This window comes from Microbacterium sp. DMC48 (assembly GCF_056313825.1).
The window spans coordinates 1-56,163 of the sequence record NZ_JBQUZN010000003.1 but is presented as its reverse complement, the minus strand read 5'-3'; the positions used below and the strand labels follow the sequence as shown (position 1 = coordinate 56,163).

54 protein-coding genes are annotated in these 56,163 nt (G+C 69.5%); 45 read left to right on the top strand and 9 right to left on the bottom strand.

Features of this window, described 5'->3' with window-relative positions; translation table 11 throughout:
* Window positions 1-49 precede the first annotated feature (49 nt).
* From ACT53O_RS00305 to miaA, 9 genes are all read left to right on the top strand, one after another.
* Window positions 50-2,743 carry an FtsK/SpoIIIE family DNA translocase gene (locus ACT53O_RS00305; protein ID WP_292681829.1) on the top strand — a complete coding sequence of 898 codons (2,694 nt, stop codon included), beginning with the start codon at window positions 50-52 and terminating at the stop codon, window positions 2,741-2,743.
* A gap of 49 nt (window positions 2,744-2,792) precedes the next feature.
* Window positions 2,793-3,383, top strand: coding sequence for a CDP-diacylglycerol--glycerol-3-phosphate 3-phosphatidyltransferase (gene pgsA, locus ACT53O_RS00300; protein ID WP_135948342.1), 591 nt, complete (start codon window positions 2,793-2,795; stop codon window positions 3,381-3,383).
* Window positions 3,380-3,952, top strand: a complete 573-nt coding sequence (locus ACT53O_RS00295; protein ID WP_476150882.1) for a CinA family protein — start codon at window positions 3,380-3,382, stop codon at window positions 3,950-3,952. The genes pgsA and ACT53O_RS00295 overlap by 4 nt, the downstream gene beginning before the upstream one ends.
* A 168-nt stretch (window positions 3,953-4,120) precedes the next feature.
* Window positions 4,121-4,441, top strand: a complete 321-nt coding sequence (locus ACT53O_RS00290) for a helix-turn-helix domain-containing protein (RefSeq protein WP_005048854.1) — start codon at window positions 4,121-4,123, stop codon at window positions 4,439-4,441.
* 1 nt (window position 4,442) lies between these two features.
* Window positions 4,443-4,667 (top strand): DUF3046 domain-containing protein, encoded by a 225-nt coding sequence (locus ACT53O_RS00285; RefSeq protein WP_036287224.1) that lies wholly within the window; start codon window positions 4,443-4,445, stop codon window positions 4,665-4,667.
* Window positions 4,668-4,933: 266 nt separating this feature from the next.
* Window positions 4,934-5,989, top strand: a complete 1,056-nt coding sequence (gene recA, locus ACT53O_RS00280; RefSeq protein ID WP_039416593.1) for a recombinase RecA — start codon at window positions 4,934-4,936, stop codon at window positions 5,987-5,989.
* A complete protein-coding gene (locus tag ACT53O_RS00275; RefSeq protein WP_476150880.1) occupies window positions 5,989-6,750 on the top strand; it encodes a regulatory protein RecX in 762 nt (253 codons plus the stop codon). Before recA ends, ACT53O_RS00275 begins: the two co-directional genes overlap by 1 nt.
* 65 nt (window positions 6,751-6,815) lie before the next feature.
* Window positions 6,816-8,372 carry a tRNA (N6-isopentenyl adenosine(37)-C2)-methylthiotransferase MiaB gene (gene miaB, locus ACT53O_RS00270; RefSeq protein WP_476150878.1) on the top strand — a complete coding sequence of 519 codons (1,557 nt, stop codon included), beginning with the start codon at window positions 6,816-6,818 and terminating at the stop codon, window positions 8,370-8,372.
* On the top strand, window positions 8,369-9,283 hold the full coding sequence (gene miaA, locus ACT53O_RS00265) for a tRNA (adenosine(37)-N6)-dimethylallyltransferase MiaA (RefSeq protein WP_476150877.1): 915 nt from the start codon (window positions 8,369-8,371) through the stop codon (window positions 9,281-9,283). Before miaB ends, miaA begins: the two co-directional genes overlap by 4 nt.
* Before the next feature lie 46 nt (window positions 9,284-9,329).
* On the opposite strand, the gene ACT53O_RS00260 is transcribed toward miaA, so the two are convergent.
* Window positions 9,330-9,785 (bottom strand): ASCH domain-containing protein, encoded by a 456-nt coding sequence (locus ACT53O_RS00260; protein WP_051039695.1) that lies wholly within the window; start codon window positions 9,783-9,785, stop codon window positions 9,330-9,332.
* Window positions 9,786-9,914: 129 nt separating this feature from the next.
* Between ACT53O_RS00260 and dapF the strand changes: the two genes are divergently transcribed.
* Window positions 9,915-10,778 carry a diaminopimelate epimerase gene (dapF, locus tag ACT53O_RS00255; RefSeq protein WP_036322049.1) on the top strand — a complete coding sequence of 288 codons (864 nt, stop codon included), beginning with the start codon at window positions 9,915-9,917 and terminating at the stop codon, window positions 10,776-10,778.
* 60 nt (window positions 10,779-10,838) lie between these two features.
* On the opposite strand, the gene ACT53O_RS00250 is transcribed toward dapF, so the two are convergent.
* Window positions 10,839-11,480 carry a class I SAM-dependent methyltransferase gene (locus ACT53O_RS00250; RefSeq protein WP_112932734.1) on the bottom strand — a complete coding sequence of 214 codons (642 nt, stop codon included), beginning with the start codon at window positions 11,478-11,480 and terminating at the stop codon, window positions 10,839-10,841.
* A 69-nt stretch (window positions 11,481-11,549) separates the two neighbouring features.
* On the opposite strand from ACT53O_RS00250, the gene hflX reads away from it, so the two are divergent.
* Window positions 11,550-13,073 carry a GTPase HflX gene (gene hflX / locus ACT53O_RS00245; RefSeq protein WP_039416602.1) on the top strand — a complete coding sequence of 508 codons (1,524 nt, stop codon included), beginning with the start codon at window positions 11,550-11,552 and terminating at the stop codon, window positions 13,071-13,073.
* On the opposite strand, the gene ACT53O_RS00240 is transcribed toward hflX, so the two are convergent.
* Entirely contained in the window at window positions 13,061-14,995 is a 1,935-nt protein-coding gene (locus ACT53O_RS00240; RefSeq protein ID WP_476150874.1) for a S9 family peptidase, read from the bottom strand. The two genes, hflX and ACT53O_RS00240, sit on opposite strands and share 13 nt — an antisense overlap.
* A 149-nt stretch (window positions 14,996-15,144) precedes the next feature.
* Between ACT53O_RS00240 and ACT53O_RS00235 the strand changes: the two genes are divergently transcribed.
* Window positions 15,145-16,122: a methylenetetrahydrofolate reductase gene (locus tag ACT53O_RS00235; protein WP_112932737.1), complete on the top strand. Its 978-nt coding sequence runs from the start codon at window positions 15,145-15,147 to the stop codon at window positions 16,120-16,122.
* A gap of 7 nt (window positions 16,123-16,129) precedes the next feature.
* Here ACT53O_RS00235 and ACT53O_RS00230 read toward each other — a convergent pair whose 3' ends face one another.
* Window positions 16,130-17,137 (bottom strand): hypothetical protein, encoded by a 1,008-nt coding sequence (locus ACT53O_RS00230; RefSeq protein WP_476150872.1) that lies wholly within the window; start codon window positions 17,135-17,137, stop codon window positions 16,130-16,132.
* A 2-nt stretch (window positions 17,138-17,139) separates the two neighbouring features.
* Window positions 17,140-17,805 carry a transcriptional repressor LexA gene (lexA, locus tag ACT53O_RS00225; protein ID WP_036318601.1) on the bottom strand — a complete coding sequence of 222 codons (666 nt, stop codon included), beginning with the start codon at window positions 17,803-17,805 and terminating at the stop codon, window positions 17,140-17,142.
* Window positions 17,806-18,114: 309 nt separating this feature from the next.
* On the opposite strand from lexA, the gene ACT53O_RS00220 reads away from it, so the two are divergent.
* From ACT53O_RS00220 to ACT53O_RS00195, 6 genes are all read left to right on the top strand, one after another.
* The gene (locus tag ACT53O_RS00220) at window positions 18,115-18,495 is read left to right on the top strand and encodes a LysM peptidoglycan-binding domain-containing protein (protein WP_036318598.1); all 381 of its coding nucleotides are present in this window, start codon (window positions 18,115-18,117) and stop codon (window positions 18,493-18,495) included.
* Window positions 18,496-18,540: 45 nt separating this feature from the next.
* Window positions 18,541-19,647, top strand: a complete 1,107-nt coding sequence (locus ACT53O_RS00215) for a histidinol-phosphate transaminase (protein ID WP_112932740.1) — start codon at window positions 18,541-18,543, stop codon at window positions 19,645-19,647.
* Window positions 19,648-19,705: 58 nt separating this feature from the next.
* Complete coding sequence (hisB, locus tag ACT53O_RS00210) at window positions 19,706-20,317, top strand: imidazoleglycerol-phosphate dehydratase HisB (protein ID WP_036318593.1); 612 nt, start codon at window positions 19,706-19,708, stop codon at window positions 20,315-20,317.
* On the top strand, window positions 20,314-21,012 hold the full coding sequence (gene hisH / locus ACT53O_RS00205) for an imidazole glycerol phosphate synthase subunit HisH (RefSeq protein ID WP_112932741.1): 699 nt from the start codon (window positions 20,314-20,316) through the stop codon (window positions 21,010-21,012). Before hisB ends, hisH begins: the two co-directional genes overlap by 4 nt.
* A gap of 63 nt (window positions 21,013-21,075) precedes the next feature.
* The gene (priA, locus tag ACT53O_RS00200; protein ID WP_036318587.1) at window positions 21,076-21,822 is read left to right on the top strand and encodes a bifunctional 1-(5-phosphoribosyl)-5-((5-phosphoribosylamino)methylideneamino)imidazole-4-carboxamide isomerase/phosphoribosylanthranilate isomerase PriA; all 747 of its coding nucleotides are present in this window, start codon (window positions 21,076-21,078) and stop codon (window positions 21,820-21,822) included.
* Window positions 21,806-22,600, top strand: coding sequence for an SseB family protein (locus ACT53O_RS00195; protein ID WP_112932742.1), 795 nt, complete (start codon window positions 21,806-21,808; stop codon window positions 22,598-22,600). The genes priA and ACT53O_RS00195 overlap by 17 nt, the downstream gene beginning before the upstream one ends.
* Window positions 22,601-22,615: 15 nt before the next feature.
* Here ACT53O_RS00195 and ACT53O_RS00190 read toward each other — a convergent pair whose 3' ends face one another.
* Complete coding sequence (locus ACT53O_RS00190) at window positions 22,616-23,014, bottom strand: DUF1844 domain-containing protein (protein ID WP_036318582.1); 399 nt, start codon at window positions 23,012-23,014, stop codon at window positions 22,616-22,618.
* Window positions 23,015-23,248: 234 nt separating this feature from the next.
* Between ACT53O_RS00190 and infC the strand changes: the two genes are divergently transcribed.
* The 10 genes from infC (at window position 23,249) to pheT (ending at window position 32,633) form a co-directional block, all read left to right on the top strand.
* On the top strand, window positions 23,249-23,917 hold the full coding sequence (gene infC / locus ACT53O_RS00185) for a translation initiation factor IF-3 (RefSeq protein WP_082013814.1): 669 nt from the start codon (window positions 23,249-23,251) through the stop codon (window positions 23,915-23,917).
* 75 nt (window positions 23,918-23,992) lie between these two features.
* A complete protein-coding gene (rpmI, locus tag ACT53O_RS00180; protein WP_005048908.1) occupies window positions 23,993-24,187 on the top strand; it encodes a 50S ribosomal protein L35 in 195 nt (64 codons plus the stop codon).
* 30 nt (window positions 24,188-24,217) lie between these two features.
* Complete coding sequence (rplT, locus tag ACT53O_RS00175; protein WP_005048911.1) at window positions 24,218-24,598, top strand: 50S ribosomal protein L20; 381 nt, start codon at window positions 24,218-24,220, stop codon at window positions 24,596-24,598.
* A 75-nt stretch (window positions 24,599-24,673) separates the two neighbouring features.
* Window positions 24,674-25,474, top strand: a complete 801-nt coding sequence (locus tag ACT53O_RS00170) for a TrmH family RNA methyltransferase (protein ID WP_476150867.1) — start codon at window positions 24,674-24,676, stop codon at window positions 25,472-25,474.
* A 148-nt stretch (window positions 25,475-25,622) separates the two neighbouring features.
* Window positions 25,623-26,351, top strand: coding sequence for an amino acid ABC transporter ATP-binding protein (locus ACT53O_RS00165; RefSeq protein ID WP_476151524.1), 729 nt, complete (start codon window positions 25,623-25,625; stop codon window positions 26,349-26,351).
* Window positions 26,352-26,415: 64 nt separating this feature from the next.
* A complete protein-coding gene (locus ACT53O_RS00160; RefSeq protein WP_476150865.1) occupies window positions 26,416-27,330 on the top strand; it encodes a glutamate ABC transporter substrate-binding protein in 915 nt (304 codons plus the stop codon).
* 84 nt (window positions 27,331-27,414) lie between these two features.
* The gene (locus ACT53O_RS00155; RefSeq protein ID WP_036317774.1) at window positions 27,415-28,062 is read left to right on the top strand and encodes an amino acid ABC transporter permease; all 648 of its coding nucleotides are present in this window, start codon (window positions 27,415-27,417) and stop codon (window positions 28,060-28,062) included.
* A complete protein-coding gene (locus ACT53O_RS00150; protein ID WP_476150863.1) occupies window positions 28,059-29,009 on the top strand; it encodes an amino acid ABC transporter permease in 951 nt (316 codons plus the stop codon). Before ACT53O_RS00155 ends, ACT53O_RS00150 begins: the two co-directional genes overlap by 4 nt.
* Before the next feature lie 58 nt (window positions 29,010-29,067).
* Window positions 29,068-30,108, top strand: a complete 1,041-nt coding sequence (gene pheS / locus ACT53O_RS00145; protein WP_476150861.1) for a phenylalanine--tRNA ligase subunit alpha — start codon at window positions 29,068-29,070, stop codon at window positions 30,106-30,108.
* Window positions 30,108-32,633: a phenylalanine--tRNA ligase subunit beta gene (gene pheT, locus ACT53O_RS00140; RefSeq protein ID WP_036317772.1), complete on the top strand. Its 2,526-nt coding sequence runs from the start codon at window positions 30,108-30,110 to the stop codon at window positions 32,631-32,633. The genes pheS and pheT overlap by 1 nt, the downstream gene beginning before the upstream one ends.
* 19 nt (window positions 32,634-32,652) lie before the next feature.
* On the opposite strand, the gene ACT53O_RS00135 is transcribed toward pheT, so the two are convergent.
* Entirely contained in the window at window positions 32,653-33,783 is a 1,131-nt protein-coding gene (locus ACT53O_RS00135) for an AAA family ATPase (protein WP_295818498.1), read from the bottom strand.
* A 59-nt stretch (window positions 33,784-33,842) separates the two neighbouring features.
* Between ACT53O_RS00135 and ACT53O_RS00130 the strand changes: the two genes are divergently transcribed.
* From ACT53O_RS00130 to ACT53O_RS00080, 11 genes are all read left to right on the top strand, one after another.
* On the top strand, window positions 33,843-34,613 hold the full coding sequence (locus tag ACT53O_RS00130) for an ABC transporter ATP-binding protein (RefSeq protein WP_112932747.1): 771 nt from the start codon (window positions 33,843-33,845) through the stop codon (window positions 34,611-34,613).
* On the top strand, window positions 34,595-36,175 hold the full coding sequence (locus ACT53O_RS00125) for a hypothetical protein (RefSeq protein ID WP_476150858.1): 1,581 nt from the start codon (window positions 34,595-34,597) through the stop codon (window positions 36,173-36,175). The genes ACT53O_RS00130 and ACT53O_RS00125 overlap by 19 nt, the downstream gene beginning before the upstream one ends.
* A complete protein-coding gene (locus tag ACT53O_RS00120; protein ID WP_433720758.1) occupies window positions 36,172-37,152 on the top strand; it encodes an NAD-dependent epimerase/dehydratase family protein in 981 nt (326 codons plus the stop codon). The genes ACT53O_RS00125 and ACT53O_RS00120 overlap by 4 nt, the downstream gene beginning before the upstream one ends.
* Window positions 37,153-37,372: 220 nt before the next feature.
* Window positions 37,373-38,422 (top strand): N-acetyl-gamma-glutamyl-phosphate reductase, encoded by a 1,050-nt coding sequence (argC, locus tag ACT53O_RS00115; protein WP_295775226.1) that lies wholly within the window; start codon window positions 37,373-37,375, stop codon window positions 38,420-38,422.
* Window positions 38,419-39,576: a bifunctional glutamate N-acetyltransferase/amino-acid acetyltransferase ArgJ gene (gene argJ, locus ACT53O_RS00110; protein WP_433720761.1), complete on the top strand. Its 1,158-nt coding sequence runs from the start codon at window positions 38,419-38,421 to the stop codon at window positions 39,574-39,576. The genes argC and argJ overlap by 4 nt, the downstream gene beginning before the upstream one ends.
* Window positions 39,573-40,475, top strand: a complete 903-nt coding sequence (gene argB / locus ACT53O_RS00105) for an acetylglutamate kinase (protein ID WP_112932751.1) — start codon at window positions 39,573-39,575, stop codon at window positions 40,473-40,475. The genes argJ and argB overlap by 4 nt, the downstream gene beginning before the upstream one ends.
* Window positions 40,472-41,752: an acetylornithine transaminase gene (locus ACT53O_RS00100; RefSeq protein WP_476150856.1), complete on the top strand. Its 1,281-nt coding sequence runs from the start codon at window positions 40,472-40,474 to the stop codon at window positions 41,750-41,752. The genes argB and ACT53O_RS00100 overlap by 4 nt, the downstream gene beginning before the upstream one ends.
* Window positions 41,749-42,672: an ornithine carbamoyltransferase gene (gene argF / locus ACT53O_RS00095; RefSeq protein WP_036317792.1), complete on the top strand. Its 924-nt coding sequence runs from the start codon at window positions 41,749-41,751 to the stop codon at window positions 42,670-42,672. Before ACT53O_RS00100 ends, argF begins: the two co-directional genes overlap by 4 nt.
* Before the next feature lie 25 nt (window positions 42,673-42,697).
* The gene (locus tag ACT53O_RS00090; RefSeq protein ID WP_135948323.1) at window positions 42,698-43,786 is read left to right on the top strand and encodes a DUF418 domain-containing protein; all 1,089 of its coding nucleotides are present in this window, start codon (window positions 42,698-42,700) and stop codon (window positions 43,784-43,786) included.
* Window positions 43,787-44,122: 336 nt separating this feature from the next.
* A complete protein-coding gene (gene argH, locus ACT53O_RS00085) occupies window positions 44,123-45,559 on the top strand; it encodes an argininosuccinate lyase (RefSeq protein ID WP_476150854.1) in 1,437 nt (478 codons plus the stop codon).
* Between the two features lie 47 nt (window positions 45,560-45,606).
* Window positions 45,607-46,254, top strand: a complete 648-nt coding sequence (locus ACT53O_RS00080; RefSeq protein ID WP_036317804.1) for a SatD family protein — start codon at window positions 45,607-45,609, stop codon at window positions 46,252-46,254.
* A gap of 17 nt (window positions 46,255-46,271) precedes the next feature.
* Here the strand turns inward: ACT53O_RS00080 and ACT53O_RS00075 are convergent, their stop codons facing one another.
* The gene (locus ACT53O_RS00075) at window positions 46,272-46,865 is read right to left on the bottom strand and encodes a hypothetical protein (RefSeq protein WP_135948321.1); all 594 of its coding nucleotides are present in this window, start codon (window positions 46,863-46,865) and stop codon (window positions 46,272-46,274) included.
* 90 nt (window positions 46,866-46,955) lie between these two features.
* Here ACT53O_RS00075 and tyrS point away from each other — a divergent pair, with 90 nt between their 5' ends.
* The 6 genes from tyrS (at window position 46,956) to ACT53O_RS00045 (ending at window position 54,376) form a co-directional block, all read left to right on the top strand.
* Window positions 46,956-48,287 (top strand): tyrosine--tRNA ligase, encoded by a 1,332-nt coding sequence (tyrS, locus tag ACT53O_RS00070; protein WP_039416654.1) that lies wholly within the window; start codon window positions 46,956-46,958, stop codon window positions 48,285-48,287.
* Window positions 48,288-48,315: 28 nt separating this feature from the next.
* Window positions 48,316-49,086 carry a DUF4184 family protein gene (locus ACT53O_RS00065; RefSeq protein ID WP_476150851.1) on the top strand — a complete coding sequence of 257 codons (771 nt, stop codon included), beginning with the start codon at window positions 48,316-48,318 and terminating at the stop codon, window positions 49,084-49,086.
* 24 nt (window positions 49,087-49,110) lie between these two features.
* Window positions 49,111-50,178, top strand: coding sequence for a LacI family DNA-binding transcriptional regulator (locus ACT53O_RS00060; protein ID WP_052241392.1), 1,068 nt, complete (start codon window positions 49,111-49,113; stop codon window positions 50,176-50,178).
* A 141-nt stretch (window positions 50,179-50,319) separates the two neighbouring features.
* Window positions 50,320-51,867, top strand: a complete 1,548-nt coding sequence (mmsA, locus tag ACT53O_RS00055) for a multiple monosaccharide ABC transporter ATP-binding protein (RefSeq protein ID WP_036317820.1) — start codon at window positions 50,320-50,322, stop codon at window positions 51,865-51,867.
* Window positions 51,864-53,207: a multiple monosaccharide ABC transporter permease gene (gene mmsB, locus ACT53O_RS00050; protein ID WP_036317822.1), complete on the top strand. Its 1,344-nt coding sequence runs from the start codon at window positions 51,864-51,866 to the stop codon at window positions 53,205-53,207. Before mmsA ends, mmsB begins: the two co-directional genes overlap by 4 nt.
* Window positions 53,208-53,254: 47 nt before the next feature.
* Window positions 53,255-54,376 (top strand): substrate-binding domain-containing protein, encoded by a 1,122-nt coding sequence (locus ACT53O_RS00045; protein ID WP_036317825.1) that lies wholly within the window; start codon window positions 53,255-53,257, stop codon window positions 54,374-54,376.
* A gap of 55 nt (window positions 54,377-54,431) precedes the next feature.
* Here the strand turns inward: ACT53O_RS00045 and ACT53O_RS00040 are convergent, their stop codons facing one another.
* Window positions 54,432-55,700 carry a CoA transferase gene (locus ACT53O_RS00040; RefSeq protein ID WP_476150849.1) on the bottom strand — a complete coding sequence of 423 codons (1,269 nt, stop codon included), beginning with the start codon at window positions 55,698-55,700 and terminating at the stop codon, window positions 54,432-54,434.
* Between the last annotated feature and the right edge of the window lie 463 nt (window positions 55,701-56,163).

Sequence of the window (56,163 nt, the reverse complement as noted above, 5' to 3'; positions counted from 1 at the left end):
GGCCGCGTCAATCCGCGGATCCGGGGACCTGTGCGCCTACCGTGGAGTAATGGCACGATCCACGAGCACGCCCACGAACGCCCGCGCGTCCGCGAAGGGCTCATCGACCCGTGCCCGCAAGCCCGCGCCGGCTCCCACGAAGTACGTCGACGACACCGACCGCCCGCCGCTCGCCGTCCGCGCCTGGCTCGGCGTCGCGCACGCCGTCGGCGGCATGTTCCGCGCTTTCGGCCTCGAGACGCTCGAGAAGGACCAGCGCCGCGACGGCTTCCCGTTCCTGCTCGTCGTGCTGGCCGCGCTCGGCGCCGTCAACGAGTGGTTCTTCATCGGCAACGACGCCGCGACGCAGATCAGCGCCTACACCGTGGGGCTGTTCGTCGGCCGCGTCGCCTTCATCATGCCCGTGCTCCTGCTGGTGCTGGCGGGTTGGCTGTTCCGGCACCCGCCGTCCATCCACGACAACGGGCGCATCGGCATCGGCTTCGGACTGTTCGTGCTCTCGATCGCCGGCTTCTGCCATGTTGCGGGCGGTCGGCCGCAGCCGTCGCAGGGCATGCCGGCGCTCAGCGCCGCGGGCGGTCTGTTCGGGTGGACCATCGGCGAGCCGCTGTCGCTGCTCACGCCGATCGGCGCCTACATCCTCCTGGGTGCGCTGACACTGCTGAGCATTCTCATCCTCACCAAGACCCCGCCCAACCGCATCGGCCGCCGTCTCGGAGACCTGTACGCGTGGATGTTCGGCGCCGAGCGCCCCGACGCGCCCGCGGCCGACGCACCCACGGTCGCCTTCGGCGAGACGGACGATGCCGCGGAGAAGGACCTGCCGTGGTGGCGCCGCAACAAGTCCGGCCGGGAGGAGGACGTCGACGGCCACCTGGGCTCCGATGACCTGACGGCGCTCCTGGACACCAGCGGCGACGGCGGCTTCGAGCAGGCCGTCGCGATGCCGGCGGCCGTTCCTCCGGTGCCCCCGCTGCCGGAGGCGCCGACCGAGATCATCGATCCGGCGGTGATCGCCCACGCGAAGAAGGCCGCCCGTCGTGCCGACACCGGCATCCGCGAGGACAGCGGCGAGATCATCCTCGACGACGGGATCCTCCCGGGTATCTCCGCCCTGGGCGACGACCACGATGGACAGCCGCCGCAGGCGCCCTATCGGCTTCCCTCGGTCGCCGCACTGGCCCAAGGCGACCCGCCGAAGGCGAGATCGGAGGCGAACGACCGCGTGGTCGCGGCCATCAGAGGCGTCTTCGAGCAGTTCGGTGTCGATGCGCGCGTCACGGGCTTCTCGCGCGGGCCGACGGTGACCCAGTACGAGATCTCGCTCGGCCCCGGCGTCAAGGTCGAGCGCATCACCGCGCTCACCAACAACATCGCGTACGCCGTGGCGTCGAACGAGGTGCGCATCCTCGCGCCCATCCCCGGCAAGAGCGCCATCGGTGTCGAGATCCCCAACACCGACCGTGAGATCGTCACCCTGGGCGACGTGCTGCGCTCGCAGGCGGCGACCAGTCAGACGCATCCGATGACGATCGGCGTCGGCAAGGACGTCGGCGGCGGCTACGTCGTCGCGAACCTGGCCAAGATGCCCCACCTGCTCGTGGCCGGTTCCACCGGCTCGGGCAAGTCGAGTTTCGTGAACTCGATGATCACGAGCCTGCTGATGCGCGCCAAGCCCTCCGAGGTGCGCATGGTGCTCATCGACCCCAAGCGCGTCGAGCTCACGAGCTATGCCGGCGTCCCGCACCTGATCACGCCCATCATCACGAACCCGAAGAAGGCCGCGGAGGCGCTGCAGTGGGTCGTGAAGGAGATGGACATGCGGTACGACGATCTCGCGTCGTTCGGCTTCCGCCACATCGACGACTTCAATCGCGCGGTGGTCGCGGGGGAGATCAACCTCCCCGTCGGCAGTGAGCGCGTGCTCAAGCCCTACCCCTATCTGCTCGTGGTCGTGGACGAGCTCGCCGACCTCATGATGGTCGCCCCGCGCGACGTCGAGGACTCGATCGTGCGGATCACCCAGCTCGCCCGCGCCAGCGGCATCCACCTCGTGCTCGCGACGCAGCGGCCCTCCGTCGACGTGGTCACGGGTCTGATCAAGGCGAACGTGCCCTCGCGCCTGGCGTTCGCCGTCACGAGCGTCACCGATTCGCGCGTCATCCTCGACCAGCCCGGTGCCGACCGACTCATCGGGCAGGGCGACGGTCTCTTCCTGCCGATGGGTGCGTCCAAAGCGCTGCGCGTTCAAGGCGCGTGGGTGGCGGAGAGTGAGATCGAGAAGGTCGTCACGCACGTCAAGAACCAGGCTCGGCCGGAGTACCGCGCCGATGTCGCCGCGGTCGCCGAGAAGAAGGAGATCGACGCCGACATCGGTGACGACCTCGAGTTGCTGCTGGCGGCGGCCGAGCAGATCATCTCGACGCAGTTCGGCTCGACCTCGATGCTGCAGCGCAAGCTCCGCGTCGGCTTCGCGAAGGCCGGTCGTCTCATGGATCTGCTGGAGTCGCGAGAGATCGTCGGCCCCTCGGAGGGGTCGAAGGCTCGCGACGTGCTCGTCACGCCGGATCAGCTTCCCGAGGTGCTCGCCCGCCTGCGCGGCGACGACCCCCCGGCTACCCACGCGGCGCCGGCGAACGACCCGTACGGGCCGGATGCGGTCGGTGCCCAGTTCGACGGGCTTCCGGTGGTCGATGGCGACGACGGGTCCGAGGACGCGTGGAGCCTCACCGGCCGCGACTGAGCTCGCCTCGGGGCCCGTGCGGACCACCGGCCCCGAGTAGGCTCGCCTCGTGGCGATTCCCCGGCAGCTCCCCAACGCGATCACGATCGTCCGCATCCTGTGCGCGCCGGTCTTCCTCTGGATGCTCCTGGCCGATCAGGGCGGCGACGGCCCGCTGCGGTGGTGGGCAGGTGTGCTGTTCATCGTCGCGATCGCGACGGACGGCATCGACGGCTACCTGGCGCGCAAGTACGAGATCGTCACCGACCTCGGCAAGCTCCTCGACCCGATCGCAGACAAGGCTCTGACCGGCTGTGCCTTCGTTGGGCTCTCCCTCCTGGGCGAGCTCCCCTGGGCGGTCACGATCGTTGTTCTCGTCCGCGAGGTCGGCATCACGGTGCACCGCCTCATCGTCGCGAGCAGTCACGTGGTCGCCGCGGCGTGGATGGGCAAGCTGAAGACTGTCGCGCAGGCGGTCGCGCTCTCCCTCGCGCTGCTGCCGCTGTGGAACGTGGTCGGTGAGTGGGTCCACGTCGTGAACACCGCGGCGATGTGGATCGCGGTCGTCCTCACGGTGGCGAGCGGCGTCGACTACGTGGTCACCGAGATCCGTGGAGCCCGAGCCGCCCGCGGCGGCACCGTGACGGGCACGCGTCGATGAGCGCCTCGTCCCGGCGTGGGGGCGCGCGCGACGAACATTCGGATGCCGAGGGAGACGACCTCGAGAGCACCCTGGTCTCCGCGGGTCGTCGCAGTAGCGAGCCGGAGCGCCTCGTCGCCCGACTCGCCGACCTCGGCTGGAGCATTGCGGCGGCCGAATCGTTGACCGGGGGACTGCTCGCCGCATCCATCGTCTCGGTCTCGGGAGCCTCGCGCGTCTTCCGCGGCGGGATCGTCGCCTACGCGACCGACGTGAAGGCGAGCCTTCTGGGCGTCGAGCAGCATCTGCTCGACGCGCACGGGCCGGTGCATCCCCGGGTCGCCAGCCAGATGGCGGAGGGCGTGCGCCGCGCGCTCGGACGTGACGGCGTGCCCGCCGACGTGGGCGTGGCGACGACCGGCATCGCGGGCCCGCTGTCACCGGACGGCCAGCCCGTCGGCACGGTGCATATCGCCGTCGCCACTCCGCTGGGCTCACGGGTCGAGTCCGTACTGATCGACGGCGACCGCGCCGCCATCCGTACCGAGACGGCGGCGCGCGCCGTCCGGCTGGTGCTGGACACGCTCTGAGCCCTCAGATGACGCGGGGAATACCGCTCGTGTCGACGCCGTTACATGACAGCGATTCCCATTCATTACCCAGCACGAGAGGGCTATCGTGGCCAGCACGTGGGGTACTGTTGTCCACCCGGGCACCGATACCCGGTGGGAATCTCGAGTAGAGGAGGGGGCCCGAACATGATCCTGGTTCGTCAGGAGATCGGCGAAGTGCTTCGCGACTTCCGCCTGCAGAAGGGTCGTACCCTCCGCCAGGTCGCCGGACGCGCGAGTGTCGCCCTCGGATATCTCAGCGAGGTCGAGCGCGGTCAGAAGGAGGCCTCGAGCGAGATCCTCGCGGCGGTCGCCGAGGCGCTGGACGTTCCGATCTCGACCATCATGCGCGAGGTCGGTGACCGGCTGTCGGTGCTGGAGGGCCTGCAGGTCTTCCCCGACGTCGTTCCCGACGATCTCGCCGGGCTCGAGGACGGCCTCGTCCAGCCCGAGTTGTCGCTGCGCTGACGTGCGGCGCAGCGAGTTCACGCGAGCCGTCGCGGACGAGTTCGGCGCGCGCGCATCAAGCTTGGTCGCCGACCTCGCTCTGCCCGGTGTGGGTCACCGGACCGCAGCCGAAGCCCTCGCCGACGGCGTCGAGCCGCGCGAGATCTGGCTTGCTCTGTGCGACGAGACGGACGTCCCCGCTTCGCGGCGCCACGGCGTCGGACTGATGGAGCCGCGCCGACGCTGATCCGCGACGGACGCGCGGCGTGTCGCGTGATCGAAACTCTGTTCGATGGGCGTAGGCTCCTGCACATGAGGTGACTCGGGACGTTTGTCCACATACGAGGCCTGTCGCCGACCGATGTCGGAGACCGTCTCTAGCGTGGACACCGTCATCACGACACCTCCGCCTTGTCGCAGCATCCTTCCCGCCGGGAGGGGGCGTGACAGCCTACAGGCGACGGAATCCCGAGGCCGGCAGCGCCGTCCACGGCAGAGCACAAGGAGCACGTCATGCCCTCACCCGCTGACCGCGAGAAGGCCCTCGAGTCGGCCCTCGCGCAGATCGACCGGCAGTTCGGAAAGGGCTCGGTCATGCGACTGGGCAGCGACGACCGTGCCCCTGTCGAAGTCATCCCCACCGGTTCGATCGCCCTCGACGTCGCTCTCGGCGTGGGAGGTCTTCCCCGCGGACGCATCATCGAGATCTACGGTCCCGAATCCTCGGGTAAGACGACGCTCACGCTCCACGCGATCGCCAACGTGCAGCGCGCCGGCGGCATCGCCGCCTTCATCGACGCCGAACACGCGCTCGACCCCGACTATGCGCAGAAGCTCGGTGTCGACATCGATCAGCTGCTCGTGTCGCAGCCCGACACGGGGGAGCAGGCGCTGGAGATCGCCGACATGCTGGTTCGTTCGGGAGCGATCGATCTGGTCGTCATCGACTCCGTCGCTGCGCTCGTCCCCAAGGCCGAGATCGAAGGCGAGATGGGCGACTCCCACGTCGGCCTGCAGGCTCGCCTCATGTCTCAGGCGCTGCGCAAGCTGACCGGTGGTCTCAATCAGACCAACACGACCATGATCTTCATCAACCAGCTGCGCGAGAAGATCGGCGTGTTCTTCGGCTCACCCGAGACCACCGCCGGCGGAAAGGCGTTGAAGTTCTACGCCTCGGTGCGTCTCGACATCCGTCGCATCGAGACGTTGAAGGACGGCACCGACGCGGTCGGGAACCGGACGCGCGTCAAGGTGGTCAAGAACAAGATGGCGCCGCCGTTCAAGCAGGCCGAGTTCGACATCCTCTACGGCACCGGCATCTCGCGCGAAGGCTCGCTCATCGACTTCGGCGTCGAGCACGCCCTCGTGAAGAAGTCCGGCGCCTGGTACACCTACGACGGTGAGCAGCTCGGTCAGGGCAAGGAGAACGCCCGCAACTTCCTGCTGAAGAACCCCGACATCGCGGCGGAGATCGAAACCAAGATCAAGCAGAAGCTGGGAATCGGTCAGCCGCGCGGTGGGGCAGAGGTCGCGCCTGCCGATGATCTGGCCGCGCGCCGACCGGCCTGATGACGACGTCGCGACACGGGGGCGAGTCCGAGCGGCTCGCCCCCGTGATCCCGCTGTTCGGCGGGGATGCCGCCGACGCACGCGTCTCCTCCGCCTCCGCGAACCAGCCACAGGATGAGGCAGGTCCGCGCGACCCGCAACCCGGGTCACCCACCGTGTTCCCTGGTCCGTCCGGGCATGAAGGCGGTGTGGGTGATCTCAGCTGGCATCCGACCTGGACGGAGGAGCCCGTCGACGCGGCGTGGGAGGACGACATCGCGACCGTCGTCGACGATGCGGAGGCCGCGCTGATCAAGCGCTTGCGAACGCGCTCCCTGTCCGAACGGGAGGCATCGCGATTCTTGCGCGAACGCGAGCTCGGCGATGCGGCGATCGACCACGTCATCGACCGCATGAGGAGCCTCGGATATCTCGACGACTCGGCACTGGCGGAGCAGCTCGTGCACAGTGGCGTGGAACGAAAGGGACAGGGGCGCACGATGCTCGTGCAGACCTTGTCGGCCCGCGGCATCCCGCGCGAGGTCATCGACGAGACCCTCGATGGGCTGCCTGACGATGATGCGGACCGTGCTCTCGAGTTCGCGCGGCAGAAAGCCCGGACGATGCGCGACCTCGATCGCGATACGGCGTTGCGGCGGTTGTCGGGCCAACTCGCGCGGCGCGGGTACGGTGCGAGCGCGCTGACCGCAGCGCGGCAGGCCCTCGAAGAACTCGGGCGACCGGTTCGGCGTGCGCCGGCGGGAACCGTGCGCTTCGAGTGAGCCGTTTTCCCGGTGCGCGGGGCCTCGGGTTCGTGCATGGTGACGGATCGTAGAATGAACGCATCATGACTTCTCCGTCCGCCGCCCCCACGCTGATCGCGCCCTCGGACGCCGCCGTCGCCGCCGACGGACGTGCTCGGACCTACGAGGTGCGCACCTTCGGCTGCCAGATGAACGTGCACGATTCCGAGCGACTTTCCGGCTCGTTGGAGAGCGCCGGATACGTGCGGGCGGAGGCGGGCTCCGAGGCCGATGTCGTCGTGATCAACACGTGTGCGGTGCGCGACAACGCCGCCGGCAAGCTGTACGGCACCCTCGGGCATCTGAAGAGTCGCAAGGATCGTCACGAGGGCATGCAGATCGCCGTCGGCGGCTGTATGGCTCAGATGGACAAAGAGGCCGTGCTCGAGAAGGCGCCGTGGGTCGACGTCGTCTTCGGCACCCACAACATGGGCTCGCTGCCCAGCCTCCTCGAGCGGGCGCGCCACAACGGCGATACAGAACTGGAGATCCTCGAGGCGCTCGAGGTCTTCCCCTCGACCCTGCCGACCAAGCGCGACGCCGTGCACAGCGGCTGGGTCTCGATCTCCGTCGGATGCAACAACACCTGCACCTTCTGCATCGTGCCGAGCCTGCGTGGCAAGGAGAAGGATCGCCGCCCCGGCGACATCCTCAACGAGATCCGGCTCCTCGTCGAGGACGGCGCCGTCGAGGTCACCCTCCTGGGTCAGAACGTCAACAGCTACGGGGTCGAGTTCGGTGATCGTCAGGCGTTCGGCAAGCTGCTGCGTGCCGCCGGGCAGATCCCGGGGCTCGAGCGCATCCGCTTCACCAGTCCGCACCCGGCCGCCTTCACCGATGACGTCATCGATGCCATGGCCGAGACTCCTCAGGTCATGCCGCAGCTGCACATGCCGCTGCAGTCCGGATCCGATCGCGTCCTACGGGCGATGCGGCGCTCCTACCGCAGTGACCGCTTCCTCGGCATCCTCGAGCGGGTCCGCGACCGCATCCCGCACGCGGCGATCTCCACCGACATCATCGTCGGCTTCCCCGGTGAGACGGATGAGGATTTCGAGGACACGATGCGTGTCGTCGCGCAGGCACGGTTCGCCAGCGCCTTCACCTTCCAGTACTCGATCCGTGAGGGCACCCCCGCCGCGACGATGCCCGACCAGGTGCCGAAGGCCGTGGTGCAAGAGCGGTACGAGCGGCTCATCGCGCTGCAGGAGCGCATCAGCCTCGAAGAGAACCAGGCCCAGATCGGCCGCGAGCTGCAGGTGCTGGTCTCGACCGGCGAGGGAAAGAAGGATGCCGAGACCCACCGCCTGACCGGCCGCGCCGAAGACAATCGGCTCGTCCACTTCGAGCTGCCTCGGGGCTCGGCCGTTCCGCGCCCCGGAGACGTCGTGACGGTGACCGTGACGCACGCCGCTCCGTTCCACCTGCTCGCCGATAGCCCCGACGGGGCGCCGCTGCGCATTCGGCGCACGCGCGCGGGCGACGCCTGGGATCGCACCCAGGCGGAGTCATGCGGCGTGCCGACATCCTCGGGCGTCGCGGGCGAGGCGGGCGCACCCCGCGCGGTGTCGCTCGGGTTGCCGACGCTCCGCCTCGGGTGACCGGGCGTCTGTGGGGCGTCGTGGGCGCCACGGGCACGGGCAAGTCCGATCTGTCCCTGCGGCTCGCGGAAGCGCTCACCGCCCGCGGTCGCCCGGCGGAGATCGTCAACGCCGACGCCATGCAGCTGTATCGCGGGATGGACATCGGCACCGCCAAACTGTCGGTCGCCGAGCGCCGCGGCATCCCGCACCATCTCTTCGATGTGCTCGAGGTCACGGATGAGGCCGCGGTCGCGGCGTACCAGGAAGCGGCCCGTACCGTCATCTCAGAGATCTTCCACCGCGGAGCGGACGCCATCCTCGTCGGCGGCTCGGGCCTCTACGTCTCGAGTGTCGTCTACGACTTCCGTTTCCCGCCGCACGACGACATCCTGCGCGCACAGCTGGAAGCGGATCTCGAAGAGGGCGGCCCCGGGCCGCTCCTGGAGCGTCTGCGCGCACTGGACCCGGTGACCGCCGACCGTATCGATGCGCGCAACGCTCGGCGGATCGTGCGCGCCCTCGAGGTCGCCGTGCAGGGCGACCGCGGTCACGGCGCCGTCCTGCCTGCAGATCCCGTGCTCTGGCACGTGCCGACGACCCTCATCGGTGTGGAGGTCGAGCGTGCAACCCTCGTCGCGCGCCTCGACGAGCGGGTGACCCGCATGTGGCGCGAGGGACTTCTCACCGAAGTCGCAGCCCTCCGCGACCGCGGCCTCGAGCAGGGCGTGACGGCCAGCCGGGCCATCGGCTACGCGCAGGCGTTGGCGCACGTGGCGGGTGAGCTCGATGCGTCCGAGGCCATCGCCCAGACGCAGGCGCTCACCCGACGCTACGCGCGCCGCCAGGTGTCGTGGTTTCGCCGGTATGCCGACGTGCGCTGGGTCGCGCCCGACGTCGACGCGGTCGTCCTGGCAGCATCGGTGGCGTGAGCGAAGTGCGCACACTCACCGTGCGGCCCGAGCCGCTCCTCGTCGTTCAGTCGGCGTGCTCGGGGGGCCAGACGACGCGGAAGCGTTCGAAGACGATCTCGTCCTCCTCCGACCATTCGGCTCCGCGGGCGGCGGCGACGCGCGTCCAGTAGCGGCGGTGCTCGCGCTGCCAGCTCTCCAGCGATCCGTCGTCCTCGCCCTCGTCGGCGGCGAATGCCGCGTCGCCGCTGGTGAAAGGACCCAACCTCAGTTCGGTCGTGCGCATGATGATGCGCGGTGCGCCGGAGCTGTCGCACGCGATCCAGTGCGATCCGATGCGCGGCACGAGATCGCCCCGAGCGACGAAGTCGGCCACGAGCTCTGCCGTCGCTCGTTTCCGCCCCGACAGCACGATGTCGAGGAGTTCGTCGGCGAGCCGGGCGTTGTCACCGAAGTGCTCGACGGTGTACTCGCCCCCGGCGAGCACCGCTTCGGGCCGCGCGGCGCGGTAGGCGTCCCACATCGCGGCGGCAGCATCGCTGTCGAGGGGGAGCGCGTGAGAGGAGAGAGCGGGTTCTGTCACCCTCAGATCCTGCCACGTCGCTCGCGCGCGGCCGGCCGAGGCGCGGCCTGCAAACCGTAGACTGACCGGGTGGGAGAGTCCATCGCATTCACCAAGGGCCACGGCACGGGAAACGACTTCGTGATCGTTCCCGATGACGAGGGCGCCCTCGACCTGAGCGCCGCCCAGGTGGCGGCCCTGTGCGATCGCCGCTTCGGCATCGGCGGCGACGGCATCCTGCGCGTCGTTCGCAGCGCCCGCATCGCCGAGGGTGCGGCGAGCGGGGACGCCGAGTGGTTCATGGACTACCGCAACGCCGACGGATCCGCCGCCGAGATGTGCGGCAACGGCACGCGCGTCTTCGCGAAGTACCTGGTGGACACCGGCCGTGCCGATATCGACGCCGCACCGCTGCGCATCGGCACGCGCGCCGGCATCAAGACCTTGACGCGCAGCGACCTGGGCTTCGAGGTCGACCTCGGCGTCTTCGCCATCGACGGCGACACCGTCGTGAAGGCGCGGGGACTCGACGTCGCCCGGCCCGGTCAGGGCATCGACGTCGGCAACCCGCACGTCGTCGTGGCGCTTTCCAGCACGGCTGAGCTCGAGGAGCTCGACCTCACCGTGCAGCCGCTGCTGCATCCGGAGCCGGTCGCCGGGGCGAACGTCGAGTTCGTCGTTCCGGCCGACCCGCTCGTGAAGAACGGCGTCGGCAGCATCCGTATGCGTGTCTTCGAACGCGGTGTGGGTGAGACGCTTTCCTGCGGCACGGGTGTCGCGGCGGCGGCCCTCGCCGTTCGTCACTGGGCTGGTCCCGCGGCGCCCGATCACTGGAGCGTCGAGGTGCCCGGCGGCATCCTGGGCGTTCGCATCGTCGCCGAAGGCGACGGCGACCACGTGCTCCTGTCGGGGCCGGCGGCTCTCGTCTACTCCGGCGAGGTGCGCCTGGCCTGACGCGGCGTCGATCGCGGGGGACCCAGGGCGGGTCTGGAAACCCAGGGCGGGTCTGGAGACTCAGGGCAGTTCGATGGCGCCGGTGCGCACGGCACCGTGACGGCGCACTTTGAGCACGCGGAAGCCGCGTCCGGTCGCCGCGCGCGTCACGGAGTATCCGTTGTCGAACGTCGCCGCCAGCCACCTCTGCAGCGAGTCGGACCCGAGGTTTCGCTGCACGACCAGCCAGGCATCGCTTCGTTCGTCCAAGCGGGGCAGCCACGTCTCCAGAAGACCGTGCAACTCGTTCTTGCCGACGCGGATGGGCGGATTGGAGCGGATGCTGCGGAAGCGGACATCGTCCGGAACATCCTCGGGACGCACAGCGTTGATGTTGCCGACACCCCATTCCTGCGCGTTTCGGCGCACCAGGTCGAGGGCGCGATCGTTGACGTCCACCGCCCACACCGTGGCATGGGGCGACTGCACGGCGATGCTGAGCGCGATCGGCCCCCAGCCGCAGCCGAGGTCGAGCAGGTGGCCGCCCGGTGGCGGCGGCGGAGTATTCGCGAGCAGCACCGCCGTCCCGCCGTCGACGTGGTCGGGGCTGAACACCCCGCCCGCGGTCGTGACCTCGCCGCTGCGCCCACCGAGGGACACGCGGATGCGACGGAGGTTCTCGGCGCTGGACGGGGAGGCGCTGAAGTAGTGGTCACTCCCCATCCTGCGAGCGTACCGGAGCCACCCGCCCGCGCGGGAGGCTAGACTGCAAGGCTGACCTGGAAGGAATCCATGACCCACACCACCGAGACCACCGACGCGCACGGCGAAGAGACGCCGCTCGACCCGGTGGATCGCGTGCTGGCACGTGCCGAGGGCCGCTCTGGCGTGCGCGTCTTCGGTAGTGCCCAGGCGCTGCAGGATGCCGCAACCGTCGCCTCCGGTGACGCTGACGGCGATCAGTGGGATCGCGAGGAACGCGCGGCGCTGCGGCGCGTGCCGGGTCTGTCCACGGAGCTCGAAGACGTCACCGAGGTCGAGTACCGCCAGCTGCGTCTGGAGAACGTCGTGCTCGTGGGGGTGTACCCCCAAGGGTCGCAGGAGGATGCCGAGAACTCGCTGCGCGAACTCGCCGCGCTCGCCGAGACGGCCGGTGCCGTCGTTCTCGACGGCGTGCTGCAGCGGCGTCCGCATCCCGACCCCGCAACCTACATCGGCCGCGGCAAGGCGGCGGAGCTGCGCGACCTCGTGGCCGCCGTCGGCGCCGACACCGTCATCGCCGACACGGAGCTCGCTCCGAGCCAGCGCCGCGCACTGGAGGACGTCGTGAAGGTGAAGGTCATCGACCGGACCACCGTGATCCTCGACATCTTCAGCCAGCACGCCAAGAGCCGCGAGGGCAAGGCCCAGGTCGAGCTCGCCCAGCTCGAGTACCTGTTGCCGCGCCTGCGTGGCTGGGGCGAGTCGATGAGCCGTCAGGCCGGTGGTCAGGTGGGTGCCGGCGGCGCCGGCATGGGCTCACGCGGGCCCGGTGAGACGAAGATCGAGCTCGATCGCCGCCGCATCCGCACCAAGATGGCCCAGCTGCGCAAGCAGCTGCGTGACTTCGCACCCGCCCGCGAGGCCAAGCGCAGCGAACGCAAGCGCAACACGATCCCGTCGGTCGCGATCGCCGGCTACACGAACGCCGGCAAGTCCAGCCTGCTCAACCGGCTCACGAGCGCCGGTGTGCTCGTCGAGAACGCGCTGTTCGCGACCCTGGACGCGACCGTACGTCGCGCCGAAGCGGCCGACGGTCGCGTCTACACCCTGACGGACACGGTCGGGTTCGTGCGCAATCTGCCTCATCAGCTCGTCGAGGCCTTCCGGTCGACGCTGGAAGAGGTCGGCGACGCCGACGTGCTGGTTCACGTCGTGGACGGCTCCCACCCCGACCCCGCCGCGCAGCTCGCGACCGTGCGCGACGTGATGGGCGACGTGGGTGCGCGCTCGACGCGTGAGATCGTCGTCTTCAACAAAGCGGATCTCGTCGACGACGACACCCGACTCGTGCTGCGCGGGCTCGAGCCCTCCGCGCTGTTCGTGTCGTCGCGCACGGGGGAGGGTATCGCGCAGCTGCGCACCGTCATCGAGGACGCCCTCCCGCTGCCGGCGGTCGAAGTGCGCGCGCTCGTGCCGTACGACCGCGGGGACCTCATAAACGCCGTGCACGAGTCCGGCCACATCCTCTCGACCGCTCACGAGGAGGGCGGCACCGCGGTGCACGCCCACGTCTCCGAGCGACTCGCGGCGGAGCTGGCGCCCTACGCGCTCTGACGTGGTGAGGAGCCTGCCAGTTCTATCGGCGGCACGCCGGGCGTCGTGAACCCGAACACCTGGCCGAGGAACGCGAGCTCGCTCTGCAGCGCGTGCACGACCGCCTCGGCGCCGCGGAACCCGTGCCCTTCGCCCTCGTAGAGCACATAGGCGTGCGGGATATGACGGGCCGCGAGCGCGTCGCGGATCGCTTCGGCCTGCGATGGCGGCACGACGGCGTCGTCTGCGCCCTGCAGCAGCAGCACCGGCACCTGGAAGCCGTCGATGTGCGTCAACGGGGAGCGCTGGATGTAGAGCTCCTCGGCCTCGGGTAGCGCTCCGATGAGCCCATCGAGATACCGGGACTCGAAATCGTGGGTATCGGCGGCCAGGGTGCGGGCGTCGCCCACGCCGTAGCGGGAGATGCCTGCGCCGAAAACGTCGGTGCGGGCCAGCGCGGCGAGCACGGTCCAGCCACCGGCTGATCCGCCCTTGATCGCGAGGCGCGCGGGGTCGGCCGCGCCCGTGGCGGCCAGGCCCGTGGCGGATGCCGCGACATCTGCGACGTCGACGACGCCCCATTGGCCGCGCAGTCGCTCACGGTATGCGCGGCCGTACCCCGTCGAGCCCCCGTAGTTCACCTCCAGCACCCCGATGCCGCGACTCGTGAAGAACAGCGTCTTCGCGTCGGCGACGCCGCCTTCGTGGCCGGTCGGCCCGCCGTGCACCAGCACGAGGTACGGCGGGCGTTCCGTCTCGGGTGCCGCCACTCGCGGATGTCGCGGGGGATGCACGAACGCGTGCACCGTGCCCGTCGGGCCTTCGAGCGAGAACGGGCGTGTGTCGGGAAGCCACGCATCGAGATCCTCGCCGTCGACCTCTGCACGCTGCCCGATCACCAGATCGACGCGCATCGTCGCGGCCTCCTCATCGATCTCCACGAGCCAGATCCCGCTCATGCCCGGCGCCAGCCCGGAGATCAGCGCCCGACGCCCCACGACCGCTTCGACGCAGAGCGATGCCGTGGCAGGCAGAGGGATCACGGTCTCGGTGCCCGCGGCGGTGCGCCAGACGAGCTCGTCCGAGCCGTTGGTGCGGACAGCGATCACCCCGCCGTCGGAGGTCACCCCGAACCAGCGGCTGCCGAGCGACCACAGCGGGCCTCCCGTGTCTGCATCGGCCGGCGCGAAAGGTGTCCGCGGCAGATCGGCATCGAGGCGCAGTCTCCAGAGGTTCCATCGGCCGGTCGCGTCGTCCAGGTAGAGCAGGTCGTCCTCGTCACACCACTCGGGCTGGAGCGCTGCCGTGCTGCCGTCGGTCACGTCGGTCCACTCGACCACGGCGCCGTCCTCCAGGCGACCGACACGCAGTCTCGTGCGGTCCCAGGGCATGTCGGGGTGATTCCAGGCCACCCACGCGAGACGGTCGCCGCGCGGCGACAGTGCGGGCTGAGCGACGAAGTCGCTGCCCGCGACGAGATCGCTCGCTCCCTCACCCTGCAGGTCGATGCGCACGATCGCCCGTTCACGGCCCGCCCGTTCGCGGATGGCCAGCAGCATGCCGCCGGACGCGCGAAGCCCGCCGTAGCGGACGTCCGCGTCGTTCGTCAGGCGACGCGGCTCCGAGCCGGGTTCGCGCACCCACACCTGCTGGTCTCGCCGTTCGACGAAGAACAGTCGGCCGGCCTCGTCGACCGCCCAGGATCCCCCGCCGTACTCGTGCACGCCGGATCTGGCGTTCCACGGCGCCGGCAGGACGGGGTGCACCCTTCCGGTGGCATCGCGCCGGAACACCGCGGTGCGGCCGGCCTCGTCGGCCACCGTCTGCGCCCACCACACCTCGTCGCCGACGAGCGCGGCACCGTCGATGCGGGGTGACGACGCGGAAGCCCACGCGGCCGTGAACGGAGAGGGCCAGGATCCATAGGGGTTCACATCGACCATGTCTGCCACGCTACGCGCCTGCGTCAGTCGACGTCGCAGGACACGTCTCGTCACACGCGGGGACGGGCGGCAAGGTGGCTCTACAGTGGTGGCACCGAGGCTGCGGTACGCCGGCTGCACGACCCCGACGCGAGAGAAGGCACCGAGCGATGACGTCTCACGAACCGCACATCGCTGCTGCGCGGGCCGGCGGCGAGGCATCGCCGCAGGTCCCGTTCTCGTTCGAGATCTATCCTCCGCGCACGCTGGCGCAGTTGCCTGCGCTCCACGAGACCATCCGCGTGCTGGCCGAGGCGGGGCCGCGGTTCATCTCCGTGACGTTCGGCGCCGGAGGCTCGACCACCGATCGCTCGCTCGCCGTGCTGACGCATATCCTCCGCGAAACGCGGGTTCCCCCCGTCGCGCATGTGACATGCGTCGGCAGCAGCTATGCCGAGGCGACGACGGTCATCCGCCACTTCCTCGACGCCGGCATCACCCGCTTCCTCGCCGTGCGCGGCGACCCGCCGCTCGGCGTCGGAGAGGACGACATCGTCTTCGGCGATCTGGAGTCGGCGGCTCAGCTCGTGCAGCTCATCGGACGTGTGCACGCGGAGCGGTCGACGTACCGCGAGCGGGAGATCCCGGGCGTTCCGGGAGCGGTTCGGGTCATCGACGGCGACCGCGTCGACATCGCGGTCGCTGCGTTCCCGAACGGTCACCCGCGCTCGCGTCATCGCTACGAGGACATCGACGCGCTTCTGGCCAAGCAGGCCGCCGGGGCGACGTCAGCCATCACGCAGCTCTTCTTCCACGCCGACGAGTACCTCGACTTCGTCGCTCGTGCCCGGGCGGCCGGGGTGGTCATTCCGATCGTCCCCGGAATCATGCCGATCACCTCGCCCGGGCGCCTGCGCCGTGTGCTCGAGCTCACCGGAGACGCGCGCCCCGACTCCCTCGCCGCGGCACTGGAGTCCGCTCCGGATGCCGCGGCGCAGCGCGAGGTCGGTCTCGCCCATGCCGCTGCGCTCGCCCGGGCCGTGGTGGCTGGCGGCGCCGAGGGCGTCCACCTTTACGCCTTCAACAATCACGAGACCGTTCTGGGTGTGCTGCGCACCGCGGGGCTGATCCCTGAACGGCGCTCGTAGGGGGCATTCAGTCAGAGGACGCGGTTGCCGCCGCGCGGCGAAGCCCCCAGCGGCGCCACGCATGGCGAACCGCCACCGCCGGCGTCGATGGACCGGCGAGCCACGCGCCGGCGGCGACGGCGAGCGCGATCGCCAGAGCTACGCCGGACGCGCCGACCACCGCCGATAGCAGCTGATCGTAGATCGCGACGGCTGCGGCCGGTGTCAGCGCCGTTCCGGCGGCGGCGGTCGACAGCGCCGCGCGGCCGACCGCAGTTGCGATCAGCAGTGCTCCGAGAGCCGCCGCCGCCCCGAGCGCCGCCCACCGGAGGGTGTCCACGCGTCGCCGAGCGAGCGCAATCCCGGCGAGGAACAGGATCGCGGTGGCGACCGGCATCCACCATCCCGCGTTCACGCCGAGCGCATAGCCCGTTCGGACGGCAGCGAGGGCATCCCCGGAGCCGATGATCACGACGTGGTCGACCGAGGGGATGAGCGTCGCCCACGCGACGTCACGCGCGCTCAGGCGTTCCTTCACGCCCGCCACGACGGCGCCGACCTGCACACCGAGTCCGGCATCGGTCTGCACCACGACGCCGGCGCCATCGGCGGTTGCGGCGAGCGTCAGCGCGCGGTGAGACTGCCGAAGGACCTCGTCCCAGACCGCTCCGAAGGTGTCGGAGCGGATCGCTTCGGCGATCGCGTCGTCCACGAGAGTCTGCGCGGCCGCAGCGGCGGGCGCCTGCAGTCGTCGCAGGGCGTCCGCAGCCCGATCGCCGACGCCGAGGGCGATGATGCCGTCGACGATCGAGCCGGCGAGAGCGCTCGTGTCGAGCTTCGCGTCGACGGCGTCGGTGGATGCCGCGATCACCGCGTCCTGGACGACGGTCGAGCGGGCCAGCGGCGCGAGCGTCGCGGTGAAAGCCTCTTCGTCCACCAGCTGCACCCTCGCCCACACGCTCAGGATGGACAGCGGCAGGCAGACGACGGCCAGGACGACCGCGACGGCCGACACGACGGCGCGCGCCCGCGACATGCTCAGACCGCGCGCAGGACGGCCACGACGCGACCGAGAACCACGGCGTCGTCGCCGAGGATCGGCTCGAAGGAGGAGTTGCGGGGGAGCAGCCACGTGTGACCGTCCCGCTGTCGGAAGGTCTTCACCGTCGCTTCGCCGTCCAGCATCGCCGCCACGATGTCGCCGTTGTCGGCCGTCGGCTGGGAACGCACGACGACCCAGTCGCCGTCGCAGATGGCGGCGTCGATCATCGACTCGCCGCTGACCTTGAGCATGAAGAGATCTCCCTTGCCGACCAGCTGACGCGGCAGCGGGAAGATCTCCTCGACCTGCTGATCGGCCGTGATCGGTACGCCTGCCGCGATGCGCCCGACCAGGGGGACGAGCGCGGCGTCACCGAGCGCGGGGGTGAGGTCGGCGGGGTTCTCCGCGGCGGCACCCGGCAGGTCGATGAGGACCTCCATCGCGCGCGTCTTGCCGGCGTCGCGGCGCAGATAACCGCTCAGCTCCAGCTGGTTGAGCTGGTGCGTGACGCTGGACAGCGACTTCAGGCCCACGGCGTCGCCGATCTCGCGCATGCTCGGCGGGTAGCCGAAGCGCGCGATGGAGGTCTGGATCACCTCGAGGATCTTCAGCTGCTTGTCGCTGAGGCTCTTACGCCTGCGTGTCTGAGGCTTGTCGGCCATGTCGCGCGCTCCTTCGATCGCGTCCCCGGAAGGCAGCGCCTTCGAATGTCGGAGGTTGGTGATGGGGTCATCTTGTCGAAACCGTATCCGGTTTTCGCACGGTCGTCCGGCACGTGTACGCGTGTCGGGTTCGATTCATCTGCGAGAACGGCAGGGCTTGACACTCGAACACTATCGAAGATAGATTCGGAACAGAGATTCGCATCCACCTCTCCCGGCCGAGAGGCGGATGCGAATCTCGAATCGAATCTTCGAAGTGACGCTTTCAACTCGACGCCCCGGAGCGGGACACGTCTCAAGGAGGAACTCATGACCACGATCGACATCCTCGGCGCTTCGCCCCGTGGCCGTGTCATCGCGGCGGCCCCGGTCACCCGTCTGCGCCTGACGGTTCGCGGTCGCCAGGTGCTCGCCTTCCTCGCTTCGGTCCCGGTCGTCGTCGCGCTCGGCATCGGCATCGTGTCCGGAGGCGGTGCGCTGGCCTCGAACGAGGGGGCGTCGGGAGTCACGTTCACCCATGTCACGGTGCAGCCGGGCGATACGCTCTGGTCGATCGCGCGCGCGGTCGCTCCCGACGTCGACCCGCGGGACGCGGTCGACGCGATCGTGCGGCTCAATGCGCTGGACTCGGGCAGCCTCGACGCCGGGCAGAGCATCGCGATCCCGGCCGAGTACTCCGCCGGTCGCTGAGCGGCCGCTGACCGACCTCGTCCGGGTCTCGCGGCGACCCCTACGATGGTGAGGGTGAGCGTTCGACTCGATGACCTTCCTCTCAGAGATGACCTGCGCGGCCTCACGCCGTATGGGGCCCCGCAGGCTCCGCTGCCCGTCGCGCTGAACGTCAACGAGAACACTCATCCGGTGCCGGAAGCGGTCGCGGACGACATCCTCGACAGCATCGCGCGCGCTCTTCGGGAGGTGAACCGCTACCCGGATCGTGAGTTCACCGCCGTGCGCGAAGGCTTCGCCGAGTATCTGGGTCACGGCCTCTCAGCCGCGCAGATCTGGGCCGCGAACGGATCCAACGAGGTTCTGCAGCACCTCCTGCAGGCGTTCGCCGGCCCCGGACGGACGGCGTTCGGTTTCGCGCCGACCTATTCGATGTACCCGTTGCTCACTCGCGCGACGGGTGCGACCTACGTCAGCGGGACGCGTGGCGTCGACTACACGCTCGCCCCCGACGACGCCGCGGCCCAGATCGACCGTGCGCAGCCCGACGTCGTGTTCCTGTGTGCGCCGAACAATCCGACGGGAACGCCGCTGGGTCTCGATGTGATCGAGGCGGTCTACGACGCGGCGCCGGGCATCGTGATCGTCGACGAGGCCTACCAGGAGTTCGCTCCCCGCGATTCCCGGTCCGCGCTGACGCTGCTGGCCGACCGGCCGCGCCTCGTGGTGTCGCGCACGATGAGCAAGGCCTTCGCTTTCGCGGGCGCTCGCGTCGGCTACCTCGCGGCCGACCCCGCCGTCATCGACGCGCTGCGTCTGGTTCGACTGCCCTACCACCTCAGCGCGCTGACCCAGGCAGCAGCCTCCGCCGCGTTGCGTCATGCGCCGGCCATGCTCGCCATGGTGGACGAGATCGTCGCTCAGCGTGACCGGATCTCTGCGACCCTCGATGCGCTCGGATACCGTCCCTTCGAGAGCTGGACGAACTTCGTGCTCTTCTCGGGTGTGGAAGATCCGGCGACGACGTGGCAGGGGCTCTACGACCGCGGTGTTCTGATCCGCGACGTCGGGATCGCCCACAGTCTGCGTGTCACCGCCGGCACGGAGGAGGAGTCCACGGCCTTCCTCGATGCGCTCGCGTCGCTTGGACCGGGCGGTTCCGGCGCGCACTGACCGTCACCGTCGGGGTAACACGCCAAGGCCCCGTGCGGGCTCTCGGTAGACTCGGCTCATGAGCACCCCGGCCTCCCGCACGGCATCCCTGCGACGCGCGACCAGCGAATCCACGGTCGAACTCGACCTCGATCTGGACGGCACCGGGCACAGCCGCATCGACACCACGGTGCCCTTCTTCGATCACCTGCTCACGGCGTTCGCGAAGCACTCGCTCACCGATCTCACCGTGCGTGCCTCCGGCGACACCAACATCGACGCGCACCACACCGTCGAAGACACCGCGATCGTCCTGGGACAGGCGATCCGCCAGGCCCTCGGCGACAAGAGCGGCATCTCGCGCTACGGAGACGCCCTCGTTCCGCTGGACGAGGCGCTGGCGCAGGCGGTCGTCGACATCAGCGGGCGTCCCTACCTCGTCCACACCGGTGAGCCCGTCGGGTTCGAACACCATCTCATCGGCGGCCACTTCACCGGGTCGCTCGTGCGCCACACCTTCGAGGCGCTCGCGTTCAACGCCGGTGTGACGATGCACGTCACGGTGCTCGGTGGACGCGACCCGCACCACATCGCCGAGGCCGAGTACAAGGCCGTCGCTCGCGCCTTCCGACAGGCGAAGGCGCTCGACCCGCTGGTCCACGGCATCCCCAGTACGAAGGGGGCCTTGTGACCGACGCCGCCTCCGCCCCCCAGACCGGTGCCGATCTCGACGACCGTCCCCTCGTCGCGGTGCTCGACTACGGGTCGGGCAATGTCCACTCCGCCGTCAAGGCGCTCGTCGCCGCTGGCGCCGATGCGCGGCTGACCGCAGATCGCGGACTTATCGACGACGCCGCCGGCCTCGTCGTCCCCGGTGTGGGAGCTTTCCGCGCCGTGATGGAGGCGCTGCGCGCGACGCGCGGCGACGAGATCATCGAACGCCGTCTCGCGGGGGGATTGCCGGTGCTCGGCATCTGCGTGGGCATGCAGGTCATGTTCGAGCACGGCGTGGAGCGCGGCGAAGACACCGAGGGACTCGGTGAATGGCCGGGGGCGGTCACCGAGCTCGATGCGCCGGTGCTTCCGCACATGGGTTGGAACACGGTCCGGGCCGGTGAGGGCTCGACGCTGTTTCGCGGCTTGGAAGACGAGCGGTTCTACTTCGTGCACTCCTATGCCGCCCAGCATTGGTCGCTCGAGGTCACGCGCCCGTTCCGTGAGCCGGCCCTCACCTGGTGCGATTACGGCACGCCGTTCCTCGCGGCGGTGGAGAACGGGCCGCTGTCGGCGACCCAGTTCCACCCGGAGAAGAGCGGCGAGGCCGGCATCCGCCTGCTCGCCAACTGGATCTCCTCGCTTCCGCAGGAGCTCACCCGCACCCGGTAGTAGTCTCTCTGCTTGTGTGTCCTCGTGTCCGCACGTCGCGGCCACTGAACCTTTCCTGGAGCCATGAACGATTTCGCGTCGACCCCCGAACTGATCCTTCTGCCCGCCGTCGACGTCGCTGACGGCAAGGCTGTGCGCCTGACTCAGGGCGAGGCCGGCACCGAGACGAGCTATGGCGATCCCGTCGATGCGGCGTTGGCGTGGGCGCGCGATGGCGCTCAGTGGATCCACCTCGTCGATCTGGATGCCGCCTTCGGGCGCGGCAACAACTCCGCGGTGCTGCGCAAGGTGATCAAGCAGCTCAAGGGCGTGCAGGTGGAGCTGTCCGGAGGAATCCGCGACGACGCGACACTGGAAGCCGCACTCGAATCGGGCGCGACCCGCATCAACCTCGGCACCGCCGCGCTGGAGAACCCCGAATGGGCAGCGGATGTGATCGGTCGCTACGGCGACGCGATCGCGGTCGGGCTCGACGTGCGCGGCACGACGCTGGCCGCGCGCGGATGGACACGCGACGGCGGCGACCTCTGGCAGGTGCTCGAGCGCCTCGAGGACGCGGGATGCAGCCGCTATGTGGTCACCGACGTCACCAAGGACGGCACGCTGAAGGGTCCGAACCTCGAGTTGCTGCGCGAGGTCACCACGCGCACGGTCAAGCCGGTCGTCGCCTCGGGCGGCATCTCGAATCTCGACGACATCGCCGCCCTGCGGGAGCTCGTTCCCCTCGGCGTCGAGGGCGCGATCGTGGGCAAGGCACTCTATGCGGGGGCCTTCACCCTCGCCGAGGCGCTGGATGTCGCCGCAGGCTGAGCGTCCCGACGACGCCGCGGCGCACACCTGCGCTACGGACTCTGCCGGCGTGCCGTGGGCGGGGCGCTCCTTCGAGGCCAATCCGCACGCCGGTGACGACGGCTCTGCTGATCCCGCGCTGCTGTCGGCGCTGCGTGCGTTCGGCCGAGGCGAGGGCGATGCGCGCGCGGTCGTGGACGCCTACCGCTCCGCCCGGTTGCTGATCCCGTTGGTCGCCGAGGCCGGCGACGTCGGAATCGCCCCGTCCGGTCACACCGTCGACAAGACGCAGGAGCTCTCCATCGTCACGGTTGCCGCGCCCGACGGACGGCGTGTGCTGCCCGTCTTCACGTCGGTGCGCACGATGGCGGCGTGGGATCCGAAGGCGCGGCCGGTGCCGGCCGACGGCGTCCGCACCGCCCTGGCCGCCGCTGCCGACGACACCGACCTGATCGTGATCGACCCGGCATCCGAGACCGAGTTCGTGCTGCGTCGCCCCGCGGTATGGGCCCTCGGGCAGGGGCTGGCGTGGGAACCCGCGCACACTTCGCCGGAGGTGTACGCGGGGCTGCAGGAGTCGGTCGGCTCCGAACTGGGCGTGCTGGATCTGTCGGTGGCGCCGGGCGATCCGCAGGCGCGTCTGCGCGGCCCGGAACTCATCGTGCGCCTGCACTTGGTCGACGGGCTCGACCAGTCCCAGCTGGACGCCACCCTGCAGAGGTTGGCGGCGCGGTGGGCCGCCGACGATCGCATCGCCGTGCTGGTCGATTCCCTGACGGTCAAGCTCGTCCGCGGCTGATCGCCGCGCGGCGTCTCACGTGACGGGGCCGGTCCACTTCTCGCCCGGGCCCTTGCCGATCGGGTCGGGGATGACGGATGCCTCCCGAAACGCGAGCTGCAGCGAGCGCAGGCCGTCACGCAGCGAGCGCGCATGCATGTCGCTGATCTCCGGTGCGCCGGCCGTGATCAGCCCCGCGAGGGCGTTGATGAGCTTGCGCGCCTCGTCGAGATCCCGTTGCGTCTCCGGGTCGTCCGCGAGGCCGGTCTTGACGGCGGCCGCGCTCATCAGGTGCACGGCTGCGGTCGTGATGACCTCCACCGCGGGAACGTCGGCGATGTCGCGGGTAGCGGCGGCGGAGGCGCGCTCCTGTTCCTCCCATCGGGCGAGCCGTTCGGCGTCGTGCGGGTCGGGGGTGGAAGGAATCGTGTCCACGTGCTGCTCTCTGCTAGACTGTGCGGGCGCCGGAGTGTTCTGCTCCGGAACGAAAGAGGATCACATCCCACCCGCGCTTGCCGCTCCAGGCTACCGGGTCACGCACTCCGCCTCGTCCGTCGAGGTCGCCGCACCGAGCAGTCGGGGCGGGTGAGGGTGCAGGAACGAAGCCGACGTGCGCGTCGTGCGGGGTGGACGTGACGATCTTCCGCCCGAGACACACCCCTGTGTCCGGTGGCACCCACCCGTACGACTAAGGAGTTCCGCATCAGCGATCCCCGCACCAATGACCGCATCCGCGTTCCCGAGGTCCGCCTCGTCGGACCCGCGGGTGAGCAGGTCGGCGTCGTCCGCATCGAGGTCGCCCTGCGCCTCGCTCAGGAAGCAGATCTCGACCTCGTCGAGGTCGCCCCCAACTCGAAGCCGCCCGTGGTCAAGATCATGGACTACGGCAAGTTCAAGTACGAGGCTGCGCAGAAGGCGAAGGAAGCGCGCCGCAACCAGGCGAACACGGTTCTCAAGGAGGTCCGTTTCCGTCTGAAGATCGAAGCGCACGACTACACGACCAAGCTCAAGCGCGCCGAGGGCTTCCTGCAGGCCGGCGACAAGGTCAAGGCCATGATCCTCTTCCGTGGTCGTGAGCAGTCGCGCCCGGAGCAGGGTGTGCGGTTGCTGCGCAAGTTCGCCGAGGACGTCGCGGAGTACGGCACCGTCGAGTCGAACCCCACGATCGACGGTCGCAACATGGTCATGGTCATCGCCCCGCACAAGAACAAGTCCGAGGTGAAGACCGAGCAGAACGCCCAGCGTGCTGCCAACAAGGAAGCGGCACGCCAGGCGCGCAGCGCCCCGGGCGCCGAGCCCGAGGTCGCCCCCGCCGCCGAGCCCGCTCCCGCGGAGTAAGGCCGCAGGCCGGAGGCGCAGCCTCCCGGCCCCCAGAGCTCCCGCCCCGCGGGAACCACAACGAAGGATAGAGACATGCCGAAGCAGAAGACCCACTCGGGTGCCAAGAAGCGCTTCAAGGTCACCGGTAGCGGGAAGATCAAGAAGCAGCAGGCGAACCTCCGCCACAACTTCGAAGGCAAGCCCACCAAGCGCACGCGCCGCCTGTCGGCGGACAAGATCCTGGCTCCCGGCGACGCGAAGGTCGCCAAGAAGCTCCTCGGCATCTGAGCGCTGACGCAGACGAGAAAGTAGAAGAAAATGGCTAGAGTCAAGCGGGCCGTCAACGCCCACAAGAAGCGTCGCGTCATCCTCGAGCGCGCATCCGGTTACCGCGGACAGCGTTCGCGCCTGTACCGCAAGGCCAAGGAGCAGGTCACCCACTCGCTGGTCTACGCGTACCGTGACCGCCGCAAGCGCAAGGGCGACTTCCGCCGCCTGTGGATCCAGCGCATCAACGCCGCGGCCCGTCAGAACGGCATCACCTACAACCGCTTCATCCAGGGCCTCGGCCTGGCCGGCGTGCAGGTCGACCGTCGCATGCTCGCCGAGCTGGCCGTCAACGAGCCGGCCACCTTCGCCTCGCTCGTCGAGACGGCGAAGAAGGCGCTGCCGGCGGACGTGAACGCGCCCAAGGCGTAATCACTGCCCACACAGCACGAGAAGGGGTGTCCTCCCAGCGGGGGACACCCCTTCTTCATTCCCTAGGATGAGATCGTGCTCGAAAACCCTCGCTCTCCACGTGTGCGCGCCGTCGCCAAGCTGACCAAGCGCAGCGCCCGACAGGAGACCGGGCTGTTCCTGCTGGAAGGACCCCAGGCGGCCCGAGAGGCTCTCGCCTTCCGCCCCGACACCCTCGTCGAGCTGTTCGCCACGCCCACGGCGATGGAGCGTCATCAGGACATCCGTGATGCCGCGGGAGACGCCGGCCTCGAGATCGTCTTCACCACCGAGGCGGTGCTCGACGCGATGGCCGACACCGTCACCCCGCAGGGCATCGTCGCCGTGGCACGACAGTCGCCGACGTCGCTCAAGGACATCTTCGCCGCCTCGCCGACGCTCATCGCGATCTGCGAGGAGGTGCGCGACCCCGGCAACCTCGGCACCATCATCCGCGCCGCCGATGCCGTTGGCGCGGACGCCGTGGTGCTGACCGGGCGGACGGTCGATCCATACAACCCGAAGGTGGTGCGCGCCACGACCGGTTCGCTGTTTCACGTTCCCGTCGCCGTCGGCGCGGAGCTGTCGGCAACCGTCGAGCGCGCGCACGCGGCCGGCCTGCGCGTCGTCGCGGCAGACGTCGGGGGAGAGGACTTCCTCGCGCGACGCGACGCACTCTCCGCGCCCACTGCCTGGCTGTTCGGCAACGAGGCGCGCGGTCTCGACGACGACGCGCTGGCTCTCGCCGACCTCTCGCTGAGACTTCCGATCTACGGTCGTGCCGAGTCGCTGAATCTCGCCACCGCAGCCAGCGTGTGCCTGTACGAAACGGCATTCGCGCAGCGCGGCGAACGCTGACGCGTATTGTTCCGGGTCGGTGACGACTCGGTCAAGATCCTGTGTATAAGTCGGGCGCCGTCCACAGGATCTGCCTAGGCTGGCCCGCATGTCTCATTCCAGCCCGGCTCCCGCGACGTCGAACATCACGGTCCGGCGGGGGGATCCCCTGGTCGTCGTCACCGGTGTCGAGAAGCACTACGGCGCGTTTCACGCGCTCAAGAACATCGATCTGACCGTGAACCGCGGGGAGGTCGTCGTCGTCATCGGCCCATCCGGTTCGGGTAAATCCACGCTGTGTCGCACCATCAACCGTCTGGAGACGATCACCAGCGGCACCATCGCCATCGATGGCAAGGAGCTGCCGAAGGAGGGCAAGGCGCTTGCCGCACTGCGGGCCGACGTGGGGATGGTCTTCCAGTCCTTCAATCTCTTCTCGCACCTGACGATCCTCGAGAACGTCACGCTCGGTCCCATCAAGGTCAAGAAGATGAAGAAGGCGGATGCCGAGGCCGAGGCGAAGATCCTGCTCGAGCGCGTCGGCGTCGGGCATCAGGCATCGAAGCTGCCGGGACAGCTCTCCGGCGGCCAGCAGCAGCGTGTCGCGATCGCCCGCGCGCTGGCGATGAAGCCCAAGGTCATGCTGTTCGACGAACCGACCAGTGCGCTCGACCCGGAGATGATCAACGAGGTTCTGGACGTCATGGTCGGTCTCGCTCAGGACGGTATGACGATGATCGTGGTCACACACGAGATGGGCTTCGCCCGAAAGGCCGCCGATCGCGTGGTCTTCATGGCCGACGGACAGATCGTCGAGCAGGCCAGCCCCGACCAGTTCTTCACGGCGCCCACGAGCGATCGGGCGAAGGACTTCCTCTCCAAGCTGATCACGCACTGACGAAGACGTCCGCGCCCCGCACCGGCGCGGTCAACGAGAGATGGATACGAAACAGGAGGATCACATGCTGAAGAAGAAGAGAATCGCCGCCAGCGTCGCTGGGGTCGCGCTCGCCGCGCTCGCCCTCACCGCGTGCAACAGCGGCACGCCCGGTGCAGAGCCGGGCTCCACCGGCGGCGCGTCGGGTGCCGCGGACAATCCCTGGACGGTCGCCACCGACGTGACGCTCGACGGCAGCCCCACGTTCGAGAAGATCAAGAGTTCCGGCACCGTCACGGTGGGCGTCAAGGAGGATCAGCCCGGCCTCGGCTATCTGGATCCGGTGACCAACACGCGCAGCGGCTTCGACGTCGACATCGCGCGCTGGATCGCCGCCTCGCTCGGCGTTGCCGAGGACAAGATCCAGTTCCAGCCGATCGCCTCGGCCAACCGTGAGCAGGCCATCGTGAACGGGGACATCGACTACTACGTCGGCACGTACTCGATCACCGACAAGCGCAAGCAGCAGATCTCCTTCGCCGGCCCCTACTTCATCACCGGTCAGGGTCTGCTGGTCGCGGCCGACAACGACAAGATCACCGGAAAGGACGCGCTGACCGCAGAGGACACCGTCTGTTCGGCGACCGGGTCGACCTCGATCCAGCGGATCAAGGATGAGACGCTGGCCAAGACGAAGGAGTACGACACCTACTCGGCCTGCGTCGAGGACCTCAAGAACGGCCAGGTCGATGCCGTCACCACCGACGAAGCGATCCTCATCGGCTACGCGGCGCAGAGCCCCGACAAGCTCAAGGTGGTCGGCGAGCCTTTCAGTGAGGAGCGCTATGGCGTGGGTATCGCGAAGGGCGACACCGCGCTCCAGGCGTTCATCAACACGATGTTCACCGACGGTGGCACGACCTGGCAGGCCATCTTCGACAAGAACCTGGGCGCCTCCGGCGTGAAGGCGACGCAGCCCCCGGTCGACGCCGCGAGCTGAGGCATGCCGGCGGCAGCGACGAGTGCGCTGCCGCCGGCATCCGGTATCCAGACGACGACAACGAGAACGATGGAAGGCGGCGCGGTGGAGATCATCACCAACAACCTCGATCTCTGGGGTGAGGCGCTCAGAGGGACGATGGTGCTGTTCGTCGGAGGCGGCATCCTCGCACTGGTGCTCGGCTTCGTCGTGGGCGCCATGCGCGTCTCGCCGATTCCCGCGGCGCGGGCGGTGGGCGCGGTCTACGTCAACTGGATCCGCAACACCCCGCTCACCCTCGTCATGTTCTTCTTCGCGTTCTGCCTGCCGATCCTGCTGCGCGAGCGCATCGACGCGGTCCTGCTGGCCACGCTCGCCCTCGGGGTCTACACGGCGACCTACGTCGCCGAGACGCTGCGCTCGGGCATCAACACCGTTCCGGTGGGCCAGGCAGAGGCCGCGCGCGCACTCGGGCTCACGTTCGGTCAGGTGATGACCCTCGTCGTCTTGCCGCAGGCCACGCGCTCGGTCATCCCACCCATGATGAGCGTGCTCATCGCGCTGTTGAAGAACACGACCGTCGCCGCGGGCTTCTCGGTGCTCAACCTCGGCTCGGTCCGCAGCAACCTCAGCGAGCGCGGCGAGAACCAGCTCGTGACGCTGCTGTGGGTCATGGTCATCTTCGTCGCCCTCGTGCTGCTTCTCGCATGGCTGCAGCGGGCGATGGAGCGCAGATGGAAGGTCGCGCGATGAGCTCCGTCCTCTACGACGTCCCCGGACCGAAGGCGATCGTCCGCAACCGCGTTCTCGGTGTTCTGACGATCGTCGTGATCGCGGCGGCGGCGGGATGGGTGATCTGGCGCTTCGCCGCCACCGGTCAGTTCGCCGCCGATAAGTGGGAGATCTTCACCTACGCCACGATCTGGCAGCGTCTGCTCGACGGGGCCCTGGCCACGCTCGCCGCCTTCGCCGCCGCGGCGGTGGGTGCCCTCGTGCTGGGATTCATCCTCGCGATCGGGCGCCTGTCGGATCGTGCCTGGGTGCGGATCCCGGTCGGCTGGGTCACCGAGGTTCTGCGCGCCGTCCCGGTGCTCGTGTTCATGATGCTGCTCTATTACGGCCTGCCCGTCGTCGGCATCCGGATGGAGCCCTACTGGGCGGTCGTGATCGCCCTCGTCGCGTACAACGGCTCGGTGCTCGCCGAGGTCATCCGTGCCGGCGTCGAGTCGCTGCCGCGCGGCCAGAGCGAGGCGGGTTACGCCATCGGTCTGCGCAAGGCCGGGGTGCTACGACTCGTGCTGCTGCCGCAGGCGATCCGGGCCATGATGCCCGTCATCGTCGCCCAGCTCGTCGTCACCCTCAAGGACACCGCGCTCGGCTTCATCATCACGTACCCGGAGCTGCTGTATGTCATCAAGCTGCTCGGCTCGAATGCGGTGTACAGCTCGCCCCTCATCCAAACGGCCATCATCGGCGGCACGATCTACGTCGCCATGTGCCTGGCGTTGAGCTACGTCGCGTACCGCATCGAGCAGCGTACGAAGCGTCGTCAACTGCAGCAAGCGGCAGAAGGCGGGGCGCTGCACCACCCGGTGGGGGCGACGACCGATACCCAGCTGATCGGTCTGCAGCAGTCGACCGATCGCTCCACGGGCAACGAGGGCGGCGGACCGACACGTCTGCCGCGCCGTCCGCGCTGATCGGCGGGCGACCAGCGCGGCAGGGATGGCTGTCCGCCCCCCGGTAGACTCCTCTCTTGTGTCTGACGCACCCGAGATCACTCCAGAGAACGTCGATGCCGCCGTCGTCGACGCGCTTTCAGCCATCGCCGCGGCAGGCTCGACGATCGAGGTGAAGGCCGCGCGCGCCGCTCACGCCGGCGAAGGCTCGCCCCTGGCGCGGCTGAACGCGCAGCTGCGGCATGTGCCGAACGATCAGAAGGCGGCCTTCGGCAAACTGGTGGGGCAGGCGCGCGCTCGTCTCACGCAGGCCCTCGCCGCCCGTGAGGAAGAGCTCGCCGCTGTGGAGTCCGCGGCCCAGCTCGAGTCCGAGCGCATCGACATCACCGCCGTCTCACCGCGGACGCGTGTCGGGGCTCGGCATCCGGTGTCCCTGCTGCAGGAAGAGATCGCCGACCTGTTCGTCGGCATGGGGTGGGAGATCGCCGAGGGCCCCGAGCTCGAGCACGAGTGGTACAACTTCGACGGCCTGAACTTCGACATCGATCACCCGGCACGCCAGCTGCAGGACACCTTCTTCGTCGACCCGATCGCGCGACACCTGGTGCTTCGCACGCAGACCAGCCCGGTGCAGATGCGATCGATGCTCGAGCGCGACGTGCCGATCTACGTGCTCTCGCCCGGGCGCGTGTATCGCACCGACGAGTTCGATGCGACCCACCTGCCGGCCTTCCACCAGTTCGAAGGCCTCGTCGTCGACAAGGGCATCACGATGGCGAACCTGAAGGGCACGCTGGATCACGCGGCGAAGGTGCTGTTCGGCGCCGAGGCGAAGACGCGCTTTCGCACCAACTACTTCCCCTTCACCGAGCCGTCGGCAGAGCTGGATCTCTGGCACCCCACCTTCAAGGGCGGCCCGCGTTGGATCGAGTGGGGCGGATGCGGAATGGTCAACCCGAACGTGTTGCGCGCGGCCGGGATCGACCCCGAGGTCTACTCGGGGTTCGCGTTCGGAATGGGCATCGAGCGCACGCTGATGTTCCGCTCGGACGTGCAGGACATGCGGGACATGGCCGAAGGCGATGTCCGTTTCAGTGAGCAGTTCGGAATGGTGGTCTGATGCGCGTCCCTCTGTCGTGGCTGCGTGAGTACGTCGAGCTTCCCCAGGACGCCACGACCGACGATGTCTTCGCGGCGCTCGTGTCGGTCGGCTTCGAGGAGGAAGAGGCGATCGGCTTCGAGATCAGTGGACCGGTCGTCGTCGGCCGGGTGCTCTCCTTCGACGCCGAGCCGCAGTCCAACGGCAAGACGATCCGGTGGTGCCAGGTGGACGTCGGTGCGGCGAACGGTGGCGTCCGTGGCATCGTCTGCGGCGCGTCGAACTTCGTCGAGGGCGACAAAGTCGTCGTCTCGCTGCCCGGCGCCACCCTGCCGGGGCCCTTCCCCATCTCCGCGCGCAAGACCTACGGTCATGTCTCGGACGGCATGATCGCCTCCGCGCGCGAGCTCGGGCTGGGTGACGAGCACAACGGCATCCTGCGGCTCGTCGAACTGGGCCTGGACCCCGAGGTCGGCACCGACGCGATCGCTCTGCTGGGCCTCGACGACGTCGCCGTCGACATCAACGTCACTCCTGACCGTGGCTACGCCCTGTCGATCCGCGGGATCGCCCGCGAATACTCGCACGCGACCGGTGCCGCCTTCACCGACCCCGCCGCGCACGCGTGGGACGACGTGCAGCCCGGTTCGGGGTTCGCCGTCGTCGTGGACGACCGTCTGCCGCTGCGCGGACGCGTCGGAGCCAGCGAGTTCGTGGCCCGCGTGGTCCGCGGCGTCGATCCGACTCGGCCGACGCCGCCCTGGATGGTGGCGCGGTTGACCCTCGCCGGTATCCGCTCGCTCGGCATCCTGATCGACATCACGAACTACGTCATGCTCGAGCTCGGCAACCCCATCCACGGGTACGACCTCGACAGACTTCAGGGCGGCATCACGGTGCGCCGCGCGCACGAGGGCGAGAAGCTGACCACCCTCGACGGCAAGGAGCGCACGCTCAGCGCCGAGGACCTCCTCATCACCGACGACTCCGGCCCCATCGGTCTCGCCGGTGTGATGGGGGGCGGCACCACCGAGATGACGGATTCGACGCGCAATGTGCTCGTCGAAGCCGCGATCTTCGACCCGGTCACGATCGCCCGCACGGCACGCCGTCACAAGCTGCCGTCGGAGGCCTCGCGTCGTTTCGAACGCGGAGTGGACCCGCTCCTGCCGTTCGTGGCGGCCCGTCGCGTCGCCGACCTCATGGTCGAGCTCGCCGGCGGCACTCTCGACGCCGACCTCGGGGGTGCGCTGTTCGGCGAGGTCTTCGTGGGCGGCATCGAGCTGCCGCGCGCCTTCGTACCGCAGCTGATCGGCGTCGACTACACGGATGCCGAGATCACCGACGCCCTGGAGATGGTGGGCTGCGAGGTGCTGCCGGGCGACGCGCTCGATGGTGCGACGGACGGCTGGCACGTCATTCCCCCGACGTGGCGTCCTGACCTCACCGACAAATGGACGCTCGCCGAGGAGGTAGCCCGTATCCACGGGCTCGAGCGCATCCCGTCGGTGTTGCCCACGCCGCCCTCCGGCCGCGGCCTCACGTCGGTGCAGAAGGGGCGGCGCCGGGTGGCCAACGCGCTCGCCGCCGCCGGCTTCGTCGAGACGCCCTCGTTCCCGTTCTCCACGGCGGAGGCGAACGCCCTGCACGGGTCGGCGTCGGGGGAGCCCATGGCATCGGTCAAGCTCGCGAACCCGCTCGACGGTCAGGCGCCGTACCTCCGCCGCTCCCTCGTGCCGGGGCTGCTGCAGGTCGCGCACCGCAACCAGGCGCGCGGCTTCGGCGACCTCGCCCTGTTCGAGACGGGACTCGTGTTCACCCCGGAAGAGGGCGTGACGTACGGAACCGACACCGTACCGCCGTTGGCGGTGCGCCCGGACGACGAGACGATCGCCGCGTTGAACGCCGCCCTGCCGCCGCAGCCGCGCCACGTCGCGGTGCTGCTGACGGGTGACATGGTCGCCAAGCAGCCCGGTCATGCTCCGATCCCGGTCGACCTCTCGGACGTCCTCGGCGCGGTCCAGACCATCGCCGCCGGAGCGGGAGTGCGCATCGAGGTCGCCCAGGGGCAGCGCGCCGCGCTGCATCCCGGCCGCGCGGGAGTGCTGACGGTCGCCGGTGACGAGGTGGGCTACGTGGGCCAGGTGCTGCCGCAGGTGGCCGCCGACGCGGACCTGCACGGGGAGGTCTACGTCGCCGAGCTCGATCTCGACCGTGTGCTGCGCCGTGCCGGTGCCCCCGACGTGGCGCCATCGCTGTCGGGGTACCCGGCGGCGACCCAGGACGTGTCGCTGGTCGTCGGCGAAGACGTGGTCGCGGGCGACGTCGAGTCGGCGTTGCGCGAGGGTGCGGGCACACTGCTGGAGGCGGTCCGACTCGTCGACGACTACCGCGGAACGGGCCTCGTCGAAGGTACGAAGAGCCTCACCTTCGCTTTGCGCTTCCGCGCGCCGGATCGCACGCTCACGGCCGCCGAGGCCACCGACGCGAAGCTCGCCGGAGTGGCCGTCGCCGCGGAGCGCTACGCGGCGAGCATTCGCGAGTAGCCGGGGGTTCGCGGTTCGTTCACCGTGACCCCCAATGCCAGGCGGGTACCTCCATGAACCCCTGCCCGACCACGGCCGTGCCGTTCTGATCCTTGCGGAGCTCGACGCGCGCTGCGGCGGGCAGCGCCTCGACCAACTCTCGCGCGTGCGAGACGACGAGCACCTGCGTGTGCGCGGCGGCGCGCTGGATCAATCGGGCCAGCGGCGTCAGCAGTGACACGTGCAGACTCGCCTCGGGCTCGTTGAGCACCAGCAGCGGGGCGGGCCGCGCCGGGAGCAGGGCCGCGCACAGCAAGAGGTAGCGCAGCGTCCCGTCCGACAGCTCGGCGGCATCCAGCGGACGCAGCAAGCCGTTCTGGTGCAGGACGAGGCGAAACAGGCCCTCGCTCGACTCGATCTCGACGCGAGAGCCCGGAAAGGCGTCACGGACGGCGCGTTGCAGGGCATCGCCGTGGCCGGCATCCACGATCGTCGCCCACGTGGCTGCCAGGGTTGCCCCGTCGTGCGACAGCGTCGGAGTCCGGGTGCCGACCTGCGGTCGGCGGGCCGGGGCCTGCGCATCCACGCGGAAATGGTCGTAGAAGCGCCATCCGCTCATCGTGCGCCGCAGCGCCAGCAGTTCGGGCGCCGTGTCACCGTCGGCAAGATCGGTCACGATGCTCTCGTAGGGCGCGAGGCGCTGGTCGAGGTCGGTCCATCGACCGTCGCGCACGCGGGTCGCCTGCCGTCGCCGGTCGATCAGCAGCGCTGCGGGCTTCGCCACAGGGCCGGCGAAGACCTGCTCGCGCTTGATCTCGGGGTCACGGGCGAACGGGTTGGCGACGGAGGGGTCCGATTGCGGGATGCCGAGGTCGATGAGGTAGCCGAGTTCGTCCGAGGAGAAGCCCAGCATCAGGGCGATCGGTCCGCGGCGCACCGTGCCTTGGGTGCCGCCGTTCTCCGGACCCGCCCAGAGCACGGACGACAACCCGCCTTCGCGCGCCACGGCGCCGACGACCTCGCCGCGCGCCGAGGCTGCGAGAAGACGCAGAGCGCGGTAGAGGTTGGACTTGCCCGACCCGTTGGGGCCGGTGACCACGGTGAGCCCGCCCAGAGGCACCACGACATCCCGGAGAGAGCGATAGCCGGCGACGGCGAGGGTCTGCAGCATGCGGTCATGGTGCCAGAGCCTTCCGACACCCCGCAGAGGTCGGGCTAGGCTCGGTGGGGATGACTGATACGCAGATGGTCCCCGCCCTGCAGCTCGCAGGCCTCGTGAAGCGCTTCGGAGACAAGACCGCGGTCGGCGGCGTCGACCTGAACGTTCCCGCCGGTTCGTTCTACGGGCTGGTCGGTCCCAACGGGGCCGGAAAGACGACGACACTGTCGATGGCCACCGGCCTGTTGCGACCCGACGCCGGCGGCGCCTGGGTGCACGGCGTCGACGTGTGGGCCGACCCCGTGCGCGCCAAAGCCCTCATCGGCAACCTCGCTGACGGCGTTCGTCTGTTCGATCGACTCACGGGCGAGCAGCTCATCACCTACACGGCGATGATGTTCTCGGTGCCGCGCGATCAGATCGCGCCCCGCGTGGCCGACCTGATCGCTCTGATGGACCTCGGCGAGGCCGCCGGAACGATCGTCGCCGACTACTCCGCGGGCATGACGAAGAAGGTCGCGCTTGCGTGCGCACTGGTGCACGCGCCGCGTCTCCTGGTGCTCGACGAGCCGTTCGAATCGGTCGACCCGGTCTCGGCGGCCAACATCGAGGACGTCCTGCGCTCCTACACGTCCTCGGGCGGCACGATCATCATCTCCAGCCACTCGATGGACCTCGTGCAGCGTATGTGCGACCACGTCGCCGTCATCGCGGCCGGTCGTGTCCTGGCCGCCGGAACGGTCGACGAGGTGCGCGCGGGTGAGAGCCTGCAGGACCGTTTCCTCTCGCTCGTGGGAGGTCGCCACACGTCGGAAGGACCGCAGTGGTTGCGACAGTCCTGAGGCTGAGGTACCGCATCCTCGGCAACACCCTCGCGCGTCGCCCCTGGCAGCTGGTCGGCTTCTGCTTCGGCATTCTCTGGGCGCTCGGCATCCTCACGTCCGTGGTCGCGGGCCTCGTCGCCGTCGCGGTGTTCCAGAGTCTGGACGGCGCGCGCGCCGTCGCCATCATCGGCGGATCTGCACTGCTGCTGGGCTGGGTGCTGGGCCCCGTGCTCGTCACGGGCATGGACACGACGGTGGATGCCGACAAGCTCGCTCCGTTCCCGCTCAGCACGCGGCAGATCATGCTGGCCCTCACCGCCACCGGTCTCACCGGCATTCCCGGCATCGCCACGTCGGTCGCGGCGCTCGCGACGCTCGCACTCTGGTTCCGTTGGCCGCTCGCCGCGGGCACCGCGCTTGTGTGCGTCGCTCTGGCGGTGCTGACGTGCGTCGTGGCATCGCGGCTCGTGTCTGCGCTCTCACGCGGGGTGGGGGGAAACCGACGCGGGCGCGAGTTCATCGGCACGATCGTGCTCGTCCTGCTGATCATGGCCGGTCCCATCGTGACCGGCACGCTCGCCCTGACCTCGACGGCCGGCGTCCGCGAGCGCATTCCGCAGATCGCGGGCGTGCTCGGATGGACGCCGATCGGCGCCGCGTGGGCCGTTCCCGCTGACGTCGCGGCCGGGCAGTGGGCGGCTGCGGCCGCGCGTCTGCTCATTGCGGTGGCGACCCTCGGCGTGCTGTGGCTGCTGTGGGCCCGCGCGCTTCGCGGTGCCGTGACCGCGCCCCGGCAGCGAACCGCCAAGGTCTCCCGCTCGGGAGCGCTCGGGCTGTTCGGGCGCATGCCGACCGGGGGCGTCGGAGCGATGTGGGCGCGGTCGCTGACGGCCTGGCTGCGCGACCCGCGATACCTGCGACAGCTCTTGATCGTGCCGCTGTTCCCGCTGCTGTTCGCGTTCACGGGCGGCATCGACGGCTTCATGTTCTCCGGCTCCGCGGTGCTCGTAGCCCTGGTGCTGTGCCTCGCCGGCTACACGGACGTCTCCTACGACGGCACGGCTTTCGCGTCGGTGCTCGCAACCGGCATCCGCGGGCGCGACGATCGTCTCGGCCGCATGCTCGGGGCGGCGAGCATCGGCATCCCGCTCGTCGTCCTGCTGGCGGTGGTGACGACGGCGGTGAGCGGGCGTCTCGCGCACCTGCCCGGCATCCTCGGGGCCTCGCTCGGTCTGGTCCTCGGCGGCTACGGCGTCTCGGCGGTGTCGTCCGCGCTGCTCGTGACGCCGGTCGCCGCGCCGGGCGACAGCCCGTTCAAGAGCGTGCCCGGTCAGACGTTCCTGACCGGCCTGCTCGTGTTCGTCGTGATGGGCGCCTGCCTCGTCATCGGAGCGCCGGCCATCGCGTTCGCTGTCGCGGGCTTCATCACGGGTGCGGCGGTCTGGGGATGGGTGGCGCTCGTGGTCGGCATCGTCGTCGGCGGCGGTGCCGCCGCCCTGGGGGTGTGGCTCGGCGGACGGACGCTGGATCGCACCGGCCCTGACCTTCTCCAGCGCATCAAGGCTTTCCCGACGACATGACCGATGTTCTGATCCTCGGCGGGACCGGATGGCTGTCCGGGCGCATCGCGGAGCGCTGGCGGGATGCCGGTGCCGCCGTGACGGTACTCGCCCGCGGCGGCCGCGACGCGCCGGCCGGCACCCGGCTGGTCGTCGCCGATCGGGAGCGCGACGATGCCTACACCGCCGTCGCGGATCGCGAGTGGGACGAGGTCGTCGACATCTCCTCCACCGCCGACCACGTGCGTGCCGCGACCGCCGTGCTCGCGGAGCGGACGCGGCACTGGACGTACGTGTCGAGCGTCTCCGCCTATGCGACAGACGACGTGGCGGGCGCCGACGAGTCCGCCGCCCTCGCCGTCGCCGCCGAACCCGGCGACCCGTACGACTACCGGCGCGAGAAGGCCGCCGCCGAGCAGGCCGTGACAGCCGCCCTCGGCCGCCGTGCGGCCGTGGTGCGCCCGGGGCTGATCGTCGGCCCGGGTGACCCCACCGATCGCTTCGGCTACTGGGTCGCCCGCCTCGCCGCTGCGGCGGCCGAGCCCGTGCTGATTCCCGACGCACCCGGCGCGCGGGTGCAGGTGATCGACGTCGACGACCTGGCCGACTTCGTGGTCGAGGTGGGCGCGGCGCGCTTCACCGGTGCCGTCAATGCCGTCGGCGACAGTCTTCCGCTGGAGGCGGTGCTCGCCATCGCTCGCAGCGTCGCCGGTCACACCGGCCGCCTCGTCGGGGCCTCCGCGCCGTGGCTCGTCGCGCACGGCGTGGGGTACTGGGCGGGGGAGCGATCGCTGCCGCTGTGGCTGCCCGACGATGTGCCCGGCTTCGCGACTCGCGCCAATGGCACCTATCGCATTCTCGGCGGACGCCACAGGCCGCTGGAGGACGTGCTGCGGCGCGTGCTCGCCGATGAGCGCGGACGGGGACTGGACCGTCCCCGCTCCGCCGGGCTCACGCGCGCTGACGAGCGCGAGCTCCTCGATGCCCTTGCGCAGTGACGGCATCGATTTGCGGCGACGACGCGCCGCGCGATAGCGTCTCCGCATGCACGCCGCCGCTTCCGTCACCGTTGCCACGGTGCTGCGTGCGCGCCGACGTCAGGACGACCGCCGACTCTAGGCGACCCCGCGAGCTCCCTGTCGTCGTGACGGGTCGAGTCGCCGGTGTCGCCGCTTCGAGCCCACCGTTTGCCGACTCACGTCACAATAAGGTTGAACAATGACCCTTTCGGTCGCCGTCTCCGGCGCTTCCGGCTATGCCGGCGGCGAGATCCTGCGCCTCCTCGCCGCCCATCCCGACGTCCACATCCGCACCGTCACCGCGCACAGCAACGCCGGCGATGCGCTCATCCAGCATCAGCCCCACCTGCGTTCGCTGGCCGACCTCACTCTGGAGCCGACGACGCCCGAGGTGCTCGCGGGCCACGACGTGGTCTTCCTCGCGCTCCCGCACGGCCAGTCCGGTCAGTACACCGACGCGCTCGCAGACACGCCCCTGGTCATCGACGCCGGTGCCGACCACCGTCTGACCTCGCCGACGGCGTGGGACGCGTTCTACGGCGGCGCCTTCCACGAGCCGTGGACCTACGGTGTGCCGGAGCTGATCGTCGGCGCCGGCGGGCAGAAGCAGCGTGAGCACCTCGTCGGCGCCTCCCGCATCGCCGCCCCGGGCTGCAACGCCTCCACGGTGGCGCTGAGCCTCGTCCCCGGCGTCGCGGCCGGCGTCATCGACGCTCGCGACATCGTCAGCGTGCTGGCCGTGGGGCCCTCCGGGGCGGGTAAGAGCCTGAAGACGAACCTTCTCGCATCCGAGATCCTCGGCACCGCGAACCCGTATGCCGTCGGCGGAACGCACCGCCACATTCCCGAGATCCAGCAGGCGCTCACGGCGGCTGGCGCTTCCGAGGCCCGCATCTCCTTCACGCCCGTGCTGGTGCCGATGGCTCGCGGCATCCTGGCCACGTCCACCGCGCCGATCGCGGACGGCGTGACGGATGCCGAGATCCGTTCGGCCTGGGAGAGTGCGTACGGCGGCGAGACGTTCGTTCACCTGCTGCCCGAGGGGCAGTTCCCCCGCACGGCGGACGTTCTGGGCGCCAACACCGCCCTCGTCGGACTCGCGGTCGACCGCGCCGCGAACCGCGTCGTCGTCGTGACGGCCGTCGACAACCTCGTCAAGGGCACCGCCGGTGCCGCCATCCAGTCGATGAACATCGCCCTGGGCCTTCCGGAGGCCACGGGCCTGACCGTGAACGGAGTGGCACCGTGAGCGTCACCGACCCTGCAGGATTCGCCGCCGCCGGCGTCGTGGCCGGTCTCAAATCGACCGGCAGGCCCGACGTCGCCGTCGTCGTCAACCGCGGCCCGCTGAAGGTCGGAGCCGCCGTGTTCACCAGCAATCGTGCCAAGGCCAACCCGATCCTGTGGTCGCAGCAGGCCATTCAGGACGGCACTGTCGAGGCGATCGTGCTCAACTCGGGCGGTGCCAACTGCTTCACCGGGGCGTTCGGCTTCCAGACCACTCATCAGACGGCGGAGAAGGCCGCCGAGCTGCTGAGCATCAGCCCCGGCGACGTGCTCGTGTGCTCCACCGGGCTCATCGGCACGGGCGACGAGGTCTTCCGCGGCAAGGTCCTTGCCGGTACCGAGGCGGCGATCTCCGCCCTCTCGGACGACGGCGGCGACCACGCGGCGCGCGCCATCATGACGACCGACACCGTACCCAAGACCGCTGTCTTCGCCGGTGACGGGTGGACCATCGGGGCGATGGCCAAGGGTGCGGGGATGCTCGCTCCGGGCCTTGCCACGATGCTCGTGGTCATCACGACCGACGCGGTGCTGTCGGCCGACGAGGCGGATGCGCATCTGCGCGCCGCCACCCGGGTGAGCTTCGACAGACTCGACTCCGACGGCTGCATGTCGACCAACGATCAGGTGACGCTGATGGTCAGTGGCGCGAGCGGCGTGACGCCCGACGCGGACGCGTTCCGTGCGGCTCTCGTCGAGGTGTGCACGAGTCTCGCTCGGCAGCTGCAGGCCGACGCCGAGGGCGCCAGTCACGACATCACCATCCGCGTCGTGGGCGCGGCATCCGAAGACGACGCCGTCGAGGTGGGCCGCTCGGTCGCACGCAACAACCTCTTCAAGGCCGCGATCTTCGGCAACGACCCCAACTGGGGCCGGGTTCTGGCGGCGATCGGCACGACGCAGGCGGCCTTCGACCCGTACGCCGTGGACGTGAGCTTCAACGGGGTGCGGCTGTGCAGCGCCGGCGCCCCCGACCGTCCCCGCGAGGAGGTCGACCTCACGCCGCGCGCGACGGACGTGCTCATCGACCTCAAGGAGGGCGACGCGGCGGCGACGATCTTCACGAACGACCTGACGCACGACTACGTCCACGAGAACAGCGCGTACAGCTCATGACCGAGAAGATCCAGCACACCACCCCCGAAGAGGCCGCCGAGAAGGCCGCCGTTCTCATCGAGTCCCTGCCGTGGCTGCAGCGCTTCCGCGACCAGATCATCGTCATCAAGTACGGCGGCAACGCGATGGTGTCCGAAGAGCTGCAGGACGCGTTCGCGCAGGACATCGCCTATCTTCGGTTCGTCGGCGTGAAGCCGGTCGTCGTGCACGGCGGCGGCCCGCAGATCTCGCAGATGCTCGATCGGCTCGCCATCCCCAGCGAGTTCAAGGGCGGATACCGGGTGACCTCCACCGAGGCGATCAGCGTCGTTCGGATGGTGCTCACCGGCCAGGTGAATCCGCAGCTGGTCGGGCGCATCAACGCGTTCGGCCCCTTCGCCGTCGGTGTGTCGGGCGAGGACGCGGGGCTCTTCCAGGGCCGGCGGCGGGGTGTGGTGATCGACGGGACCGAGCACGACCTCGGCGCCGTCGGCGATGTGGTCCGTGTCGACCCGCAGCCGGTGCTCGACCAGCTCGCCGCCGGTCGCATCCCGGTGGTCTCGTCGATCGCGCCCGACCTGGACAACCCCGGGCAGTCGCTGAACGTCAACGCGGATGCGGCGGCGGCGGCTCTGGCCATCGCGCTGGGCGCGGCGAAGCTCGTCGTGCTCACCGATGTCGCGGGCTTGTACGCCGACTGGCCGAACCGCGACTCGTTGGTCTCGCATCTGACCGCCGACGAGCTGCGCGCGATGCTGCCGCGGCTGGAGTCGGGCATGATCCCGAAGATGCAGGCGTGCCTCGACGCCGTCGACGGCGGCGTCGACACGGCGGCGATCATCGACGGACGCCAGCCCCATTCGGTGCTGGTCGAGGTCTTCACGGAACAGGGAATCGGAACAGAGGTGGTGGCGCGGTGAGCGGCGTACAGGAGCAGACGACGGCAGCGACGATGTGGCAGGAGGACGCCGGGCGCGACCTCGTCCGCAACGCCGGCGACCGGATGGCTCTGTTCGTCCGCGGCGAGGGGTCGTCGCTGTGGGACGCGGACGGACGCCGCTACCTCGATTTCCTCGGCGGCATCGCCGTCACCTCCCTCGGTCACGCGCACCCCGTCTTCGTGGAGGCCGTGTCGCGCCAGGCCGCGACGCTGTCGCACGTGTCGAACTTCTTCGCGACGCCGCCGCAGCTGGCACTGGCAGCCGAGCTCAAGCGCCTCACGGGCGCGGGCGACGCCGGACGCGTCTACTTCGCCAACTCGGGAGCCGAGGCGAACGAGGCCGCGTTCAAGCTCGCGCGCCTGCACGGAGCGGCGACGGATGCGCGTGCCGCGCGCCCCCGCATCCTGGCACTGAAGGACGCGTTCCACGGGCGCACGATGGGCACGCTCGCCCTCACCGGCAAACCGTACATGCAGGCACCGTTCTTGCCGATGGTCCCGGGCGTCGAGTTCCTCGACTCGACCGTGGAGGCCCTCGAGGCCGCGATCGGCGACGACGTGGCGGCCCTGTTCGTCGAGCCGATCAAGGGCGAGGCGGGTGTCGTGCCGCTGCCGGAGGGGTACCTCGCGGCAGCGCGTGAGATCACCGCGCGTCACGGTGCGCTGCTGATCGTCGACGAGATCCAGACGGGTGCGGGTCGAACCGGCGCCTGGTTCGCCTTCCAGCACGAGGGAATCACGCCCGACGCGATCACGGTCGCCAAGGGCATCGGCGGCGGCTTCCCGATCGGCGCGCTCATCACGTTCGGCGCCGCCAGCGACCTCTTCTACCCGGGCACGCACGGCTCGACCTTCGGGGGCAACCCTCTCGCGACCGCGACGTCGCTCGCCGTGCTCGGCGAGATCGAGCGTGCGGGCCTGGTCGAGAACGCGGCCGTCCGCGGCGTGCAGCTGCGCGCGGCGATCGAGTCCCTCGCCTCGCCGCTGATCGACGGATGCCGCGGACGCGGACTGCTGCTGGGCGTGGCCCTGCGCCACCCCGTCGCCGGCGCCGTCGTCGCGGCCGCCCAGCAGCACGGGCTCATCGTCAACGCCGCCAACGACAGCACCGTGCGCATCGCGCCCGCTCTCACCATCGGCGACGTGGAGATCGACGAGCTCGTCGACCTCTTCGCGCGCGCCCTCAGCACCGTCGCCGACGCTCTCGTGCTCGACGACACCGAAACCCCCACCTCGACCCCGGAGGCCTCCGCATGACCCGCCATCTGCTCCGCGACGACGACCTCAGCCCGGCCGAGCAGGCCGAGATCCTCGACCTCGCGGTCTCGCTCAAGAAGGACCGCTGGAAGCTGAAGCCCCTCGAGGGGCCGCAGACCGTCGCGGTCATCTTCGACAAGAGCTCCACCCGCACGCGCGTCTCGTTCGCGGTCGGCATCGCCGACCTCGGCGGCTCGCCGCTGGTGATCTCGACGGCGAACAGCCAGCTCGGCGGCAAGGAGACCCCCTCCGACACCGCTCGTGTGTTGGAGCGGCAGGTCGCCGCGATCGTCTGGCGCACCTACGCGCAGGCGGGGCTCGAGGAGATGGCGCGCGGCACGACCGTGCCGGTGATCAACGCGCTCAGCGACGACTTCCACCCCTGCCAGCTGCTCGCCGATCTGCTCACCATCCGCGAACACAAGGGTGAGCTGAAGGGGCTGACCCTCACGTTCTTCGGCGACGGCACCTCGAACATGGGCCACTCCTACGTGCTGGCCGGCGTGACGGCGGGGATGCACGTGCGCGTCGCCTCGCCCGCCGCCTACGCTCCTCGCGCCGATGTCGTCGCCGACGCCGAGCGGATCGCTGCGACCACAGGAGGCTCGGTCACGCTCTTCACCGATCCCGCCGCGGCCGCCGCCGGCTCCGACGTCATCGTCACCGACACCTGGGTGTCGATGGGCAAGGAGGAGGAGAAGATCCAGCGCGTCCACGACCTCGGCGGGTACAAGGTCACGCAGGCGACGATGGAGCTCGCCGATCCGGACGCGATCTTCATCCACTGCCTGCCCGCCGACCGGGGCTACGAGGTGGATGCCGAGGTCATCGACGGACCGCAGAGCGTGGTCTGGGATGAGGCGGAGAACCGACTCCACGCCCAGAAGGCTCTTCTGGTCTGGCTGCTGCGTCAGCAGTGACCCGGATGCGGACGGCGGGACGACGATGACGGCCCTCCGTCCGCTCCGAGCGCGCACGCTGGATGACGCGGGCCGGCTCGCCGGCGTCGATCTCGCGCGGGGCCTGGCCGTCTTCGGGATGTTCGCCGCGCACCTGCTGGTGACCCCGCACTTCGATGCGGCGCAGCCTGCGACCTGGGTCGATCTCGTCAACGGGCGGTCTTCGATCCTGTTCGCGACGCTCGCGGGGGTCTCGATCGCTCTGATGAGCGGCGCGCGGGCGAGCGCGGGCAGCAGCCCCGCGTCGGGCCGGACGCTCGTCGTCGCGCGGCGCCGACTGGTCGTGCGTGCGGTGATCATCTGGGGCATCGGGATGCTGCTGAACGCGACGGGCGTGCCGGTCTACGTGATCCTGCCGGCGTACGGCATTCTCTTCCTCCTCGCGGTGCCGCTGCTGCGCCTGTCGGCATCCACCCTCTGGGTGCTCGCTGCCGTCGTCGGTGTCGGCGCGCCGTGGCTGCTGCCGCTCGCAGATCGGGTTCTCGTGGCCGCCGGGCCCGTCGGCGGTGATCTCGTTCTGCTGCTGGGCTGGCACTACCCCTTCCTGCTGTGGGCGGCCTTCCTGATCGCGGGCCTGGCAGCCGCACGCTCCGACCTGCGCTCCCCGCGCACTCTCGTCGCGCTGGCCGTCGGTGGTGCGGCGTGCGCGATCGCGGCGGCCGCGGCATCCACGGTCATCGACGTCGACGAGGATTCCTTCCTCGGACGTGTGCTGGCCGACGGCGCCCACTCCGGTGGCATGCTCGAGGCGGTCGGGTCGGGCGGCTTCGCGCTCGCCGTCGTCGGCCTGTGTCTGCTGATCTGCCGCACGCCCGCGCGCATCGTGCTGCTGCCGGTGCGCGCGGTGGGGTCGATGCCGCTGACCGCATACGTCGGCCAGATCGCGGCGTGGGCCGTGTGGGCGTCGTTCGCTCTGGGCGACGTCGGAGATCTGTCGGGCTTCCGCGCCCTGCAGCCGTTCTGGCCGTTCGTCGCGGCGACGCTCGTGTTCTGCACCGTGTGGGCGCTCCTCCTCGGCCGTGGTCCCCTCGAGCGCGCCGTGGCGTACGCCACGCGCGTCGTCATCCCCGGCTGAGCTGCTCAGCGGCGGCGGGAGCAGCGTCGCGCCGCGGCGCAGCAGTCGCAGCGGTAGTGGCAGCTCCCAGATCACCGCCGCCGTCACGTGGGTGAACAGGATGCCGGGGACCGCTCGTGTCGCATCCGCTTGCGCGGCGCGCTGGATCGTCAGACGCAGACGGGCGTCTTCGTTCACCGCCGGCGGCCGCGATCGCACGCCGCGGAAGGGTGTGGCCAGGTCGCGCGCGCGAAGCCGGCGCGGTGACACCCCGGCATCCAGCGCCTGCGCGACACCGGATCTGTGCACACCTGGCGTGCAGCGGAGCGTCGGTGCGGCGCTCGCTAGGCTGGTGCGGTGAGCGAAACGACACCGCATGGCACGAACGACGGCGCACTCTGGGGGGCACGCTTCGCGTCGGGACCCTCACCCGAGCTCGCGACCCTCAGCCGTTCCACCCACTTCGACTGGGTGCTTGCGCCCTACGACATCGCCGGGTCGCACGCGCACGCGGCGGCGCTCGCGGCCGCCGGGTATCTCACCGCCGACGAAGAGGCACGCATGCACGCGGGGCTCGATGCCCTGGCGGCGGCGGTCGCCGACGGCTCACTGGTCGCCCAGCCGGCCGATGAGGACGTCCACGGCGCTCTGGAAGCCGCTCTCATCGCCGAGGTCGGTCCGACGCTCGGCGGCAAGCTCCGCGCGGGTCGCAGCCGCAACGACCAGATCGCCACCCTCGTGCGGCTGTACCTTCTCGATCACGCGCGCGTGATCGCCCGCGACCTTCTTCGGGTCATCGACGCCATCGTGTCGCAGGCCGAGGCGCACGCAGAGGCCATCATGCCGGGCCGCACCCACCTGCAGCACGCGCAGCCGATCCTGTTGGCCCACCACCTGCAGGCGCATGGCTGGCCCCTCGTCCGCGACCTCGAGCGCCTCCGCGACTGGGCGGCGCGCGCGTCGGTCTCGCCGTACGGCGGGGGAGCGCTCGCCGGTGCGACCCTGGGCCTCGATCCCCAGCTGGTCGCCGATCGGCTGGGCCTCGCCCGGCCGGCGGAGAACTCCCTCGACGGCACGAGCTCGCGAGACGTGGTCGCCGAGTTCGCCTTCATCGCAGCGATGATCGGCGTGGATCTCTCCCGTTTCGCGGAGGACATCATCATCTGGAACACCCGCGAGTTCGGCTTCGTCACGCTCGACGACGGCTACTCCACGGGCTCCAGCATCATGCCGCAGAAGAAGAATCCCGACATCGCCGAACTCGCTCGGGGCAAGGCGGGCCGCCTGATCGGCAACCTGTCGGGTCTTCTGGCGACGCTGAAGGCCTTGCCGCTGGCCTACAACCGCGATCTGCAGGAGGACAAGGAGCCGGTCTTCGATTCGGTCCTCACGCTCGAAACGGTGCTGCCCGCGTTCGCCGGCATGGTGGCGACGATGCGGTTCGACACGGCGCGCATGGCCGGCTTGGCCCCGGCCGGGTTCTCGCTGGCGACGGATGTGGCCGAGTGGCTCGTGAAGCAGGGCGTGCCTTTCCGCGATGCGCATGAGATCTCCGGGTCGCTGGTGCGTGCGTGCGAGGAGCGTGGAATCGGCCTCGAGGATGCCGACGACGCTCTGCTCGCGGAGGTGTCGACGCATCTGACCCCGAGCGTCCGCGAGGTGCTGACGATCAAAGGTTCGGTCGCGAGCCGCACCGGCGCCGGCGGCACGGCCGGTATCCGTGTGTCCGAGCAGCGTGCCGAGCTCATCGCCCGCTCGCAGAGCGCCGCACGGAGCCTGATCGATCTCGAATAGCAGCTAATAACTGATATTTGGCCAATATCAGCGATATGCTTCTTTCCATGAATGTTGCGGTGATCGCCGACATCGTCGGATCGCGGAGTCTTCCCGATCGGGCTGCCGCCCAGCGCGCTCTGGAAGAGACGATCGCCCGTGTGGAACGTGACGTTCCGCTGGCCGAGCGCCCCCTCACCGCCACGGTGGGTGACGAGCTGCAGGGCGTATACCCGTCTCTGGATGCCGCCATGGCGGCCCTGCTGCTGGTGCGGCTCGCGTTGCCCGACGATCTCGACTGTCGCTTCGGCATCGGGATCGGGGCGCACCGCGACGTCCCCTCCCGGGTGGGCACTCTCGCCGAGGGGCCGGGGTGGTGGGCCGCGCGTGAGGCGATCGATGCCATCCACGCCGCGCAGGCGCGCACCATCCCGGGCGCCCGCACCTGGGTCGTCGCCGATGCCGGCGCGGCGGTGGATGTCCGGATCGCCAATGCGTATCTCCTCGCACGGGACCAACTCGTGACCGCGATGACGGCGCGCACTCGGCGACTCGCCTACGGCCGGATGCTCGGTGCGACGCAGTCGGAGCTCGCGGCCGCGGAGGGCATCACCCAGTCGGCGGTGTCCCAGGCCCTCGGCGCCGCCGGAGTCGCCGCCCTCGTCGAGGGCTACGCGCAGCTGCGCGCGGACGCGTCGCCGACCTCCGAGGTCTGAGCCGCGCGGCGATCACCTCACCAGACCGCGAGCCAGACGACCCCCGCGACGGCGCACGCCCACAGCAGACTCGCCATCGTGCCGACGATGAACCTCTCGCGCGCGGCCGGTGTGGCGAGTTCCGTGAATCGTCCGACGCCCTTCAACGCCACGACGATGGCGACGGCGCCGGGGAAGCCGGCGAGGATGCCGAGGGCCGCGCACGCCCGCTCGAGGTAGCCGATCGTCGTGCCGCCGCGCAGGATCTCCTCTTCGCGGACCGCTGCGCTGTCGCGACCGGACATCATCTCGACGAGGATGCCGCCGCGTGGACCCTCCGTCGTGCGGCCGCCGTCGGCGATCGTGAGCACCCAGCGGGTGAACGGGTTGCCGCCGACGATGGCCAGCGCGGTGCCGAGGACGGCCAGCACAGCCGAGGCCAGCACGGGAAGGCGCGCCGGCAGGATGCTGAGAGCGACGAGCGCGAGCAGGATGATCGCCGCCGCGGCGATCAGAACCGGGCCCCGCGGGCGCCGCAGGGAGATCACGACGAGGATCAGGGCCGCGCACAGCGCGATGAAGAGCACGATCACGCCGATCAGCGTGACGATCGCCTGGGTGTCGGGATCCATGTCGTCAGTCTCCCACGGCGTCCTGACGTCGCAGCGGCGGCGCCACCGGCGTGATCGGGGCGCGGCATCGGCCGCTGATAACCTGGGCGCGTGTCTGAAACCGTCTCCGTGAGTGCTCCCGCGCCCGCGCGTGCACTGGCTCCCGCCAACGACCCCTCGTTCGAGAACGTCTGGGACGAGATTGTCTGGCGAGGCCTGGTGCACGTGTCCACCGATCAGGACGCCCTGCGCGTTCTGTTGGCCGGCGAGCCCATCACGTATTACTGCGGCTTCGACCCGACGGCACCGAGCCTGCACCTGGGAAACCTCGTGCAGCTGCTGCTGATGCGCCGTCTGCAGCTGGCCGGTCACCGCCCGCTCGGTCTCGTCGGCGGATCGACCGGACTCATCGGCGATCCCCGGCCCACGGCGGAGCGCACGCTCAACACGAAGGACACGGTCGCCGAGTGGGTGGGCAACCTGCGTGCCCAGGTCGAGCGCTACCTGAGCTTCGACGGCGACAACGCCGCGCGCATGGTCAACAACCTCGACTGGACGGCGCCGATGAGCGCCATCGACTTCCTCCGCGAGATCGGCAAGTACTACCGCGTCGGCACGATGCTGAAGAAGGATGCCGTCGCCGCGCGCCTGAACTCCGAAGCGGGCATCAGCTACACCGAGTTCAGCTACCAGATCCTGCAGGGGATGGACTACCTCGAGCTGCACCGCCAGTACGGCTGCGTGCTGCAGACGGGCGGGTCCGATCAGTGGGGCAACCTCACCAGCGGCACCGACCTCATCCACCGCGTCGAAGGGGTGTCGGTGCACGCCATCGGCACGCCCCTGATCACCAACAGCGACGGCACGAAGTTCGGCAAGAGCGAGGGCAACGCGATCTGGCTGGATGCCGAGATGTGCAGCCCGTATCGGATGTACCAGTTCTGGTTGAACACCGACGACGCCGATGTCATCGAGCGACTGAAGATCTTCACCTTCCTGACGCGCGCAGAGATCGAGCAGTACGAGGAGATGGTCGCCGCGGAGCCGTTCCGCCGTGCCGCGCAGAAGCGTCTCGCGCTCGAGGTGACGACGACCGTGCACGGGCCGGAGGCCACGGCCGCGGTGATCGCGGCATCCGAGGCCCTCTTCGGTGCCGGCGATCTCGGCGCCCTGGATGCCGCCACGCTGCGCACCGCGTTGGAAGAGCTGCCGCACGCGACGATCGTGGGGGGCACCACGGTCGCGCAGGCGCTGGTGGAGACGGGACTGTGTGCGAGCCTCAGCGAGGCACGGCGATCGATCGCGCAGGGCGGCGTCAGCCTCGACGGGACCAAGGTCGACGACGAGTCCGCCGCCATCACGGGGGCGCTGCCGGGCGGAGTCGCGGTGCTGCGCCGCGGCAAGAAGACGCTCGCCGGGCTCTTCGTCGCACCTGCGGCCTGACCCGGCTCGACACCGCGCCGGAGGCCGCATGCCGTTCACTGTCTCGCACGCCGTGGTGGCATTGCCGTTCGTCCGCACGCCGCTGCTTCCGGCTGCGATCGCGATCGGCGCGATGACGCCGGATCTGCCGCTCTTCGTACGCGGCACGCCCGTGTCGTACCAGCTCACTCATACGAATCTCGTGGTCTCGACGGCGATCGCCGCCGTGCTGACGGTCATCTGGTACGTCGTGCTGCGTCCGGCCGTGCGGTCGCTGTCGCCGCGATGGATCGCAGCTCGGGTGCCGGCCGTGTGGGACCGTCCCGGTGCGCCGCAGTGGTGGTCGCGGCGTCCGGCGTGGCAGTCGGCGGTGCTCGCGGCGCTCTCGCTGTTGCTGGGGGTGGCCACGCACATCGCCTGGGATGCCTTCACGCACGAAGGGCGATGGGGAACCCGGCTGCTTCCCGCACTCGACGCGCAGTGGGGGCCGCTTCTGGGGCTTAAGTGGCTGCAGTATGGCTCCACCGCGTTCGGACTGATCGTGCTCGCTCTCGCCGCCGCGCTGTGGCTGCGCGGTCGCCGTGCGGAGTCGGCGACCACCGGCATCCCGCCGATCGTTCGACATCTGTGGTGGCTCTCGCTGCCCGTCGTGCTCCTGGCGGCATGGCTTCTCGGCCTCGCCGTCTACGGTCCTTTCACTCCTGCCTGGACGGTGCAGCACCTGGCGTACCGCGTGCTGCCGCCCGCCTGCGCCCTCTGGGGTGCAGCCACCCTCGTGCTGTGCGTGGTTATCGCCGTCCGCCGGCATCGCGCGGCGTGACGCGTTGCGCGTCACCGCGGTAATGTGAACGTGCACATCGAAGGCGAGGGCACCGTGTCGGCTGGCGAGGAGAAAGCACGCAGCGCGAGCATCCGCGATGTCGCGCGCGCCGCCGACGTCTCGTATCAGACCGTCTCACGCGTGCTGAACGGTCACCCGTCGATTCGACCCGAGACCAAGCAGCGGGTGCTCGATGCCATGGCCGACCTGCGCTACCGTCCGAATCAGGCGGCTCGCGCCCTCGTGACCAGCAGATCGCAGACGCTGGGGGTCGTGCTGGGCTCGCGGGGCGAGTACGGTCCGTCGTCCAGCCTGGCCGCCCTCGAGGATGCCGCGCGCGAGCGCGGGTACTGGGTGAACTCCGCCTACCTGCGCGACACCCGCCCGGAGACGATCGCCGCCGCCGTGGAACATCTGCGCCGACAGTCCGTCGAGGGCATCATCGTGCACGCCCCGCAGGTGCGGGTGTTCGATGTGCTCGCCGAGCTCGATGTCGACATCCCCTACCTCGGGCTGCACAGCGCCGAGCGGGGGATCGCCGAACTCGCGGAGGATCAGGTGCGCGGCGGCATGCTCGCCACCGAGCATCTGATCTCGCTGGGACACGCCGAGATCGTGCACGTGGCCGGTCCGCAGGATTGGATCGAGGCGGAGAGCCGCATGCAGGGCTACCTGCGCGCCCTCTCGGACGCCGATCTGCCGACGCGTCCGCCGATCCTCGGCGATTGGACCGCGGATTTCGGTTACCACGCCGCCGTGGAGCTCTCGCGCCGCCTCGACTTCACCGCCGTCTTCGCTGCGAACGACGCGATGGCACTCGGGATGATCCACGGCTTCCGCGATCTCGGCATCGACGTGCCGCGCCAGGTGAGCGTCGTCGGCTTCGACGACATCCCCCTCGCCGCGCATGCGTGGCCGCCGCTGACGACCGTCCATCAGCAGTTCGCGGGGTTGGGGGAGCGTGCCATGGCCGCTCTGCTGCGGGCGATCGGCGAGCCGGACGTGCCGACGGATGCCGTGAGCGGCATGAATCTGGAGCCTTCGCTCGTGGTGCGCGAGTCCTGCGCCGTCGCCATCACGGCGAAAAGATGACGCTTCGATAACGGCCCCTTTCCGTGATTGACAACCTCGTTCCGAGGGTGCACGATGTTCAAGCGATGTGAACGGTCACATTGAGCTTCGGAACGAAGCCCGCTCAACGAAGACAAGCTGACGACGAGGAGGTCGCGCACAATGCCGGATGCAGTGCCGATCCTGGAGATGCGCTCCATCACCAAGGAGTTCCCGGGTGTGAAAGCGCTCAGCGACGTGTCCATCACGGTCGCCGCGGGCGAAGTCCACGCGATCTGCGGCGAGAACGGCGCCGGCAAGTCCACGCTCATGAAGGTGCTCTCCGGGGTGTACCCGTACGGCACGTACAGCGGCGATATCTGGTACCGCGGCGAGGTCGTCCAGTTCAGGGACATCCGCGCGAGCGAGCACGCGGGCATCGCGATCATCCATCAGGAGCTGGCCCTGATCCCCGAACTCTCGGTGACGGAGAACATCTTCCTCGGCAACGAGATCGAGCGCGGCGGCGTCATCGACTGGGCACAGGCGCGGCTCCGAGCCGTCGATCTGCTGGCGCGCGTGGGACTGCGCGACGACCCCGACACGCAGATCAAGCATCTCGGTGTCGGCAAGCAGCAGCTGGTCGAGATCGCGAAGGCGCTCGCCAAGGACGTCAAGCTGCTCATCCTCGACGAGCCGACCGCCGCGCTGAACGAAGACGACTCGCAGCACCTGCTCGATCTGATCCTCTCGCTCAAGGGCAAGGGCATCACCTCGATCATCATCAGCCACAAGCTCAACGAGATCGAGCAGATCGCCGACTCCATCACGATCATCCGCGACGGCCGCACGATCGAGACCCTCGATGTCGCCTCCGGCACCGTCGACGAGGACCGCATCATCCGCGGCATGGTCGGCCGCTCGTTGGAGAGCCGGTTCCCGGACCGCACGCCGCACATCGGCGAGGTCTTCTTCGAGGTGCGCGACTGGACGGTGCGCCACCCGCAGATCCCCGAGCGGCTCGTCGCCAAGCACTCGAACCTCTACGTGCGCCGGGGCGAGATCGTCGGCATCGCTGGCCTCATGGGCGCGGGGCGCACCGAGCTCGCCATGAGCCTCTTCGGCCGCTCCTACGGCATTTACGAGTCGGGCCAGATCCTCATCGACGGCAAGGAAGTCGTCATCAAGGACGTCCAGTCCGCGATCGATCACGGCATGGCGTACGTGAGCGAAGACCGCAAGGTGCTCGGACTCAACCTTCTCGACACGATCAAGCGCTCCATCGTCGCGGCCAAGCTCAAGAAGATCGCGCGCAACGGCGTCATCGATCCGTACGCCGAGAACGACATCGCCGACGATTACCGCAAGAAGCTGCGCATCAAGACGCCGAGCGTCGATGTCGGCGTCTCGAAACTCTCCGGCGGCAACCAGCAGAAGGTCGTCCTGGCCAAGTGGATGTTCACAGACCCTGAGCTGCTGATCCTCGACGAGCCCACCCGCGGTATCGACGTGGGGGCCAAGTACGAGATCTACGCGATCGTCCAGCAGCTGGCCGCGCAGGGCAAGGGCGTGATCCTGATCTCCAGCGAGCTGCCCGAGCTGCTCGGCATCTCCGACCGCATCTACACGATCTTCGAGGGGCAGATCACCGATGATCTGCCCGTCGCCGACGCAACCCCCGAGAACCTCATGCGCAGCATGACCTCCGCACGACAGAAGGCACAACGATGAGCACCGAGACGGTACCCACCAAGCGTTCAGGCGGCATTTCCGACCTGAAGAAGATGTTCGGCGGGGGAACCTCCTCCCTCCGCCAGTTCGGCATCCTGGCGTCGCTGATCGCCATCATCCTGATCTTCCAGATCTGGACCGGGGGCACGACGCTGTCGCCGCAGAACCTCATCAACGTCGTCAGCCAGCAGTCCTACATCCTGATCCTCGCGATCGGCATGGTGATGGTCATCATCATGGGACACATCGACCTGTCCGTCGGCTCGGTCGCGGCTTTCGTGGGCATCATCGTCGCCAAGTCGATGAACGAGTGGAACACGCCGTGGCCCCTCGCGATCGCGATCGGTCTGGTCGTCGGTGCCCTCGTCGGTGCGTGGCAGGGCTTCTGGGTCGCCTACGTCGGCGTCCCCGCGTTCATCGTGACGCTGGCCGGCATGCTCATCTTCCGCGGCGGCAACCAGTGGATCGGCCAGTCGACCACCACGCCGGTGCCCCCGGAGTACAGCTACATCGGCTCCGGCTACCTGCCCGAGCTTCCCATCGCGGTCGACTTCAACGTGCTCACCATGCTCTTGGGTCTCATCGGCGTCGCATGGATCGTCTACAACGAATGGCGGCTGCGTCGCCAGCAGGCGAAGATCGGCGCCGACTCGGCTCCGCTCTGGGTGTCGGGCGTGAAGGTCGTCATCCTCTCGGCCGCGATCCTCTGGGCCGCCTGGCTGTTCGCCACGGGACGCCCGGGCACGAGCTTCCCGATCTCCGGCGTGATCCTGCTGGTGCTCGTTGTGATCTACTCGTTCGTCACCAACCGCACGGTCTTCGGCCGACACATCTACGCCGTCGGTGGCAACCGCCTCGCCGCGGCCCTCTCGGGTGTCAAGGACCGCCGTGTCGACTTCTTCGTCATGATGAACATGTCGGTGCTCGCCGCCATCGCGGGCATGATCTACGTCGGCCGCGCCACGGCATCCGGGCCCCAGGACGGCAACGGCTGGGAGCTCGATGCGATCGCCGCGGTGTTCATCGGCGGTGCGGCCGTGTCGGGTGGTATCGGCACGGTGATCGGCTCGATCATCGGCGGCCTCGTCATGGCGTTCCTCAACAACGGGCTCCAGCTGATCGGCGCCGGCGCCGACTCGGTGTCGATCACGAAGGGGCTCGTCCTCCTGCTCGCGGTCGCCGTCGACGTGATCAGCAAGCGCCGCGGAGGCCCCTCCATCATCGGTCTGCTCACGCGTCGACGTGACCGGGCCGCCGTGGTGGTCACAGAAGTTCCCGCCGTCATTCCGACGTCGGGCACGAACGAGTCGAGCCAGCCGGCTGACCTCCCCAAACGGTAGGTCCGGGACTGACTCGCCTCACCCTCACCAGAGAAAGTGATGAATCAATGAAGAGAATCGCTCTTGCGGCAGCCTCCCTGGCCGCCGTCACGGCACTCGCGCTCACGGGCTGCTCGAGCTCCGGGCGCGGCGGCGACGCGACCGCATCGGCGGGCGCGGCGGCAGGCTTCGCGGCCGATGCCACCATCGGCATCGCGCTGCCGGACAAGACGTCGGAGAACTGGGTTCTCGCGGGCGGCCTGTTCGACTCCGGCCTGAAGGAGGCCGGCTTCAAGGCCGACGTGCAGTACGCCCCGGCGTCCAACACGGTCGCCGAACAGCAGAACCAGATCTCGGCCATGATCACCAACGGCGCCAAGGTCATCGTCATCGGCGCCAAGGACGGCAAGCAGCTCGGCACGCAGCTGCAGCAGGCGGCGGATGCCGGTGTCACGGTGATCGCCTACGACCGTCTCATCGAGAACACGCCGAACGTGAACTACTACGTCGCGTTCGACAACTTCAAGGTCGGCGAGCTGCAGGGTCAGGCGCTCCTCGACGGCCTGCAGAAGCGTTCGGGCCACGGCGCGCCGTGGAACGTCGAGCTGTTCTCCGGCTCGCCGGACGACGCCAACTCGGCGGTCTTCTTCAACGGCGCCATGAAGGTGCTGCAGCCGAAGATCGACGACGGCACCCTGAAGGTCGTGTCGGGTCAGACCGACATCCAGCAGACGGCGACCCAGGGCTGGAAGGCCGAGAACGCGCAGAGCCGTATGGACTCGCTGCTCGCGGCCAACTACACGTCGGCGACCATCGACGGCGTCCTCTCGCCCAACGACACACTGGCTCGCGCCATCATCACCTCGGTGAAGCAGGCCGGAAAGAACATCTCGCAGTTCACCGTCACCGGTCAGGACTCCGAGGCCGAGTCGGTCAAGTCGATCATGGCGGGGGAGCAGTACTCCACCATCAACAAGGACACCTCGCTGCTGGTGGCCCAGACCATCAAGATGATCCAGTCGCTCCAGAAGGGCGAGACGCCTGAGGTCAACGACACCACCCAGTACAACAACGGTGTCAAGGTCGTCCCGGCGTACCTGCTGCCGCCGGTCATCGTCACCAAGGAGAACGCGGCCGAGGCTTACGCCAACAACCCCACCCTCCTGGCCCTCGTGAAGGCCGCGCAGTAAGCGACCCGCACGCCCACGACGGCCCCCGTTCTTCGGAGCGGGGGCCGTCGACGTGTCACCGGGGGAGCCAGACCGGATCGGCGGAGCCCCACGGCTCCGGCGGCGTGAACCTCGTCGGGGCTCCCGCGTAGGCCACGGCCGGTCCGGCGGTGACGATGTCGTGGCCGTCGACGACGAACCGCTGGAGGTAGCGCGAAGGATCCGCCGGTTCGGCGAGCTGGCCCGCCCGATCCCGGGTCATGCCGAGCAGTTCCGCGGCGACGCGTCGGAGCGAGGTCTCGACGAGCCAGCTTCCTCCGACCTCGAGGCGACGACGCATCGCCGCGATCACACCGGCGGCCAGTGCATAGCCCGCGGTGTGATCCAACGCCTGGGCGGGAAGCGCACCCGGGGTGATGCGGTCGCGGGATTCGATCCACGCGATGCCGGACGCCGCCTGCACGAGGCTGTCGAACCCGCGTCCGCCCTCGCGGCCCCATGCACTGAGTCTGGCCACGATGACGCCGGGATGCCGTGCGCATAGCGCTCGGGGGTCGAGCCTGAGCCGGGAGAGCGCCTCGGGGCGGTAGCCGAGAACGACGACGTCCGCGCCGGGGAGCAGACCGTCGAAGCGTCGCCGATCGTCGGCGGCATCGAGATCGAGGACAGCGCTGCGCTTGCCGTGACCGGTGTCCAGGTGCTGCGCGGCGATCTCCGGCATCCGGGGCGGATCGATGCGGAGCACGTCGGCGCCGAGAAGCGCGAGTGTGCGCGTCGCCACCGGGCCCGCGATGACACGGGTGAGATCGAGCACGCGTACTCCGCGCAGCGGAGAGGAGGTGTCGACGGCAGTCGTGGCGATCGGGCCGTCCGCCACGCGGAGCACGGTGGCCAGAGGCGAAGCGCGAAGCCGACCGTCCGCGACGGGATCCTCGTGCCGCACCTCGACGCACAGACCTCCGGCTCGCGTGATGATCCCGACGGCGTCGCGGGTGGACAGCGCGCTCAACCGTGCACGCGCGCGGTCGAGATCGTTTGCACCCGGCGCCGCGCCGGTGAGGCCGAGCACGTCGCGCAGCGCACGCTCGTGGTGCGGGTAGTTCGCATGCGTGCGCACCCAGCCGTCCCGTGTGCGGAAGAAACCCGACAGCGGGGCGAAGCCGATCTCCGCCTCGCCGTCTCGGCGGAACCACCGCTCGCTCGTGTACGCCATGGTGACCGCCTCGGCATCCACAGCCGTCACGGGTACGCGGCCCAAGGTCGACGCCTCCGCGATGACGGCGGCGACGGCGTCGGTCGCAAGAGTGCCGACGGGCAGCCGCGCGCGCAGTGAACGAGGCTCCATGGGGAGAGCCTACGGTGACATCCCGAGCGCGACACGCCCGGGATGTGGGTGTGATTTGCCGGATGGTGGTGTGCCGCGTAAGTTATTACTCGTTCGCCCCACAGGGAAGAGCGAAGGGCCGGAAGGTCTCGCCCCCTCAAGCGGAGAACCGAATCCCATCCCAAACCTCTCGGTAGAGAGAACAAGACTTCTGGTCTAGGATGGAAACCTCCCTCCTGCACTCCGTTTCATGCGGAGGACGGTGGTGGGTTGTGGCAGTCGCGAAAGCTGTACTGCCGGCGTGGCAAGACTGTCACTCCAGTCGTGTTCCTTAGCGGGCGCGACGGCGGAGACACCTTGCCCGCGAAGAGAAGTCGCCCCGCGATGAAGGCCGAGAGGCCGGAGCACGGGAGCGTCCGATCCTTGAGAACTCAACAGCGTGCACTTGTCAAATGCCAAATTACCTCGTCCCTGCCTTTTTGGT

Excerpts from the sequence above, each read along its gene's own strand:
- ACT53O_RS00305 (WP_292681829.1), top strand. The coding sequence starts at position 50 with ATGGCACGATCCACGAGCACGCCCACGAACGCCCGCGCGTCCGCGAAG.
- ACT53O_RS00295 (WP_476150882.1), top strand. The coding sequence starts at position 3,380 with ATGAGCGCCTCGTCCCGGCGTGGGGGCGCGCGCGACGAACATTCGGAT.
- ACT53O_RS00290 (WP_005048854.1), top strand. The coding sequence starts at position 4,121 with ATGATCCTGGTTCGTCAGGAGATCGGCGAAGTGCTTCGCGACTTCCGC.
- recA (WP_039416593.1), top strand. The coding sequence starts at position 4,934 with ATGCCCTCACCCGCTGACCGCGAGAAGGCCCTCGAGTCGGCCCTCGCG.
- ACT53O_RS00275 (WP_476150880.1), top strand. The coding sequence starts at position 5,989 with ATGACGACGTCGCGACACGGGGGCGAGTCCGAGCGGCTCGCCCCCGTG.
- miaB (WP_476150878.1), top strand. The coding sequence starts at position 6,816 with ATGACTTCTCCGTCCGCCGCCCCCACGCTGATCGCGCCCTCGGACGCC.
- ACT53O_RS00260 (WP_051039695.1), bottom strand. The coding sequence starts at position 9,785 with ATGTGGGACGCCTACCGCGCCGCGCGGCCCGAAGCGGTGCTCGCCGGG.
- ACT53O_RS00250 (WP_112932734.1), bottom strand. The coding sequence starts at position 11,480 with ATGGGGAGTGACCACTACTTCAGCGCCTCCCCGTCCAGCGCCGAGAAC.
- hflX (WP_039416602.1), top strand. The coding sequence starts at position 11,550 with ATGACCCACACCACCGAGACCACCGACGCGCACGGCGAAGAGACGCCG.
- ACT53O_RS00240 (WP_476150874.1), bottom strand. The coding sequence starts at position 14,995 with ATGGTCGATGTGAACCCCTATGGATCCTGGCCCTCTCCGTTCACGGCC.
- ACT53O_RS00235 (WP_112932737.1), top strand. The coding sequence starts at position 15,145 with ATGACGTCTCACGAACCGCACATCGCTGCTGCGCGGGCCGGCGGCGAG.
- ACT53O_RS00230 (WP_476150872.1), bottom strand. The coding sequence starts at position 17,137 with ATGTCGCGGGCGCGCGCCGTCGTGTCGGCCGTCGCGGTCGTCCTGGCC.
- lexA (WP_036318601.1), bottom strand. The coding sequence starts at position 17,805 with ATGGCCGACAAGCCTCAGACACGCAGGCGTAAGAGCCTCAGCGACAAG.
- ACT53O_RS00220 (WP_036318598.1), top strand. The coding sequence starts at position 18,115 with ATGACCACGATCGACATCCTCGGCGCTTCGCCCCGTGGCCGTGTCATC.
- ACT53O_RS00215 (WP_112932740.1), top strand. The coding sequence starts at position 18,541 with ATGGTGAGGGTGAGCGTTCGACTCGATGACCTTCCTCTCAGAGATGAC.
- hisB (WP_036318593.1), top strand. The coding sequence starts at position 19,706 with ATGAGCACCCCGGCCTCCCGCACGGCATCCCTGCGACGCGCGACCAGC.
- priA (WP_036318587.1), top strand. The coding sequence starts at position 21,076 with ATGAACGATTTCGCGTCGACCCCCGAACTGATCCTTCTGCCCGCCGTC.
- ACT53O_RS00195 (WP_112932742.1), top strand. The coding sequence starts at position 21,806 with ATGTCGCCGCAGGCTGAGCGTCCCGACGACGCCGCGGCGCACACCTGC.
- rpmI (WP_005048908.1), top strand. The coding sequence starts at position 23,993 with ATGCCGAAGCAGAAGACCCACTCGGGTGCCAAGAAGCGCTTCAAGGTC.
- rplT (WP_005048911.1), top strand. The coding sequence starts at position 24,218 with ATGGCTAGAGTCAAGCGGGCCGTCAACGCCCACAAGAAGCGTCGCGTC.
- ACT53O_RS00160 (WP_476150865.1), top strand. The coding sequence starts at position 26,416 with ATGCTGAAGAAGAAGAGAATCGCCGCCAGCGTCGCTGGGGTCGCGCTC.
- ACT53O_RS00150 (WP_476150863.1), top strand. The coding sequence starts at position 28,059 with ATGAGCTCCGTCCTCTACGACGTCCCCGGACCGAAGGCGATCGTCCGC.
- pheT (WP_036317772.1), top strand. The coding sequence starts at position 30,108 with ATGCGCGTCCCTCTGTCGTGGCTGCGTGAGTACGTCGAGCTTCCCCAG.
- ACT53O_RS00135 (WP_295818498.1), bottom strand. The coding sequence starts at position 33,783 with ATGCTGCAGACCCTCGCCGTCGCCGGCTATCGCTCTCTCCGGGATGTC.
- ACT53O_RS00130 (WP_112932747.1), top strand. The coding sequence starts at position 33,843 with ATGACTGATACGCAGATGGTCCCCGCCCTGCAGCTCGCAGGCCTCGTG.
- ACT53O_RS00120 (WP_433720758.1), top strand. The coding sequence starts at position 36,172 with ATGACCGATGTTCTGATCCTCGGCGGGACCGGATGGCTGTCCGGGCGC.
- argC (WP_295775226.1), top strand. The coding sequence starts at position 37,373 with ATGACCCTTTCGGTCGCCGTCTCCGGCGCTTCCGGCTATGCCGGCGGC.
- argB (WP_112932751.1), top strand. The coding sequence starts at position 39,573 with ATGACCGAGAAGATCCAGCACACCACCCCCGAAGAGGCCGCCGAGAAG.
- argF (WP_036317792.1), top strand. The coding sequence starts at position 41,749 with ATGACCCGCCATCTGCTCCGCGACGACGACCTCAGCCCGGCCGAGCAG.
- ACT53O_RS00090 (WP_135948323.1), top strand. The coding sequence starts at position 42,698 with ATGACGGCCCTCCGTCCGCTCCGAGCGCGCACGCTGGATGACGCGGGC.
- ACT53O_RS00080 (WP_036317804.1), top strand. The coding sequence starts at position 45,607 with ATGAATGTTGCGGTGATCGCCGACATCGTCGGATCGCGGAGTCTTCCC.
- ACT53O_RS00075 (WP_135948321.1), bottom strand. The coding sequence starts at position 46,865 with ATGGATCCCGACACCCAGGCGATCGTCACGCTGATCGGCGTGATCGTG.
- ACT53O_RS00065 (WP_476150851.1), top strand. The coding sequence starts at position 48,316 with ATGCCGTTCACTGTCTCGCACGCCGTGGTGGCATTGCCGTTCGTCCGC.
- mmsA (WP_036317820.1), top strand. The coding sequence starts at position 50,320 with ATGCCGGATGCAGTGCCGATCCTGGAGATGCGCTCCATCACCAAGGAG.
- mmsB (WP_036317822.1), top strand. The coding sequence starts at position 51,864 with ATGAGCACCGAGACGGTACCCACCAAGCGTTCAGGCGGCATTTCCGAC.
- ACT53O_RS00045 (WP_036317825.1), top strand. The coding sequence starts at position 53,255 with ATGAAGAGAATCGCTCTTGCGGCAGCCTCCCTGGCCGCCGTCACGGCA.
- ACT53O_RS00040 (WP_476150849.1), bottom strand. The coding sequence starts at position 55,700 with ATGGAGCCTCGTTCACTGCGCGCGCGGCTGCCCGTCGGCACTCTTGCG.